Source organism: Sphingobacterium allocomposti (assembly GCF_008124885.1).
GTDB classification, from domain to species: Bacteria; Bacteroidota; Bacteroidia; order Sphingobacteriales; family Sphingobacteriaceae; genus Sphingobacterium; species Sphingobacterium allocomposti.
In genome coordinates, this window is the sequence record NZ_VNHX01000028.1 from 1 (window position 1) to 57428 (window position 57428).

Below are 57428 nucleotides of genomic sequence, written 5' to 3' on the forward strand. Positions count from 1 at the left end.
GCTTCCAGTTTCACCTTGTTCTTTTCCACCGAGCCCTTCCATACAAAAGTGTAACGACCGGCTGCCGATTCGATCTTCGTTCCGTCTATGTACTGTACCTTCAGGCTGACATAACCAAGTTCAGCAAGCAGACGGACAACTTCGGCAAAAAGTGACTGGATATGGCCCTTAAGGCGTTTGCCACGGAAGTAGTTAATTGTCCGGTAATCCGGTGTGCTGTGCCCTGATAGCCACATGAAATAGATGTTCTCCTGTAGGGCCCTTTCAATCTTACGGCACGAATAGATGTTGCTCAGGTAGGCGTAGAACAGCACCTTGATCATCATACGCGGGTGGAACCCTGTCGTGCCGCCACCTTTGTACTGCCCTATGATGGGATCTATGTTCAGTTTTTCAACCACTTCGTTAACCAGACGTACCGGATGACCAGCAGGGATTTTTGCAAAAATATCTTCCGGAAAAAGACTCGGACTATTGGATGGTAATGCTTTGAATAGTATGTTTGCCATATTGTTTGGGTACACCTAAAAATAACCATTTTTTAGGACAAACAATAAAAATCCCCGACACTTTCACGTATCGGGGATTCCTTTTTAAAAAAAGGCTTTTTAGACAACCTCGACTCTCCTATTAAGACTATGGTAACGTCGGTTTTGGCGGGATCGGCGGGCGAGGTGTACTCGTATCACCTCCTTCGTCAAAAGTTTGCACGATTGGCTGTTCAGGCGTTGGTTGTGAATTAGACGGCTGACCGATTCCAAACAAAAAATACAATATTAAACTCCACATGATTCAAAAAATTTTAAAGTCAAAAACCTGGTAGGTCCGCGTGCTCCATGCACGGGATTGCTACAATGTTTTCAGAAGGCCTTCTGAATTTTTTGGGAAGTAAGAGTGTCAATCGCGGAAGGTAAAAGCTGCTTCCCAAACCGGCTGATAACTACCGCGAGATCTTCTCTTTGTGAAATCAGATTAGTATCTTAGTTCTGTGTTTTAATCGATCTTTCGTCTGACTTCGAGAACAAAGTTATAGCCGCTAAGCACCTTTTTATCACGGATTTCCGTCATTTCCGGACTTAACCCGCAATAACCTTGGTGTGCCGTAACCTACCTTGATTTCCGATGAATTTCCGTTCATTTTATCCCCTTTGGACCGATACGGTTTCCCGTATTTTCCGGAGTACGACTGATCTAACTTTGTGATGATGTTTGAAATCGACCTATACAATGAAGAAGTGCTGAGAGCTTTCCACGAGAAGAAAGACCAAGGAAAGCTTATACATCTTAAGCGGGCCTCAAGGGCTGATCTGATGAAGGAATGCTTACTACGTTTGGAAAATGGGGAACTGGAGAATGATATACCTGCTTTGGCCAAAATATTTAATTCTGAAGGCAACGTGGAAAGCCTTAAAACAGCAATAAAAAAAGCTACGGCAGACAAATTCCGGCCCATACAAGATTTTATTCGGGAAAAGACCAGCAAACCGACGGATAACATTATAGCATTACTAGCTATATTCATCGATTTTCAGCCAAGACCATTTGAACAATGGCGTGAGATCCGCCGGGCAAAAAGCGACGAGGGAAAAGCGAATAGCGAAGAGGAAGAGACTCCCGCACAGGAGGCAGACGATATCACAGAGGAGGTAGACAAAAACAATGATCCTCCACAAAGTAAAATCCACGTATCAAACACCGACGACGTCATAGCTCCTGTATCTGCTACAGGCGTTTCCCTTAATAAACTAAAAAATAGTTCTTGGCAGAAAAAAAAGAAACGGGATCTGCTGCTGGGCGGAATTGGCGGAATCACGGCTGTTCTGTTAATTACATGGTATATCGCTGCTATCCCTGAAGAATGCATGTGCTGGAATGGCGAAAAATACATCCCTGTCGATTGCCAGGACAAGACGCAACCCTATCAGGTTATCGGGTTAGATCAGGATAAACTCGAGCATTTCCGCAAAATCACAAAGCCCGATACGCTGGGGATAAAGGACATTGGAAATATCTGGTACTCTAAGATCGACAATGAGGTTGAGTTTTTTACAGGTCCGGGGCATCACCCGGTCCAGCAGCATCGATCGTTGAAGGCCGTGACAAGACATATTTGGAATACATATGTCAATATCAAACCGGACAGCAGCCAAAACCTTCCATTCGGAATAATATCGGAACCACGGGAAAAAAGCCGTTAATGTAAAAAGCCGCATCTGGGGACGCGGCTTTTCAGGAATTGGAGTGTATTATCCCGATCTGCGGGAAACTCGGGGAATAGGGATTGTTCCCGACATATATGTTGAACAGACCGTTGCGGATATTAAAAACGGTATTGACAGGATATTGCAAACGGCTATAGATCTATTTGAATAGAGCGTTAAGAATATCTCCAGCCAAGATCCGCTACGCGGTGCGTAACGGATTGGGATTTTTTTACGCAGTGCGTAGGGAATTGATTAAAATTCCGGAAACGTCCGGTGCTGTCGCAATGCTGATCAAAAACAACCGGCTGTCGAAGCTGAAACGGTAAATGGACAGTGGTTTCGCCGGACGATATGGTTTTTATTTCCATAGGTGTTTTAATCCCTCCGTCAAGTGATCAGTTCTTTACAAAGGGGATGTTAAAGGGCCAGCCCCCCGCTTTATCGTCCGATAGCAGGCGGCTTCGACGAGCTCAGCCTGACACTGTCGAAGGATAGACATGTCGCTCTTCAACAGAGCCTGTACTGAGCGTTTTGCACACGCACCCGCTCTGCCGAAGTTTCTAATACGAAAACAGCTTTTTGTTATTTACTATAAGAAAAGAGGAGCGGAAATAAGATAGGAACTTGTGGTTTTTAGATTCTTGTAAACAAATCTAAATCTTTTAAGAGGCCTATTTCAACATTTGACCAAAACTAAAAGTTGAAAAAAATAACACTTTTCGAACGACTTGCTTCGGCATTATGATTTTGCATATCGCTCATTCTACATCACAGCTACGTAACTAATGAAACTTTTAACTAACTTTATATTGACTATTAGTGATATGAAAAAATTATGAAGAAAATACACCATTCTCCTAGCCTTCTGTTTGCTTCGCGTAGGGGAATAATAAAAAAACGATAATGGCGGACTGGTATAGGCGAAAAAGTTGGACTAAAGCAGATGAAGACGAATATTTCGTCAAGCTTCGCCGTGCAAGAAAGAACGGAAGGCCTCAATATTTAAGAGTACAAGCAGTCGAACTTATTGAAACTAAAGATAAAAGTTTATTATCGGTAGCGGAGACACTTTTACACAAAATTCTGACAGACTATCCGGACGAAAGGACTGAAAAAAGTCACGCCTATAACTTATTAGGAGAGATATACAAGTTAAAAGGAAACTATGAAACTGCATTGATATATTTTCAGAAGTCGCTTGACTTTGAAAGAGAATTCCCCAATGTCATTAGTAACGCTTACTTAAACTTTTCTGAAACAGTTGTTCTTGCAGAGAGAACCGACTTGTATGGATCAGTTGAGAGATTATTGACAGAAAAAATAGGCCACGACACGTTAAAGTTTCCCGTTCAAAACTATATCATATATTCTGTTATGGCAATAATTTCTGAGTTTAAAGGTGACTTGGTGCAAGCAAAGGCATTTGCAGATTTAGCGGAAAAAAATGCTACGACAAAGACAAATGCGCTCTGGGATCCACAAAAGAGAAAAATTGGAATTGTAAAAGAAAGGAAAAAATGGTTAGATAGACTTGTTGGACGGAACAAAAACCGCCGTTAAGGAAAATTAAAAAAATGGCAAAATACGATAACGCTAAAAACCTACTATATCGAAAGGTAAATACGAGAGCAAGAGGTGTTCACCATAACTTTGGTGGAGATTTTAGACACTCAAAGCACAAGAAAAAAGAAACCCCGGAACAGATCAGGGGTAGTATGTCCGGCAAAAAAGATCGAGGTCTTGACTATACGCCGTTATTTAGATTTCTGTTGTCAAAAGTTGGTTCAAACTGGGACGAGGTGTTTAGCGAAGCTAAGTCCAGGTTAGATAAAACGGAACCGATATTCTGGATAGTTGCTTTGAATCCGGATGACAAAAAAGATTATGTGAGAGTTGGAGAATCATCATATTTCTCTGGATTGTATGTAGATGACAACGGAGACTTACAGCTATCGAATCCAAACTTAAAGGCGAATGATTTAACCCCTCACTGTAGTTGCTGTACCCATACACTGAATGGAGTGGTATTCTAACGGGGAATCTACCGGAAACGGAAAGTATTTTTTGTAGATGGTATGGCTATAACATTTTATCAGAATTTCCTAATGGAACTTTCTTCCGGAATTACGGGATTAAGCTTTCTAAAATATACAACCATGAAAAATTCCCTTATACTACTCGTCCTTGCGGCTATCCTGTGGAGCTGTGGCCAAGGGGGTAACAACAACGACAAACGATCTTCCGGTCACCGGAACGGAAGCAAGGCGGACACCGTCCGGCAGGGCGTGACTTTCTCCGTGCAGCCGGATGTATTTAAGCGCTCTACCCTTCCCGATTCGGTTCAGGTAAAAATATCGAACAATACAAAAGATACACTGATAACCGGCGTATCCTATCATATCGAAATGCTTGAAAACGGTAAATGGACAGTCGTTTCGCCGGACGATATGGTTTTTATTTCCATAGGTGTTTTAATCCCTCCGTCGAGTGATCAGTTCTTTACAAAAGGGATGTTGAAGGATCAGATCCCATATAGAACAGGTGAATACCGCATCGTTAAACCTTATATAAAGGGCAATTTTCAAAAAACCAGAGAGGAGCATTTTTTGTATGCACCATTTACTATCGAATAAGGAAAATGTATTTAACGATGGCTTCGCCCCTCTGACCGCGAGCAATAGCTTTCGGAGCGAGACGATCCTTGTTAATTGTAATACGACGTGCGTCCGTGCCAACGCAGCATAGTAATAAAGCAACCATCTGTTCTTCATCTTTAGAAAAACCTTTATACATCCGTTGTGTGCATTATAGCACCCGTTTATCGTCCGATAGCATGAGGCTTCGACGAGCTCAGCCTGACACCGTCGAAGGATAGACATGTCGCTCTTCAACAGAGCCTGTACCGAGCGTTTTGCACACGCAGTACACTATCACGCTGCGTGTATCGCTGCGTCTCTAAAGCTGTCATTTGCTGTTATTTCCGAATGTCTGTTTCTTATCGTCGTAGGCATTTCGGCAATTGCTACATTCAGCTTCATTCTTGATAAAACATTCAGCGTCATTGTATGTTGCTATTATAAAAGTTCTTCCGGAGAAAGGGCAGCACCTTGTCCGGATAGAAGCCGTATTGAAAAAAGAACGATTATAAAAAGATATATTATGCTTGATATTGTTATAGAAGCCCGACAAGCCGAACTTTCCGCAGGATTTTCTGTTAAGCGGATTTTGCCCTACAGACTGAAAAGGATGATCGGCCCGTTTATCTTCATGGATCATGGAGGTCCTGTGAATATGCCGGTAGCCCCTACCGGCAATCTCGATGTTTTACCCCATCCGCATATCGGTCTATCTACAGTCAGTTATCTGTTTAGCGGCAATATGACCCACAGGGACAGCCTCGGCGTAGAGCAGGTTATAAAACCGGGAGAAGTTAACTGGATGACCGCGGGCAAAGGGATTACACATAGCGAACGTTTCGAAGATCCGGCTATGCTGGCTGGTGGCGAACTGGAAATGATACAAACATGGGTGGCACTTCCCGAAAAAGACGAAGAAAGCGATCCTTCCTTTGTAAATTACCAACCGGAGCAGCTGCCGGTTTTCACAGATTCAGGTGTTTGGATGCGCCTGATTGCAGGTGATGCTTATGGACTGAAAAGTAAGGTAAAAACGCATTCTCCCTTATTTTATGTACATGTAGTGCTGGAGCCAGGTATCCATTTTGGTTTGCCAAAAGGCCATAGTGAACGAGGTGCATACATTGTTCGAGGCAGCGTTGAAGTAAGTGGGGTTACTTACAAACCAGGACAGTTACTGGTGTTCACGAAAGGAGTTGACCCGTTGATTGTAGCGAAAGAGCCCGTTACGCTGATGATGCTTGGCGGAGAACATCTGGGCGACCGGTACATCTGGTGGAACTTTGTTTCCAGCAGAAAGGAAAGGATTGAGCAGGCAAAGGAGGATTGGAAGCAGGGACGTATTGATTTGCCCCCTATGGATAATGAAGAATATGTACCTTTACCTGAAGACAAAAGTAAACCGGGAGGCGGACCGCCACCCAATGCTCTTTCCTGAACAAGGTATCGATGGATTTTAAAAAGAAAATAATCCCGACTTTTTTTTCCGGCTTCGAGCATAAAACGGAAACAACCTTTGGTAATATTAAAGCCGACGTATGCGCATTTATGATCCCAAACTTTCATAGGAAAAATTTCTGCGATTGCATTTTACATTCGCCATGGTCGGAGTGACGAAACAATAAGGTAAACTCTCAAGAAAGCCATATTGTTACGCTACCATTGCGCGTGATACGTTTATAAAACCTCGACTAAAGTCGGGGTTTTGTCGTTTAAGCTGAGAGAATCTACCTCGTTTATCGCGGCGGGGTCATGCAATTGATGCACGGTTTTCTATCGGGATATGATCCCTGTAGGGCCAATCGTTGCTTATGAGTCTACGACTTTACATCTTTACGACTTTTGCCGCTTCACTATAGACGTTAGAAGAGTTCCGACCTTAACGAATCGACGGCTTTACGGCTAATAGCTTAGCCATCCACAACATTCCTTTTTATCAACCAATACAACGTTGCTCCCACGTATTTCGGTTAATTGGAGGGCTCTTAAATATTCTCTTTCAGTGCTTCACTATACACTCTCAACGCCCTGTCTCTCGCAAAGCCATGTTCCACAATCGGTTCGGGGTAAATCTCGGTTCCAAGCTCGGGTAGCCATTTTTTAACGTAGGCTAACTCTTTGTCAAACCGCTCCATCTGCCGCTCGGGATTAAACACCCTGAAATATGGTGTAGAATCACAACCCGAGCCTGACGCCCACTGCCAGTTTCCATTATTGGAGGCCAAATCATAGTCGTTTAGTTTTTGCGCAAAATACACTTCGCCCCAACGCCAGTCTATCAGCAAATGTTTACATAAGAAACTTGCTGCAATCATTCGTACGCGATTGTGCATAAAACCGGTTTCGTTCAACTGTCGCATCCCTGCGTCAACTATAGGGTAGCCCGTTTTTCCTTCACACCAGCGCCTAAATTCCTGCTCGTTATTTCGCCACCTTATATTGTCGTACTTTGTTTTGAATGACTGGTCTACTACTTTCGGAAAATGATACAGGATCTGCATAAAAAACTCGCGCCATACCAGTTCCTTCAGCCAGGTCTGACTGTGCTTTAAAGCGAAATCCACACATTTCCGAACGCTAATCGTCCCAAACCGCAACGATATACCTAGCTGTGTCGTGCATTGCATTGCCGGGTAATCTCTATATTTGCCATAGTTGTCGATGATGTCATTATCCAATTCAGGAGGACCGAATTGGATTTCCGTTTTTTCAAAACCTATTTCGTGTAGGGAATGGATCTGTTTAAAATGCTGATGAAAAAAACGAGCATAGTTTGGCTGGTACGGCGAGTATTTTTCCAACGTCAATAATTCTGTCCATTTCCTGAAATAAGGTGTATAAACCGTATAAGGTGCCCCGTCATTTTTTACGACCTCGTTTTTGTCAAAAATCACTTGATCTTTAAATGCCTTGAAAGGAATATCTCGCTCTTTAAAAAAACGATAGATTTCCGTATCACGCTGAATGGCATAGGGCTCGTAATCCCGATTGCAGAAGACCTGCTGGATAGCATACTGATCGGCAAGCATGTCAAACACAGCCAGCGGTGTTCCGCAAAATGTATTCAATCTCGCATTTGAACGTCTGAGTTGATCATTTACGTAAGAAAGTGCCTGGTGGAAATAATCTACCCTTCGATCCTTTTTTTCTTCCAGTTCTCCCAGAATATTTTCGTCGAATATGAACACCGGTAAAACAGGGTATGCAGAAGAAAGCGCGTGATACAATCCGACATTGTCTTCCAACCGCAGATCTCTACGAAACCAAAATATGGAAACCTTACTTTTCATTCTTTACGTTTTTTTTATGTCGGTATATCGCACGGTATGACCGCCTTTGCCATTTAGGCTGTACGGAGGGGAAGCGCGGCCAAATTCCTCGCTAACGCTGTCTGTTAGTTTTTACCGCTATCAGCCTTTTTTCTTATCGTTCTTCTTTTCTTTCTCTTTCTGAAAAAATTCCCTTGCGCGTTTAAGGCCCGTCGCGATGGCAACGCCTTCTTCGGCGCCATCCTTCAATACTTCATTGGCAATCTCGACAGCTTTCTCCCTGATGGCTTTGGGCTGGTTTTTATAGGATGGCGGATAGTCTCCTTTTGACCATGGCATAATCGTAAAAATTAAGTTGAACAATTCTTATTTTGCTTTCTTCGTGGCTTTGTAGCTGTCTTGATCTCATCAAGTGGCTGCCGCTCGTCCTCCGGTACTTCGCGGACCACCTCCTTCGGGTCTTTATCGTAGCGAAACCCTAAAAAGGTTGCCGGCTTCCGTATGCGGCCGGACTTGGTCCACGTGGCAAATTCAAAGTTGGCCACGAGTGTTGGCTGCACCCAGTGGGTGACAGCTCCTTTAGTATCCAGCACCTTGTTGACGAACGGCGACTGCGCGGTTTCAAGCGCCTTCAGCTTTTGAAGGATCGCGGGCATTTCCTTCTCCTTATAGCCACCGCCCGAACGCCCGATCCATTCCAGCTTTCCCTCTTTGTATGCTCCGAACAGCAGGCTTTTGAACGCGCGCGACTTGTCTGACTCGGCCCAGCCTCCGATCACGAATTCCTGCCGCTTCCGCGTCGGCACCTTGATCCAATCTTCCGTGCGGCTACCCTCCACGTAAAGGCTGTCCCTGCGCTTACCGACGACACCTTCGAGATTGAGCTTCAGGACCTCCCCGTATAGGGCGTGCCCGTTGTCGAAGCTGTCGCTAAAGTGCAGCACCTCATTTTCCTTTAAAAGCATCTGAAGCAGCTCCTTGCGCGCATGAAGGGGCATCCCCCTCAGGTCGTTGCCGTCCAGCCAGAGGAGATCGAAGACATAGTAATAGATCGGCGTATTATGGCCGTTGTACTTTTGCAGGGCATCAAAATCGGGCTGGCCGCGGTCGTTGAGCACTACCACTTCGCCATCGAGCACAACATCATGCTTCAATGCCTGCAGCGCTTCTGCCACCGGAGGATATTTCGAGGTATAGTTAAGGCCTCCCCGGGAATCCATCCGTACTTTCGGGCCGTCTTTGTAAGCGATGATCCGGTACCCGTCCCATTTGATCTCATAAAGATAGCCTTCCCAGCCGGGCACCTCTTTCATTAACGTGCACAGCATGGGCGAAATCCGCCGGGGCATCGTATCTTTTCCATCCTTCCTTTTCATGACGCTGTTAATAGTACGGTATTTGAACGCTGCTTGGCAAGTTTGGTTTCGTGCCACACACGGTATTCCTCTTAAAATTTGAAACGAGGCAACCGCGGCAAAGTGTGCCGGCGAAGTTTCAGATCCCATCCAAAGAACATGACTTTGGTCTTGAGCGGTTACGGTGTCCCCGCACAAAAACTAGAATAGCGCTGACGACGTTCTATAACAGGCACGGACTCATCCGGCACGGTTATCCATTAATATTGGACATGGCACTATTTGACGATACGGAAATGTTTACCAGGGGCGGTTCTGAAAGAAGGACGTTTGATCTCCCGGATATGAATCTGATGCTGTACGAAGGCTTCGTCCCGAAAGAAGAGGCTGATCATTATTACACGACGTTGCTGCATGCCACGCCATGGCAGCAGTACCAGATGCCAATGTACGACAAGATTGTTACTGCGCCCCGCATGATCGCCTGGTACGGCGAGCAAGGCCTGGCCGGAGAAGATGCGCTCCCCTGGACGCCGGAACTGACCAGCTTGCGGGAAAAGGTAGAGGAAGAAACGGGTATTGCGTTCAATGCCGTCCTCCTGAATCTATACCGGAATGGCAGCGACAGCGTGGCCTGGCATTCCGACAACGAACACCGTACGGGTAAAAACCCGAGTATCGCTTCCGTTACTTTCGGACAGACACGGCCATTTCGGTTTCGTCATAAAATTAAAAAAGAGGTTCCACAGCTGGAAATCCTGCTACATCATGGAGCGTTGCTCCTAATCTCGGGAACCACGAACACATTCTGGGAGCATCAGATCCCGAAGTCCGCAAAGCAGCTGCTGCCGAGGATCAACCTGACCTTCCGAACACTTAAACCAATCCAGAACCAGAAAGATCTTGGCGTGGAAAGACAGACCTGGCAATAAATGTCAAAACTAATGATCACAACATGAGAAGACTTCCTTTACTTATTATAGCTTAACTATCATCACGAGATATCTCAGGATGTTCCGTTTCTATTAGAACGGCTGTTTACCTATAGCAAGCCTTGCTTGAAACCTCTCCCAAAATATTATATTTACCTGCTTCAAAGGAGTGGCGATGAATAAAAACAGTGATTCAGTAAAGATGTTGAAGGAAAACATAGTTGTTCGGACGATGAGCAACGGCGACATAGACGAGCTGGTCGCTATATGGCTTGATGTCTCCATAAAAGCACACGATTTCATCCCCAAGAAATATTGGGTGGAAAACAAAACCTTGATGAAAGCGGACTATCTTCCGAATGCGGAGATCTATGTTGCCGAAGTAGCGGGCCGTATTGATGGCTTTGTGGCGTTGATTAAAAATCATATAGCGGCCTTCTTTGTGCGAAGCGAACAGCAAGGCAAAGGAATCGGGACAATCTTGTTGGATTACGCCAGAGAACTTCGTTCGGAATTGACCCTGAACGTTTATCAGAAGAACAAGAAGAGCGTGTCGTTCTACCAAGCTAAAGGCTTTGAAATTGCCGCAGAAACATGGGATGAACGGACACAGGAAATGGAATTTATAATGCGCTGGGTAAAGCCGAGCTAATTTCTACCTATGACTGTATCTTTTAACACTGCTATCCGTTTTTAACACTGCTATCCGTTTTGGGCCATAAAGATTACTTCTCAACATCACGCTGTTGCAGGTTAAAAACTGTACCTGCGGGGTCTTGAATCCAGTGCATATTTTCCGGCAACTCCTCCAATTCATCGCATATGTCGATACCGTTAGACAACAAATAACTTGTGGCGTCCGACACGTTTGGCACCGTCAGCTGCAACCAGGTTTCCGAATGAGTGTAATTATCGACACAGTCAAGCCAAATAACATTATTACCGAATTTGACCTCATGCGTCCTGGACACGGTAGGATTGTTGATAGGTTTTTCCGAAACGTCAAGCTTCAATATATCCCTGTAAAAAGCAACAGTCTTGTCGTATTTGCATTTAGGTATTTTAATAGCGATATTGATTCCTGCCTCAAATTTTTGGTCCATATAGTTCTGTTTTAGATAAATTATGAGTATAGCCGAACGTTTCTTATACGGCAAATATAACAGTGCAGTGTCTTTAGGTAGCTTATCATAGGACAAGAAATGTACTCGTAATGTAGAGGCTAGGGAACAAATTGTCTAAACCTTAAAACGAACGCTGCAACTCGTTATCGGTAACCGCATCCCGGGATCCGACACGACAGCTTTTTGAGCGGTACACAGCAACAAAACATTATTACGGGCAAACGGATACCAACGGTATCTAGAAAAAGTCGACTTTTACGAACGGTTCCAGGGGTGTTGCCTGATTTCTTTTATGCACTAGCATACGTTGTTTCCTCCATCATCAGGTGGTGTGTGGCATTTTAATTGTGGAAGCTAATGGATTCTTTACAACGGTACAGTCGATTGCGGATAAACGAGCTATAAGTGAATACCGGAGCCTATGGTAGATAAAACGTCGTATATTTCGTTGATTGTCCGTATAAATTGTTAAGAAATTAAAAAAACATCAATAAGAAAAAAGCTATGGATTCACTGACAACAAACATAGAAATATCGGTTCCGCGTGAAAAGGCATTTGATTTCTTTATTAATAGACTAACCCATTGGTGGCCAAAAGAATATACGTGGTCGAACGAAAAGTTGGTCGAATTAAGCATAGATCCTGTTCCAAACGGACTGTGCAGCGAAATTGGTCCTAATGGGTTCCGTTGTGATTGGGGCACGGTATTAACTGTCGATACAGGTCGGAGTCTGTCGATGAAATGGCAGCTCACGCCTGAGCGGAATCCCGAACCTGATGCCGACAAGGCCAGTGTTGTACATATCCGATTTGAGGAAATTTCCGAAAACCGGACTTGCATCCATCTCATACACGAACAGTTTTCCAGTCATGGGGAGAACGCTGAACAATATAGGGATGCAATGGCTTCGGCGCAAGGGTGGCCTTATTTGTTGTCGTCGTTCGCAGCTTATGCCCAGAAACTATGAAACCTGATTTTATTAAGAGTAGTGATACAACCCTGACGCTTGAAAGAAGGGCGTAGAATTATCTTTTGAATGGGAAGAAATAATTCACTAATTTTATACCGAGGGCATAAATGACGACTCTTCTATTAACCGCTCCAAACGTTTGTATCACCACTCAAAACCTCAATACCTATCAACGCTCCCTGTGGGTACTGATCATTGTGCTAGGTAACCTCATAGGATGGATACTTTACTGGGCTATTGGCAGGAAAGGTGAGAAACAAACAAGCTAAACGAGTAATATTATCAAGCCTGACCCCTCGAAGCTATACCCAATAGCACAACCCAGTGTCGAGTCTAAAAGCGCTAGAAAAGCCCACTTATCGTCTACATGTAAAAGTCTAACAGTTTTTATCGCATGTCTGCCTAACACCATTTATTTCAAATCTGATAGTAACTACATATGCACATATCAGTGCTAGTCAGAGACGGGCTTGAAGGAAAGCTGCTGGATCCGCGGCCGGGGTTCTGGAGACAAAGCAAAGAAAACCTCTACCCGTCCCCGCTCGCCTTCAATCAGGAAGGTGCCCCGCAGATTGTTGATTGCGACGATATCGTGCACCTTCACGACGGCGCCAATTTCGTCAAAAACCGCTTTTGATTTAGCTCTCAACACCGAGGGTACGTTGTCCTGAAAGAAATTATCGGAAAAATCCGCTTTGTTTTCTTCGGCTTCCTGCCAGTCTGGCAAGTAACGCAATAGCGTCTGTCTCCGCTGCTCCAACACTTCCGAAACCTCTTTTTTCCAAGGAGATAAGCCCGCACGGCGCACAATCTCTGTCGCCACCTTCGTGTTGATATCAGCAGCCGGGAAATAAGTGGTATTACTGAAACACACCAATCCAAAGCCGTATTCCGGGAGGATAATCCAATTACTTCCAAAACCGGGCAGCCCGCCTGTATGTCCTACTGTTGTCACCTGATTCTCGTCTCTGGTCCATTTCAACGCATACCCGTACGCAAAAGCCGTTAAATTTCCGTTATGCGCTGTCAACGTATTGAACACCCACGGACGCTGCATCTCGCGCAGGGAAGACCGCCGGAGGGGCTGCACATCCTTGCCACTGCGGGCAGGCCAGGCCTGCTGATGAAATGCCATGTACTTCGCAAAGTCGCCCAGCGTGGATAGCATTCCTCCCATCGCGCCGTACACACCATGCCGTACCATGATTTCGGGGACGTGTGCGCCATTCAGCCAGCGATATCCCTTAGCCAGCTGCGGCGCGGGTACCTCGGTATATTCCCAATAGGTGTCGCGCATGTTCAGTGGCTGCAAAATATGCTCGTTGATATATTGATCAAAAGACTGACCGCTGACATGCCGGATGATTTCGCCGAGCATGGCAAAAGGAGTATTACTATACTCGTAGCCTACGCCCGGCGTATTGGAAAATGCAAAGCCTTCCTCCATCAGCTTATAAAACGTATCTGTCGACATATCTAACAGCCGATCGCCCCAAGGATCGTCCTCGGGCAGGCCCGACGTATGTGTTAACAGATCGCGGATCGTGATGGTTGGCGCATCGTCGGTGGGAAGCGGCTGTTTTCTGAAGGCCGGCAGGTATTGCCACACCGGATCATCCAGCCTCAGCTTTCCGGCATCGCGCAGCTGCAGGATTGCTACGGCAACAAAGCTTTTTGTCATGGATGCCATACGAAATACCGACTTTTCGGTGACAGGTATTTTTTTATCAACATCTGCATATCCGAGTGTACCGATATGCAATATATTGCCATCGCACACCAGGGCGTAGGCCAGACCGGGTGAGTGCCGCTGCCCGGCAAATGTCCGGTAGGCGCTGTCAATCATCGGGATGGTGCTTTTGATGGCAGCCAGCCGGTCAGCCGGCTGGGCAAAGCTTAGCACCACCCCCATCAAAAGCATCACACAGCATACGGTTCGCTTTTCTTTCATGATAGCATACATTAAGGCTTATCCCACCATAGAGGCGTATCCAGCGGCTCCTGTCCGGGGATGTTTCCTCCATTGTTTACGAGTTCTACATTTGGAATAGCTATGCGTCGGATAAAGTTGGACAATACCGCTCCTATTGGCATCGTAAACCCTTCATAGGCGTAGTCATGCCTACGCGCATCATTCCAGGCTTCGTAGTTGAGGTAGGTTACCACATACTTTTCTTTGAAAATCAGGTCGAGGGTCAGACTATTAGCTCCGACGCCCACGGTGGGCTCTTTGATATATGCTTCTGCCTCGGCCGCCGGCACGCCAAGCATATTCATGCTTGCCTGGATGCCATCAAGGTAAGCCGCATAGGCGCGTGCCGCAAAGCCGCCGCGCAGGGCTGCTTCAGCTTCGACAAATTTGAGCTCCGCATAGGTCATGATGAAGATCGGCGATGTATTGCCGGTCAGCGGACTGTTGGTCGAAATGTAGCACTCGTCGTGGATTGTATTAGCGGCGTTCCCCTGATTACCGCCACCATTGGGCGTACCTACATAGTTGCCGTGCACCGTCGCATCGGTAATGCGGCTTATACGGGGATCGACGATTCCATATGTGTGTCCATTCAGATGGTTGATAAAATTAGTAGACAACCAGCCACCCAAGGTGCCGCCGAGATTGTTGGTAGCGATGGTAGCCCAGGGATTATTCCCCGTAAACACGCCCATCTTCATGTCGTCCGCGGACGATTCATAGGCGTTGTCCAATGCGTTGAGCACCGCCTGCGGATCGTACGTCGGCTTCTTCGTAAACTTATTTAGGTAACGCGCCTTTAGACCATGGGCAGTACGCAGCCAAGCGTCTACATCACCATGGTGAATGACATCCAGATTTTCATCCAGCGCAATGGTAGCATCGGTGGCCCCCAATGCCACAATAGCCTCGTCTATCAGCTGCCCGATCGTCTCCTGCACCTGTTCCTCTGAATCATATACCGGCGTGAAGGTATCGACCTTGTTGAAAGCTTCGGTGTACGGAACCGTGCCCCATGTATCGGCCACCAAACCAAGCTGGTAGGCTATCAACAGCTTGCCCACCCCGACATGCAGTGTCGCGCCGGACTCCTCGGCCGCGCTCACCATATCATAGGCGTCCGACATGCCGTAATAGGCCTGCGACCAAGAGGTGGACAGGTCTGTAATCTGGTAGGTGTCTGTTTCGGATCCCGATGTCGGACTCGCTGTATACTGCACATAGCTGCTTACCGCACTGCCATAGCGCTGTGCATTGAGGCCTACCCGGTGCGTCACCGATCCTAACAGGGAGTTCACGCTCGGCGCCGTAACTAGGTTGGGGTTGTTTCCTACATCAAAATAATCGCTGCAGCTTTGTACGGATAGAGCCAACGCCAGGATAGCTATGCTTAACGTTTTTGATGGTTTCATATTTTTGATTTTCATGATCCTTTCCTCGTGTTAAAATCCAAGATTCAATGTAAACAAATAGCTCCGTAATGCCGGGTAGGTCATGCCGGCAAAGCCCTCCGCGTTCGAACCGCTATTGGTGGTCGAGCTCTCTGGATCATACCCATTATAATTGGTAAACACCAACAGGTTGTTTCCCGTTAAGCTCACGGAAGCATTCTTGATAACCTTGCTGCTGAACCATTTGGAAGGGAAATTGTAATTCACCGAGACGGACCGCAACTTGACCCAGCTGGCATCCTGCACAAAAAACTCGGAGTTTCCGCGATGGTAGTTCCGATAGTAGCCGTTGCCATAGTTACGCCCTGTTTTAGGATCCACGCCCTGTCCAAGCCAAACTTCCTGCGTATTGGGTGTACCATCGGCGAGTACGCCTTCGAATACCATGTAATCGTTTCTATTCAATGTATAATCGGCCATACCGAAAGCCGAGAGGAAGTTATCCATCTGGTTATAATATTTTTGCCCGAACTGTCCGTCAACGAGCACCGCTACTGCCAGATTCTTGTATTTAAAACTATTGTACCATCCGCCGATGAACTTCGGAAACACATTGCCCAGCTGTTTTTTATCGGATACCGCTGTCAATACCGGGAACCCGTCTGCCCCGATCAGGATCGGACGGCTTTCATCGATGGTTTTTCCCTGATGCAGTCCGGCCGCCATTTCTTCCGGCGTGTAGTAGCGTTGATGCGCGCGGCCATATAAAATACCATAGGCTTCTCCCGGAACAACGCGCATTTCCACATTTGAGCTCAGGTAGCCGAATTCGGAAGCTACGACCAGTTCTCCGCCTTCGCCGCCCGCCTGATCTGACAGCGACAGAACCTTGTTCCGGTTGGCCGAAAGATTAAATTCGGTATCCCATGTAAAACTGCCGGTTTTGACGGGCGTGGCACCGAGGGTCATTTCTACCCCGCTGTTACGGATATTCCCTACGTTGATGGACGCCCGGGCAAACCCGGTGGCGGTGGATATCGGGGCCTGCATAATCTGGTCGATCGAGGTAGAGTGATAATAGTTTCCGTCAAAACGCAACCGGCTGTTAAAGAAATTCATTACCAAGCCCACCTCGTACGTATTGGTAAACTCTGGTCTCAGCTCGGGATTCCCCAGCAGTCCGCCCCGGGTAAAGCCCGTATACCCTGTGGGCAAACTGGTGTAGCCTGTGTAGCCGTTGCTCGTTGCATAGGGAAGCGCATCTTTACCGATCTGTGCATACGACAACCGCAGACGCGCGTGGTTGATGACCTCGGGTAATCGTATGTGGTCGGAGGCCACATAACTCAAGCTTACCGATGGATAGAAAAAAGAGTTGTTCGGACTATCCAGCGATGAGGTAATATCGTTCCGGAGTGTTGCATTCAGGTATAAATATTCCCGGAAAGCGAGCGTCGCATCGGCAAATGTTCCCATCAGCCGATATTCCTGCCTATAGGTGTCTGCGGCAATGCCTTTCACGTTTGCCATATGAAACCAGTCGGGCACTGTCAGGTCCCAGCCTTCGGTCGCGGAGCGGTAGATCCGGCGGTCAAACAGTTCATTCCCCAAACGTAACGCTCCGTGAAAATCTGCCGACAGCTGATGGGAGAAGTTGGCCATGAACGTACTGTTGAAGGTACGGTACTTCTCATCATAGACATTATAAAAGCCGCGTCCATCAGCACCATTGGCGCCATTAACCGGCACCAGGATTTCGCCCTCGAGCCCCCTATAGCCGACGGCCGTGGCCTGACGGTTATCCCGATAAGTATCCAGTCCGAATGTGTATACGAGATCTAACCATCCCGTAGGCTTATAATTCAGGGTGGTATTTCCGATAAAGCGCAGGACGTCGTCATTAAAGCGGTTTGTCTCGGCGACGTAGATCGGGTTCTCAGACAGGCCGGGGAAGGCCATAAACAGCGTGCCGTCTTCTTTTTTATAGTTGCGCACATCCCAGCGCGGCACCCAATAAGCGAGCTGCTCGTTGTATAGCCCGGCGTTTCCGCGACTACCGCCGCTATTGTTAATACTCATGTTGGTCGAAACATTAAACTTCTCGCTGGCCTTTACCTTCGTGTTCAGCCGGGCCTGTATGTTGCTGAAATCCGAAAACGGCATGACGCCATTTTGCTTAAACTGGGAGAACGAAGAGTAGTACGTCATCATGTCCGATCCGCCAGATAGGCTCAGCGTATTTTTGAACTGGTTGCCCGTGTCGAAAGCATCTTCCAGATAATTATACAGCTTCGCCGGATGGGTCGGATCTATTTTACGGGCTTCCTCTACTGTTGGTCCAAAGGCCGGCCAGAATTCGTTGGTATTGTAGATGTTATTCCAGCCTTGCGTATAGGTATCCTGTAGTTTGGGGAATTTATTCACTTCGTCCAAGCCTGCCGAACCTTGGTAGTTGATTCTCAACGCGCCGCTTTTTCCGCTTTTCGTGGTAATGACCACCACGCCGTTCGACCCCCGAAGACCATAGAGCGCTGTCGCTGCACCGCCGCGCAGGATGTTCATCGACTCAATGTCGTCCGGGTTGATGTCCACGCCGCGGTTACTCATACCTCTGCCCTCAGCACCTCCCTGTGTCGACGTGCTGTTGTCCATGATCACACCGTCGATAACGAACAAGGGGGCATTATCGCGATCCGGATCCAAGGAGTTCACTCCGCGGATCTGAATTTTCGCTCCGGAGCCGGGCGCTCCTCCTGTGTTACGTACCTGTACACCGGCGACTTTACCCTGCAACGCGTTCACCATATTAGACTGCTTATTGACCGTGAGTTCCTCGGCAGAAACCGACTGTGCGGTATAGCCCAGGGAACGCTCCTCGCGTTTGATCCCGAAAGCAGTTACAGCTACTTCTTCAAGCGCAGACGACTCGGGCGACAGGACCACGTTGAGAGAAGCCGAATTGCCAACACGTATCTCTCTGGTGTCCATTCCGACATACCGGAATACCAATACGGCATCTGCCCCCGGCACATCAATTGTATAAAGACCATTATCATCGGTCTGAACACTGCTCGATGTTCCCGCTACCGTGACCGTTACTCCGGGAATAGGCTCTCCACCCTCTTTCGACACCACACCGCCTACCTTTCGCTGCTGAGCAGACACTTCCTGTATGAGCAAAAACAGGAACATGACAAATGTGCCAGCCTGACTCCATCTAATTTTTTTTACCATACTCTTTTATTTAGCTTAATTAATACCGGTTAGATTGCATTTTCTTTTACATAAATAACAAATAAATACAAAAATTAAAAGTGTTTTTGCGTTTTTTAAACAACAAAATCTAAAAACACGATAAAATACACAAAAAATAACTCTAAAAACTTAACAAAAACCACAACACCCTGCAAAAAGAAGGAAATTATTCATTTTTACCACGCATATAATCGTAAAAAACACGAGACATTGCCGCAAGAGCATCACGCGCGTCGGAATCTTCCAATTCTCCCGAAAGCAACACCAACACATATGCACGGCCATCGGGCAGATAAACGATACCGGAATCATGGCGTATGCCGGCTATGGATCCCGTTTTGTGCGCAACGCGGACATCCTTCGGCAGACGTGCGGGGATCATCGACCGGAAATGCTGATCTTTAAGGATAGCGATCATTGCTTCGCTGGAAGCCGGGCTCACGGCCTTACCTTCCGCTAGCTGTTTGAAAAGCAGCATCAGGTCATACGCGGTCGTCGTGTTGTTCAACCCTTTCTCAAAGGCTTTGGTATCTTCCACCCCCCGAAGCACCTGAATATCCTTCAATCCGAGGGACTTCATGGTTTTCATGATATTCTTGGCGCCCACCCTGTCGATAAGAATATTTGTTGCCAGATTGCTGCTCTCGGTTATCATGCGGTATACCAGATCGTACCAGGTGAGTTTGGTTCCGATGCGGGCATACAGATCGCCTTCGCTATCGGTATCGACCGGCAAGGCGTATGTGCTGTTGTCGACGATACTACGGAACTCGTTATACACCGTAATCGAGTCTGTTAGACGGAACTTCCCGGCGGCGGCCTGCCGGAAGACCTCGATCATCACGGGAGTCTTCATCGTGCTGGCCGCATGAAACGTTTCGGTTGCACGGTGCAGCAGCTGCTCGCCGGTCTGCATATCTACCATCGCATAGGCAAAGCGGCCTTTCGGATATTGCGCAAAAAGCTTGGCAATGCGTTTTTGCAGCATCGCGGTGTCCAAGATAGCGTCCTTATCGGGCCTTAACACGATATCCGCCCACTCATTCCGCTCATCTGCCCGCTCTGTAACAAAGCGGCCTTCGTAAATAGATTTATCTGCATTGAACAAAAATGTTAGAAAAGGCCCCTCACCACGTTCGGTGTTATCGTACACAAGACGAAACTGATCGCCATGAAAATAACGCAGCCGGCCGCTGTAGTGAGGGACTTTCGGGAAGTCGATCCGCAACGCCGTATCGTCCACCAGCGTAATTATGGCACGACCGGCCAGTTTATCCTTGTATACACCGACATAGTCAGTTAATGGCACGGTTCTTTTCCACGACGGATCTGCGACGACAGCGCTGTCTTCTCTCCCCGCCTTCTGCTGCCGGCTTAGCGAGCTGTCGTACTCCTTTTTATAGCCGGCTATCCAATCAAACGGCTCATTACCGACGAAATGATCGACGATATGGTTGATAATAGACCAATAGGCTCCTGAAGAAAGCTGATTGGTAAGCACTACAACTCCAAGATTATGTTCGGGAATCATCGCTATCTGCGACACAAAGCCGGTCAGCAGTCCACCGTGCCCGACAACTTTCACCCCTCTGTAGTCGTAGGAACGGAAGCCAAGTCCATATCCCCAAAAGTTCTTTTGATTCGCTTTGAGCCACGCAGGCTCCTTGCTGACGGGCATCGGGCGTACGATCTTCCAAAGCTCTTCGGTTGCCGCCCCGGTGAAGATTCGCCGGTTGTCGGGCGTTCGCCCCGAGTCCAGCTGTGTAATCAGCCAACGGGACATATCTGCCGCCGAAGAAGCGATTCCTCCGGCCGGATTTCCGTTATCACCTATATTGGTCTCGAAAAACCTTTCGCGCACCTCAAGCTTCCCGTCGCGGTAAACATGCGCATAGGCCACGTTTTTCTGATCCTTCAGTGCGCTGTATCGGGAAATCGATCTATTCATTCCAACCCGGTCGAAAATCCGCGTTTTTATAAAATCTTCCCAAGCTATTCCGGACACTGCCTCTACCACTTCGCCCGCCGCTACATATAAAATATTATCATATGCGTAGATCGAGCGGAAGTCGTGCTTCAGCGGAACATCTTTGAGTTTCTGCAACAGTTCCTTCCGTGTAAACGTTGATGGAGGAAACAGCAGGAAGTCGTTCGCATAAGCGGGTAGTCCGCTGTGGTGAACCAAAAGGTCGCGGACAGTTAAATGCCGGGTTACATATTCGTCAGCAAACTCAAGATAAGGCAGGTATTTAATTACCGGATCGTCCCAGTCCAGCTTCCCCTCTTCCACCAACATGGCCAGCGCCGTACCGGTAAACGCCTTGCTGTTGGAAGCAATATTGAAGAGCGTGTGTTCGTCTACCGGATCTGGATCGCCCAGCTTCTTCACGCCATAGCCTTTCGCAAGGACCACTTTGCCGTCCTTCACGATCCCGAGACCGATACCCGGAACATTAAATTCTTTCAAAACCCGATGAACATATCCATCCAGTCCCGGTGGAACGGTGGGCTGCTGCGCAAAAACCACAGAGACAGACATCAGGAAGACGAGAGCAAAACGACTTAAAGAACTCATGATTTAATCATTTTTTTATAAAGTGATAATACAAAGGAATGCCCGAAGCAATAAGTCCTACTCCCATAAGGGAGCGCAGCGGGTTTCCAGCAATGGTGATGACAACCAGGGCGAAACAAAAAATTAGGAAAACAGCAGGCAACACTGGATAACCCAGTGTCCGGTACGGACGTTCCATACCTGGGGCTTTCCGGCGCATCACGATGACAGCCCATGCTGTCGCGCCATAAAATATAAAGGCCGCAAAAACCAGTAGATCGGTTAATTGATCAAAGGATCCCATCCAGATCATGAGGCAGGACCAGGCACATTGTAGCAGGATGGCATTTGCAGGAGTATGGAAGCGCGGATGCACTTTGGAGGCAAAACCGAAAAACAATCGGTCTTTGCTCAGTGCATAGAATATTCTTGAGGACAGTAAGATGGTGCTATTTGTACAATTAAAGGTGCTGCAAAGGATAAGTACTGATAATATAGTGCCTCCGACAGGTCCGCTCATGACGGATGCGGCTTCGACTGCCGCTATCTTCTCGGGAGTTTCCATCATCGCGGCATAGGATTCAACCGGCATAATACGCAGATAAGCGAGGTGCATCAACAAATACAGAACGATAACAATACCTGTCCCTACAATCAATGCAATCGGAATATTTCTCTGTGGATGTTTAACTTCCTCGCCGATGTAAGCGACGTTGTTCCAGCCTTCATACCCCCAAAACGCGGCCAATGACGCTCCGAACAAAGCTGTCAACCATCCGGATCCCCCGCCCGCAGCTGGCGGTGTTGACCCTGTGACAACTGTTGCAGTCGTTGTCTCCGCATCGTATACAAGATAGGCATAACCAATAAAAATGAACATCGCCGCGATAATACCGATGATGAACACACGGCTAAGCGAGGCTCCCAGCGATAGGCCACGGAGATTGATCAGGCTGAGAACCACAACCAGGAGCGACGCAAAGATCTTTACCACAAGTGTTGGCACCCCCCAACCCGTGATCAAAGCATCTGGAAGCAGCGCATAGAACGACTGTGCAAAAACGAATGCCAGTGCCGCAATGGTTGCAGAACGCATGACTACCAGGCTGGCCCAACCGTACAGAAAGGCGAAGAAATGCCCATAGATTTTTCTGAAATAGACATATTCCCCACCCGACCCGGGCATCATGGCAGCAAGTTCAGCTGTACACAAGGCGCCGATCATACTTAACAGCCCCGCCACTATCCAGCAGGCCAGGATCAACACATCGTCGTGCAGACTGTCGGCCATAGGTACTATTTTTTTGAAAACCCCTGAACCCACAACGGCGCTCACAACAAGCATGACGGCTGAAAAGCCTCCTACACTACGTCTTAAATTCTCCTTTGCTTCCATGCCCAGATTGTTTACATTATGTGACGTAATCCCAAACCCGGAGCCTCGGGTAAACGCATCATTCCCTCTTTCAGTATAAATCCACCTTCCACAAAGTCTTCGGCAAGGTCCAAACTACCGTCCAAATCAATGTATTGCGTATGCGGACAAGCGAATGCTGCATGCAATGCCCCAGTTATGCTAGCAATACTTTCGTCGTTGCAGCCCCAAAACAACCGGACATCAAACTGGCGGGCCACCGTCGCGATTTCCAGGGCAGCGGCGATCCCCCCACACTTCATCAGTTTGATGTTAAAGATTCCATAAGGCAGCCCTTCACAGAGTTCAATCGCTGACCGCGTGTTCTTCAATGATTCGTCTGCAGCAAGTTTCCCGCGGATCGACTCCGGAAGCGCACGGATAGCATCTTCATTTCCCGGGGGAAGCGGTTGTTCAATCAATTCCACATGTAGTGTTTTCGTCTGTTCGGCGAAATCCAGAATCTCAGGAATGCCGTATCCGGTATTGGCATCCACGCGGATAATGAAATGTGTACCGAATGTCTCCCGCAATTTATATATGCGTTCCACATCTTCGGCGACATCAAGTCCGGTTTTCACCTTCAGCACCTTAAATCCGAGTTCTTTGTACCCCTTAGCTTCCGACAGGGTTTCGGCGACACCTTTAATACCTATCGTTACCGACGTGGGGAGCTCCGTGTGATGCCTTCCATAGAAATCGACCACGGCGACGCCTGCCCACTTACCAAAAGCGTCATGCAAGGCCAGATCGATGGCAGCTTGTGTTCCCGGATGTAAAGGATAGCGCCGGCGGGCTTCCTGGATCAGCCCAAAAAAACTTTGAATATTCTTCCCTACCAACAGTGCCGCTCCGTCCTGTGTTAGGTCCGCCAGCGTGTGGTCGGCATTTTCTCCTACCACGTCTTCATCGGTGCTCGATGAACCAAGCCCGACCATCCCGTTCTCCAAAACAATTTCAAGAAAGACGATCTCTACACTCGATACAACGGTCCGCGCAATAGTGTAAGGCTTTTTTAGCGGCAAAGACTTCTTATATGCATTTATTCCTTTTATTTTCATCTCAAATCTTCCTTCCCGACCAACCGCTTCAGCACAGGAAGTATAGGTCTGCAACCATCCGACAAAGGCAAGCTAACCGGAATTCCGAATTGCTGCTGATATTCACGTTGAAATACGTTCGCCTCGTCATATGAACACCCCTCCGTATTAATGGCAATAGCAACAACTTTTGCGCCGTAGGCTGCAATCAGCTCAATTTCGGAAGTGACAGACGGTATCTCGCCCCATTCGGGCGTGTGTTCATAATGCTTGCGTTTCGGTGCATGAACCAATACAACCTGCTTAGCAGCTCCCGATCGGATCAGCTCCGCACCAGCAGGTCCGCTTGGATTACGAAGGGCAGATTGCCCTTCCAGGAGTATCAGATCTGGATTTTGCTCACGCACACACTGCAAAATGGCATGCTCCAACTCGCCCGAGACAAAATCATTGAGCGTAGAGTCAAATATAAATCCGTATCTCCCGCCTTGGAGCCAGCCGGTCTGGCCGGTATAAATCATTTCTGCCCGGATACCGGCCTCTGCTGCTAAGCTTGTCAGCATTTTACAAGCAGTCCGTTTCCCCAACGCACAATCTGTTCCTATCACCGCCAACACAGGCGTATCGATATTTAGCACCTCTCCTGACCAAAAATGCAATTCGCTGAAACCTTTAGGCTTGCGGATGTCTACTAACTTCGCCTTATTCTCTTGGGCCAATAAGACCATTTCGGGGCGGTCGCTCAAACAATCATGTAAGCCATTCACTATAGAAATCCCATTTGCCAACGCTATACGGACATCTGCCAACATCCGGTCGGGAAACTTCCCACCCATTGTCGCAACGCCCACTATACACCATGCTGGCCTGAAAGCCATGGCCTCTTCTATGGTTGCCACCACCGGTATATTACGCGGGGCGCCATCGATTACCTGACCTGCATCACGACCCGCATGCCGATCGTCAACGACACCTACAATACGATAGCGTTCACTCGTTCTAATCAAACCGTGGGCCGTCTTTGCATCGCCTGTGTCCAACAAACCTGTCGTCAAAATAATTGCTGTTTCCAATGTCTTCTATTTATGTTATACTGCTATTTTCTTTCCTGTCTACCGGATCAGGTATTTCTCTAAAAAATCGGCTGTAGCCTGCCCTACGCGGACCTGATTTTCATATTTCATCCAATGGTGCGTTTCATCCGGGATCATCAGCGACTCGAATGGAATTCCTTTTTTCTTGACGCGGTTCAGCAAATCGATAGTCTGTTCAAAATCTACATTGGCATCGTCGTCGCCATGAATAAAAAGCACCGGCGATTTCCATGTATCGACATACGATACGGGAGATGAGAGGCGGGCCTGTTCCATTGCCTTGTGTGCATCGGGAGCCGGCTCTGCATCCGACATAGAGACTCTGCCCATAAAATTATGGACGCCATGGATATCGACTCCCGCGGCAAACAAATCTGAATCTTTACCCAACGCCAGCGCCGTCAGAAATCCGCCGTACGACCCTCCGAACACACCTATCCGATCGGCATCTACCTGTGGAAGTGCCGACAGCCATTCGCCTGCGGCCTTAATATCCTGGTATTCAGATGCACCGTACTGCCCCGCAAACAGCGGCTTATGGAAATCATATCCGTAACCTATGCCCAGCCGGTAGTTGACCGACAGCACTACAAATCCCTTACTTACCAGATATTGGTTAAGAGCATAGGCATTTGCATAGTAATCGCCGTAATGCCAGCCCAATAGCATCTGCCGCTGCGGCCCGCCATGGATAAATACGACCGCCGGCCTCTTCGTCTTGGCATTCCCCTTGGGCTCAAATAGCTGCCCATAAACGGTGTTGCCGTCAGCCGCTTTAAATTCGACACGGGAGGGTGTTACCAGGTCAGCCTTACGAAGTGGTTCAGGAATCAGTTCTTCGCCAAGCAGCAAAGGATTTCCCGCGGCCCGCGGCCATGGGAGTACCGCTGCCAGTGTCGGGCGCGTCGCCGTCGCGCTGAGAAATACAAGGTGTTTCCCATCGCCCGTTACCACTGGAAATGTTTCGATTCCCACGCCGGGGGTTAGCACCTTCATATCTGCTTTATCGACCGAAACGCGGATAAGATGACGGCGGTCGATGTCGTCGTCGTCGGGCCCTGTGTTGGCACTTCCCAGCAGCGAGGCTCCGTCCGGCGAAACCGAGACATGCTCCACCATGAATTTTCCCGGAGTGAGGAGCAGCGGTTCGCCTCCGCTATCTGCAATACTGTAAAGGTGAGGCCAGCCGTCCTGATAGGACAGAAACACGATGCGATTTTTGGCTGTCCACCGCAGGTTCGTGCCGCCGTGTGTCGTTGGCACATTATCCTCGGGGGTGTCGGCCGACTGCCAAAGCAACCGGCCCTCGCCTGTAGAGACATCGGCCGTCCATATAGCCCAGGGATGACGTCCTGCCGCCAACAGCGAGTCCGGAGCGCCGCCATATGCATCCTGACGGACAAAGGCTATACGGCTACCGTCCGGCGACCAGCGTGGCGAGCTATCCCTGGCATACCCGGGGGCCATCCACGCGATGGGCCTATCCTGTCCGCGGTATACCCCCACGAGGGCATGTGCTCCACGCGACGACACAAAGGCCATGTACCGGCCATCGGGCGACCACTGCATGGAGCTGCTGCGTCCGCGCGCGTAAAACAGCTGCTCTGCCTTTCCGGATCCGTCGATTGGCGCTATCCACACCTGCCCCTGTCGTACAAATGCCACGCGATCGCCCGAAGGCGCTATAACAGGGTCGTCCCCATCCGATAACAGCCGTGGTTCGCCCCCTTCGAATGGCACGCTCCACAGCTGCACTTTGGTGCCTCCCGGCAGGGACGCCGGATTCCGCGGCGTGCTTGAATTTGGCCCTCCGTGGTCTCCGCCCTTGACGTATACGACCCAGCGGCCGTCCGCAGAGAGCCTGACGCTGGTGATTTCATCGCCCAGATCGTCCTCGTAATCTGTCAATTTCCGCAGGGAAAATAAGGGCCCTTCAGCCACGTACAGATTACGGGCTCCCTGTTTGTTGATAGCAACAACGATACGGTTACCTGTGGAGGCTGCGCCCAGTTCGGAAGGAAAAGGATAAGCTGTCAGATCGGTTAAGTTTTCCTGCGCGCATAACGAGCTATTAAGCCCAAAACAGACCAGCGCCGAAAACATACACTGTAGTATTCTGTACATAGTATACATCGATTATATATTTGAATGTCTAAACGTCATCATCCATTCATGAAACTCCCTCGGGCGTAGGCTTAGACTTCTGGTTAGCTATCTTGTGGTAGACTATGATCTGCTATAGAACAGCATACAAACGACATAAAACACATCGTCTGGCACTATAAGTCTACTTATCATCTGTGAATCTACAAAAAAAATTATATAAAGCGCACAAAAATGCACAATGCATGATTTTTTTTTTCAGATTCGCCTGTATATGGAATTTTCCCGTGCATTTTAGGTGGGGCAGCCTCTCATCGGCGGTTGACCGCCGTAGTTATGTAGCTGGGGGGGTGGGCTTTTCTGCGGGAAGCATCATCATGGTCCAAAAATCTTAAACATTTCCACTGGCTGCTTTTTCTAAAATATTTACATACACTTATCCTCTGGACCCGAAGTAATAATTTTCTCCAACTTTCAAATCGATCAATTCCGCTTCCAATATTCCTTTTAGCTTTTCCTCCTTTAAAATTTCAATTGGTTCTCCAAGCGGTTCATCGCTTAAATCAAATGTCCCATAGTGCATAGGAATAATTTTTTTTGCGCGCATTTCGTTTGAAGCTTTTATAGCATCCATAGGAGACACGTGGTTAGGAGACATAAACCATACCGGCTGGTAGGCCCCTATACCGATAATACAGATATCTATTTCACCAAAGAGTGATCCGATTTCTTTTAGATGACTATCGTATCCTGTATCCCCACTAAAATATATAGTAGTTTCTCCAGACTGAATTACGAAGCTTCCCCAAAGATGTTTATTGGCGTCTGCCAGATATCTACTGCTCCAATGTCTAGCCGGTAAAAAATATATTTTAACTTTAGACATATCCGTTTTATACTGCTGGTACCAGCCGGCAAGCTGCATTTTGGGCGAGCATAGCATTTTATCAAACCAGTCATCCATTTTCAAACCTGAAAGAATTTCTGCCTGCGGGTTATTCTTCGCCAACAGCCGTAAGCTCCTTTTATCGAGGTGGTCTCGATGATCGTGGCTTATTAATATGTAATCTATGTTCTTCAAAAGATTTTCATCAAACGGTAGCGTGCTTTTGCGCTTTGTAAAACTTACGTTTTTAAATACAGGATCTGTAACGATAGATATACCGTTGATACGGATAAAGAATGTAGCGTGCCCTAGCCATACAATCACGTCTTCTTTATTTCCTAAAAAGCGGAGGTCTTCTATAACGGGCAACTGAAATGTGTCCGCTTTTTTTTGTGCTCTTTGTGGATTTTTCGCTGTCGACATTCTCCAAATCGAGGAAAAGGTCGGCGTGTAGGGGTGTTCTAAATTGCTAAACCGCCCCTTCTGATCAACGCCGTTGCCTTTCCATTGCTCCGGCGGAAGTATGGAAGGAAGCTCCGGGTTACCAATAGGCGTTTCTTTTTTGCTGCGATCGGATTTTTGTGCTATTGTATAAAAGCAAATTGACAAGGTTACGGTCAAAAATGCGATTGCTATTTTTCTAGTCATTTAGGTGCAGTTGAAAGCTATACGGATTTATAGGAAAGTGTACTATTTCTTACCCAGAAGTCTGGTCGGCGGTATTCCAAACATTTTCTTAAACGAATCAGAAAAATGGGATAAGCTTTCAAACCCTAATTCTAAATAAATAGAAGATGGCTTTTTGTGATGTTCTTCTATTTGATAATACGCTTCTTCCAGCCGTTTCATTTGCAGCCATTGCCGGGGAGGAACGCCGAAGGTTCGCTGGAAATCACGCTTAAAACCGGCAAGGCTTCTACCCGTCAATTTTGCAAAACTCTCGATAGGCACGTTGAATTTGTAATTCGATAACATAAATTTTTCCAGATCGATCTTATGGGGTTCGGAAAAATCGAAAAGGACCTTTTTAAGTTCCGGTTTTATAAACAGTAAAAGCTGAATGGCCTCTTTGACTTTTATCGTGCTTAACGGCGTACCGACATTTTTATGGTTCTGCGTATATGGAATTAAGGAACTGAAGAAACCCTTCAGAAACGCATTGTCGGGGATAGGTATATTCAATTGTCCGTTATATTTTCCGTTATTGTCGATCTGATTTTCCAACGCATAATTTCTTAGAATATCTTCCTTCAGCGTTAACAGAACGGCTTCTTGGTTTTCATTGTCTACCGGGGTTTTCGTTACTTTCACAAATTGGTGCTTACACACCAACAATATATCACCCGGGGTCATTACTATTTTTTCCGTATTCGTTTCGAGGGTTAGTCGTCCCGATAGCTGCATGGCGAGAATGCTTTCGGAGAGAAAACGATCTGACTCTTTTTTCTTTTCCGCACCTATAGTAAAAACAAATGCTTCAGGTGGTATTTTATTTAAATTGCTCTCCATAATATCCCTTAATTTACTCCTCCGGCAGGTTGACCATTGCTGCACTCTCTTTCCATAACAAATCCCTTACGTCACTGTTTTGAGCAAGCTTAGAAGGGTCGGGATAGGTGAGTTTTCCGCGTACCAACGATGCGTACACTTTATCTGCCGGCGGCGTAACTTTCCCCAATGCGAGTGCCGCCAGCGTTTCGCCCGCATGCTCTGGTCTACCTACGAATAAAAATGGCACAAGTATACTCACTACAGACAATACGGGCCGTATGAAAGCTTTGATCATGACTTTCATAAAGGCCGATTGCTTACCCATTAACGAAGTACCACCTGTCAGCCCGGGGTTAAAGGCAATAACCCGGATATCTCGTCCATCTTTTGCGCTTATAGCCGAGAGCGAACATGCCGTAAGAAGATTGCATAGCTTTGTCGCCGCATAAAATCGCATTCCTTTGGGACTGTTTTCATTAGGATAGGCCAACTCCTGTGGGTTTAAGGTCTTCGGTCCAAACGGAACAATGGCGGGATCGTGCGTATCGCTTGTCGTGATGACAACCCGGCCCCCTGTTGCCATAACCGGCCATAGCAACCTTGCTAACAAATAGTGTGCGAGGTGATTCGTCGCGAATGTTAGCTGAAAGCCTTCTTCGCTACGCTGCGTATTATCCGTTGCCCGAATAGCCGCATTCAGAATCAGTACGTCGATTTTGGAATCTCCTAGCCGTTGCTTTATATGGTCTGCAAAAGAGCGAACACTTTTTAAAGACGAAAGCTCAAGCGGAAGAACTGCCGTCCCTTGCGGTACTATACGTCCGCTTCCACGGGCGCCCACATACACTTTAGTGTCAGACAGTTTGGCAAAGTATTTTAAGGCTTCTGCGCCTATGCCGGAAGTAGCGCCAGTCATAACAATATTCATAGTTAACCTCTTTAATTTATTCTGATACAAATGTATTCAACAAATACCGGACTAACTTTCCTGTATGGCTCAAACTACTTTCTTGTGCGGCTCAGTTAAGATTGGATAGCGGGCACGTCGATTCTATGCGGAAAGATCGCGTCGTCGTTCCTCCGCGCGATGACGCCGTCCCTACCGTTTTTTGGACGACACCGCTGCGACATGTGTGACTGGGCTTCATGTAACCGGTGCACCAGGCTTCGACTGCCAAAGCAGCGCTCAGAGGTTATCCAGAAAGTTTAGGTAGGCAGGCACACTTTTTTCAATCCACTCCGGTGTCGTGTTCAGCTCGATCCCATAGTAAGCGAAGAATGGCCTATAATCGGCTTTTACATATTCAAACGACAGTTCGAAAGGCCGGAGCAATTCGTCCATGGTATATTTATACTTTTCCGCGGCGCTATACTCGTGCTCATCGACTCCGGCCGTAACAGCTAAGGCTATCTTCTTTCCGCCCACCTTATAGCCGCTCTTGCTGCCATATGCCCACCCGTAGGTGAGGACCTCATCCAGCCATTTCTTGAACAACGGTGGGCAATTAAACCAGTAGAAAGGAAACTGGAACACGATTTTATCGTATTGTTCAATCAGTTTTTGTTCCGCTTCGACATCTATTTTTTCATCCGGATAAACCTGATGCAATTGATGGACGTGGTATTTATCGGGGTGTTTGTTGAGTTCGGCAACCCATCGTTTGTTAATTACGGAATTGTCCATATCGGGGTGGATGACGATGATTAGTGTTCTCATATAGCGTTAAAACTTAGATTACAGTACAAAAGTAATGCGGAAAATACGAATTGCGCGTATCGGCAACCCATTGTACGGAACTATAAAAAATGTAAGTAACACCGTTGCTATAGGAGATTGCAATGACCTTTATGGACAATGATCTATCGCAACGGACATGGGCGCGTATGCCACACGTATGTTAAGAAATGTTAAGTCAGCACAATTTAAAACTAAACACGACATAAACGCGTTATCTTATTAGTTCATAAAGGTTTATGTTTGGTTAGTTAGTTAGTTATGTAAAGCTCCTGAGGCTCCCCGTCTCAGGAGCTTACGTATTTAGGGTTCTGCAGATGACACAGAACAAATGGGATTGGTGTCTGTTCTCCTAAAAAAGAGGCGTACGGGCAAATTTTTTTTATGCAGGACAACGAAAAGGATGAACAAGAGATCGAGGCTCCGAGCTTTGAGGAGTCGGCAGGCTGCTACCACACTAGTAAGCAGCGTAGCTACAATATGTCCCGCATCAAAGGAAAGAACTCGAAGCCGGAGATGGTACTGCGTCGGGCATTATGGGCAAACGGTATCCGTTTCCGGCTGCACGATACGTCGCTCCCCGGCCGTCCCGATATCGTGATCAAGAAATATAAGCTGGCTATCTTCGTCGACGGCGAGTTCTGGCACGGCTTCGAATGGAAAGATAACAGAGATCGCATCAAATCGAATCGGCTTTTCTGGATTAATAAAATAGAACACAACATGAGGCGCGATGAAGAGGCAAACCGTGCCCTGCGCGACATGGGCTATACGGTATTCCGTTTCTGGTCGCAGGATGTACTCAAGAAGCTGCCCGCCGTAATTAACCAGATTGAACTCTTTCTGGAGACGAGGCGGCTGTGGAAATAGGAGGATCGGTTCGTCGTGCCTCCCCGGCGATGATGGCTTTTGTGCTTTACGTCTACCCGATCTCCAGACAGTGGGCAGCACGGATGTGCATAACGTATATTTTACACCTGATTTGAAGATATGGAAAACCTTTATCCGGATGCGCCGTTTCAACCTAGATGACCTCTCGCGGCATGAGCGTACAGCTCATAATGGTTTTTTATGATACCTAAGAAATTATACGGCGGCGGGCATGTACGGATAATCGCGCCGGCCAATAGCGTACTTCCAAAGCTAACTTCCGACATTATTGAGCGTGGAATTACACGGCTGAATAGTTTAGGTCTTGAAGTCAGTTTCGGGAAGCATATAAGAGAAGTAAACGATTTTAAAACAGCCTCAGTCAGAAGCAGATTAACTGATCTACATGAAGCGTTTCTCGATAGTTCTGTAGATGCTGTTTTGGCCCTCTCGGGGGGTACGACGTCCAATCTGCTACTATCCCATATCGATTATCGGATCATTAAAGAAAATCCAAAATTTATATGCGGTCTCTCCGACGTTACTGCCTTACTGAATGCTATATACGTCAAAACGGGGGTAGTCACCTACTACGGTCCGCATTTCACGGCGATAGTAGCGAGCACCGATGCCACCTATACACTGACGTATTTTCGAAAGTGTCTCATGGAAGACCATTCGATAACGCTGACACCGTCTGATATATTTTACAATACGCCCTGGACCGACACTGAAAACATAAATTCAGGCTATTGGATCATTAACGAGGGCGAAGCAGAAGGTACTGTCGTCGGGGGTAATCTACTGACGTTCAACTTCCTTCAGGACACGGACTACATTCTTAATGCGGACGATCCGCACCCCGCTGATCTACATTCTGGAGGACAATGCTGCCGAGGACGTCAATAATGTTCAAAACCAGTTACAGGCGCTACTGTTACAGCCTATTTTCAGGCGGGTCACCGGTATTGTCATCGGCAGATTCCGAAAAGAATCCAAGATGACGCGGGAAGTGCTCACTAAGATCATCAGAACAAAGGATGAACTTACTTCCATACCTGTTATCGCCAATGTAGATTTCGGCCATACTATTCCCACCGTAACACTGCCTATTGGCGGGACATTACGGATAAGCGGCACCGGCCACACGGGCGAGATACATATTCTAAGGGGCTAAAAAAATAGGCCGCCGTTTTCTTTTGCGGGTAACCTTTCGGGCAGCTGCTCACAAAATAAGGCCTTCAGCATATGCTGAAGGCCTCCTGCTAAATCGAATATCCAGTTGCATGATTTCCAGATATGTAAAGATATTAATCCAGGTAGATCTACGTGCGTAAAATTTGTCACAATCGTATGACGGCACACTTTTCCTGCCGGCACTTTAACAAAAGATAAAGCCGGTATTAAGCTTCTGTTAAATGCTTCATTTCGTTTCCGAAAGGAAACTGCTTCTCCTATATTCGCCGCAACATATGCGACGGGACGTTGGCTTCACTGCTGATAAAAGTTTGACGATGCTTTGCGCCCTGTCAACAATACATGGATCAATGACGAATACAATTAAAATAGCCACGTGTATCGCTGCTGCCGTCTTTGGATTGGCAGGCTGCTTCCCAAAGGCCAGTGGGGTGATTATGTCTTTACCGGTGGAAAGCAAGGAACAGATTTTAGCACGGTATGATGAGGCGCAACTACAGGAGGGAAAGGCAATTTTCGCTTCTCGGTGCACGCAGTGCCATGCGCTTAAGGATCCGGCATCGCGGGACGCGGCAGCATGGAATAAAATCCTGAAAAGGATGATTCCGATGGCTAAACTTGATGACGCGCAAGGCCAGCTGGTACGGGCTTATCTAATCGCGAATAGCGAGGAGAAATAAGCACAGGCTGGCTGTATTGGCCAAATGCCCATGCCCGACCGGCGGCGGAGGACCTCTTTTCTCGCTGCACGTGCACAGGCCGCTTGTTAAGGTTAAAATTTATGATACCAGCCGATGGTCAGCCAAAGCAGGTTTTCGGTACTATTTCCGATGATGTTTTCTGCCCTGTAATCCAGTCCGAGCTCAATCTGGTCGTCTTCTGAATGATTATATCCGATGGCGGTGAGAAGCCGGATTTCGAGATTGGTTTTGCGGGCTTGTAACACGCCGAGGTATTCATTATTAAACTTAAGGTAATATTCCCGCGGATCGACCTGCAGACCGCTCAGCGGTTTCTCGAAGCTGATACGGTACCGCAGCCTGTATTGGACTTCCTCGTCCTTCTCGAACGTCTGATCCGTGCGGAAGCGATGGGCAAACTGTAGGCCGCCGATCTTCTGACCCAGGCTATACTGCTGTATCAAACGGTGAAGGAACCTGCCATCGATATCGGATCGGCGGACAAGATAGCCTACACCGAAATTTTTCAGGTATCCCCTGCTTGCCGCGGCCACCAGTTCGATATCTGTCCGCTCGTACTCGCTGCGGCCGCCTAGATCGTTCGCAGGGTTCTGGTAGAAGATAAATCGGTTTTCGAGTTTGGCGTTGACCTTCAGCAGATCGCCGACCTTAAAGCTGCCGTTAAACTGCGGCATGATACCGAAGCGGTTCTGCGCATTGGCACAATTGACGACAAGAAGAAACAGCATAAAAAAAGGTATGGATCGCATGCGCTGGAACTAAGACTAATAAATCAAATGGTTGATGCTCCGCGGGATAATCTCCTTCGTCTCGATGTGCTTACCTTCGCTATCAAATAGCGATTCGTAGGGTTTCGAGTCTCTTCTGATCCTGCCGAAATGCTCGATCTCGTACCTTACGGTGTATCGGCCCTCAACGGACTTCCCGGTTATTAGCTGATACAGCGTTTCCGGTGCTCCTGTCCACTGCACCTGGATTTTGCGGATTCTGTATCTATCGTATGCCGACGCAAGATGCGAAGAAATCTGCTCCATAACTTTATCTGAAACCTCTTTTTCTCTCTGTGTCAGTTCGATATCTATTAGTCTACCGGTGGTATCAAATTTCACGCTATAGGTACCTTCGGCCAGCTTGGTCTTCGCCTCGACCGTTATCCCCTGCAAGCTCTCTTCCCGATACCACCTTACCCTGGCATCGGTGCCAAAAAGTTTTTCCATGTAGGAAACGGCAGTGTCGGGAGCCTGGCTGCTGTTGATGCCTGTCTCCCGTTCATACTTTTGCTGGGCCGCGGAAAACAGATAGATTAAAACGAATACTAAACAGAGACCATATTTTTTCATACGTTGTATTTTCTTGCTTATGGGCATATTTACGGAAATCGCTTCCTCACTTTATATGTAGATGCCTACGGACAAACATATATATAACGGGTGTAAAAATGAAATTGTTCTTATTAAGTTACCATTAAACGCAACATACACAGGACAGGTTACAGACAGCGTGTATGGGCGATGAAGATCGCTTCGTCGTGCCTTCCCGCGATGAGGGTATTTTGTCCTGTTTCGCGTCGTTGCGGGCGTGACAGCGCGCCATTTATCTATTTTAAGATTGGGAACATCGGCGAAGGCTTATCGCCCGATGATCTTTTTTCGGTGCGCAATCCCCCATTCTGTAAGATTATCGATTATGGTTTTCAGCGTTCGACCATGTTCTGTAAGTTGATACTGTACCGTGACAGGCTGTGTGTCTAAAACTGTTCTTTTTATTAACTTGTTCAGTTCAAGTTCCTTTAGTTCTTTGCTTAACATCCTATTCGAAATACCGTCCACGTCATTGAGGATATCCGAAAATCGTCTTTTGTTGTAGAAGCAAATCGACGAGATGATAGGTATCTTCCACTTCCCGCTCAACACGTCCATCGAATCCTGAACGGCTCTCATTTCCTTCTTGTGCTCCTGCCTGAATTGTTTTGTTTCGCACTCCATAATGTTACTTTGTTACACCGATGTTATTATTATTTTCCGGAACAAAGTTACTAAAAATAACTTACCAAAACTACCTTTGTGCCATCACACAAAACAAAATTTAAAATGGATTTTACCAACAAAAACGTAGTTATTACAGGTGGCAGCACAGGAATAGGGTTCGCCACTGCACAAGCTTTTATCGACGCAGGAGCGACTGTATGGATCACAAGCAGAAGTGCAGCTAATCTGCAAAAAGCGGCTGAAAAAATCAACAGCCACAAACTCAAAACAGTTGTTTCAGACACATCCGATGTGGCCGGTATTTCGCTATTGGAAAAGGCCATTGCAGCGAGCGGAAACAAAGTGGACGTTCTTTTTCTAAATGCTGGAATTGCCCTCTTTGCACCGATTGAGCAGGTAACAGAAGCAGACTTCGACGCCCAATTCAATACGAATGTAAAAGGCTATTTCTTCACGTTACAGAAATTTATTCCGCATTTGGCGGCTGGAGCGGCAGTACTGCTCACCTCATCTACTGTTGCAACGGCGTCTCCGATGTACGGGAGTGTATATTCCGCAACCAAAGGTGCGGTCAATAAAATCGCTCAGATTGCTGCAAACGAGTTGGCTGACAGAAAGATCAGGGTAAACATTGTGAGCCCCGGACCGACACAGACCGAAGGGTTCGACAAGGCTGTCCCCGATGATGCAGTGAAAAAACAATTTGCTGCAACGACGGCTCTACAAAGAATGGGTACGCCCGATGAAATCGCAAAGACGGTTCTCTTTCTGGCTTCTGACAGTGCCAGTTTTATTACCGGAACAGAATTATTGGTGGATGGCGGTTATATCGGCTACGCGCTGAAATAGGGTTGTAACGACTGTTGTCCGGACAATGACCACAGGCAGTGTTATGCCTGTGTTTTTTTTTACAGTGCTGCCGGGGCTTTGACAGTAGACGAGGTAAAATGTGGGTGTTCGCGTTGATGTTCCTACCTCCTGGCGATGACGGATGTGAGAAGTGAGAAGTGAGAAATCAGAAGTGAGAAACTTGGGGTTAGAATAGTTAGATGGGATTTGAATAGTTAGAAGGGAAGATCGCTTCGTCCCTACCTGCCCGCGGTGACGGGTATTGCGTTTAATGTGCCCGCCTAACTTTAAAGCATGCTCATTGTTTTTCAACCGTGCATTTATTATATTTATAAACGAATAGCTACAAATTAGTATAAACGGCTGATATCGTCGATGTCTGCTTTACGGGAACGGGAACCGACACGACAACACGTAATACAATCTCAGCATGCACGAATAAACTACAGGAAATGAAAACACTACTCACGGTACTATTTTTGTTCACCCTTAGCACCTTCGCCTTTGGGCAGGACTACACGGAAAGAACAACCCAGACTATCTATCAGTCCGGAATCGGCCTCGGCTCGGTTATCGCTGTTGTCGCTTCATGGGATCGCAACAAATCTATACTCTGGGCTATTCTCCATGGAATACTCAGCTGGTTTTATGTCATCTACTTCGCCATGACAAGAAAGTAACATACATATAGCGGCGGACATCCAGCATGCTGTGATACATGGAAAGACTATCCGCGTTGACTTAAATACATGATGACACAACATCTAAAGACCGTACTATGGTTCAATATAGCCATAGCAGTCTTTTTTATACTGAGCTATTCGAATGTCGAATTCTTCGAAAGCAATCTTTTACGCGGCGTGTTGACCTTCGTCCACGAGCTCTTTATTCTCTTGATCGCCACTATCGTTATTTTCAGCTTTCTATACGCCCTAATACTGCTCGTTAAAAGAGAAAATACCCGTCTTAAAATTTTATTGGTTGCGCTAGCATCACTAAATATCTTCTTCACATTTATATTGCCCGGTTTGAAAAGCTATTAAAACGGGGGTAAAACGCCGACGCGGCAGCGGTTAGATTCCAGCCTCCGTGACGTGCGGTGCGGGGTACGCCGACACCGCAATATCCCTCACCCCGGATCGCGGCAAGGTTCTCTCTTACTTCTAAGCGAAGCTTACTTTTTTTCTCCCGTAAAATCTCCTGTCAGGAAGGATGTGCTTAGCCGGGAAACACCGTACGAAGCCGCACATTGGGCTGTTTCCGGAAGAACCAAAGCGTGAATACGATGACGAGAAGGATCAGTTCGGCCAGGTCTCCCCAATAATACATCATAACAGCGGCTTCCTGCCCGGCAGCCACCATACCCTCGTCGACGCCGGTCATTACGCCACTATACGTTTTACATGTAGCGGCGCCGATGCCGGCCGCGGTATTGGTGATATCGGGCAACGCGTATACGTACATAATTTTGCAGAGGCAACCATGCAAAGCTATACTCAGGAAAATGACGGCGAGGCGGACGTAAAGATCGGGCCGGTTTGGGAGTGCCTCCAGGCCGATCACAGACCAGGCAAAGAGGCAACCCGCGAGGACGAAGTGAACATGAACGACGCCATGTAGAAGGGGCGAACCTAAACTAAGTTGATAAAGCGGCGTGAGATAAAGGATATACATACCGCCTACATTCAGCAACAGAGCCGTAAAAGGGTGTGATAGGATATGAATGGCGCGGGATTTCAGGAAAATTGTCATGTTTCTGGCAACCGAAGGCGGCACCGAAAGTAACAGCAGCTTCAAGGGTACTCCTAAAACCAGGAATATGGGTGCATACATGGCTATAAGGAGATGTTGTACCATATGTCCACGGATGTCGTCGTGCCCCCAGTGCATCATCGGCGGTGCCATCCCCACGGCAAGTATAAAAGTGCCTATCACAAAACTGCCTAGATGCCAATAAGAGATATTACGTCTACGGCGACGTAGCCCTAGAAACAGGAGAAGATAGGTTATCCCCAGCAGGGCTACGATGCTAACGGGGATATAGTCTTGCCAAGTCTCTTCAGGGATCGCAATGTTCATCATGTCAGTCATGGTTTGAAACGCGGCGACGATACATTATAAGTCCGATGCCAAGCAGCAACAGTCCCACCGCATTCCACGCGACGTCATACGGGAGCACATTGTCGACATAGCGCACCTGATGAAGGCGCAGTAGCTTGTGATTGACGATGCCGTCGAATAGCTGGAAGCCTCCTGCACCCACGAGCGTTCCGGCCCATGCGAGTTTCGTTAACAACATATTCCTACGACGGAGATCGAGCAGCAGAAAGAAGCCGGCCACCAGAAGAACCAGTTCAAATGCATGCAAAAACCCATCGGCCATTATACCGATAGTTTCCGAGGCGCCATCATAAAAATGATGCCAGGCCAATATTTGATGAAACACGATCTCGTCGACTCCCGCCATTAAGCCTATGCCTACCATGGCCCCAGCCCCCGTCGGCCACCGTACCGCTTTCGCTGTGTTTATTGTGGACTCCATCTTTTCGTTGCTTGTAGATTCTCCACTAGAACGGAGACAACAGCTATTTGTTTAACGAAAGGTAAGACCTGTCACTGTTGCAGTCCAATGCGGACTCCAACTGGGGACTTCTTATACCGGAATCCGTCCGGAGCCTCCGGCGAGTACGCTGGGTAGCAGGCACTAGGTTGTCTCGGCGAACCTCCTGCAATAACGGACTTTTTTGCACGTAATGGCCTACCGCATTTCAAATAACCGTGTCGCCGGCTATCTTTGCTAACGTAAAATTGGTAAAACCAGCCTGTACACTCAACTGTTAAACTGATACTGATGAATATAGAAGATTTCCGCGATTACTGTCTGTCCTTTAAGGGAGCTGCGGATAAAATGCCCTTTCAGAATGCCAAATCCGATTATGATAAAAATATCATGACAATCGGTGTGATGGACAAATGGTTTTGCTTCGTGAATATCGAGGTTTTCGACTTCTGCGATCTTAAATGTGACCCTGTTGAATCCAAGAGGCTGCAGGAAGAGTATGAAGGGATAACCCCTGGCTATCACATGAACAAAAAACATTGGATCAGCGTATACTTCAACAAAGATGTTCCGAAAGATAAAATTGAGTCATTGGTAAAAAACTCGTACAATCTTGTTGCAGAAGGCCTTAGCAAAAAACAACGTGAGGCTTTGGAAAAGCTATAATTTTATAGCAAATTGCATTATGTAATGGCGAAGGTCACCCCGACACAAGCTGGCTACTTAAGGACAGGACATTAAAAATGAACGTAGAAGAACTGAGAGACTATTGTTTATCATTACCGAAAAGCCGTGAAGGAATGCCCTTCTCCAGCTTTTTCCGCAATTCCCGCGCCATCCTGGTGTTCTATAATGAGAATAAAATGTTTTGTCTCTTTGATATAGAGAGGTTTGATTCGTGCACAATCAAATGTTCGCCTGATGAAATACCCGAGCTAAAAGAAAGGTATAGCGCTGTCGGTCCTCCTTTTAATTTAAGCCATAAACACTGGATCAAAATCAGTTTTAATGATGATATGTCCGATCAGACGCTGCTGAGCCTTATTTATAAGTCATATCTTCTTGTTTCGCAAAGTAAAAAGATCAGGGATAAGCGATGACGGCGCGAAAGGATTCGCGGTCTATCTATAAAGATCAGTGTGGCGATTCCTTACAGCAAATTGATCTCTTTTTTTCAACATTCCAGATTTGCCATCTTCAGTAAAAATTCTGCTAACTCTATGATCAGCTTCGTATCAGAAAATGTATGCTGTGTAGTTCAGATAGCAAGATAGCAGTCTACATGCTCAATCCGAAAGGAGGTTTTATGATAGAGATTTGCCTCTGGAACATCGCCCTGTGATCACCGAGACTATATAAGCATATGCTGCGCGATTAAAGGGCAATTCATAGAAGTTTGCTATCTTTATGGTCGCTGCGAGCTATATCCACCTGACAATGGAAAAAGACCTCTATAACGACTTCAGAATACCTGTTCCGACGGGCTTTGAGAAAGTCTTCTCCCATTTTTATTTTGCAGGGAATACTTCAGATCAGACGGTAACAAAAACGTTGCTACCCTCTTACCAAACCATTTTCGTATTCAGCTTTGGAAGCAACGTTTTGCTCGAGTCTACACAAAATACACAACTGACAGTTGATAAATGCCTTGTTTTAGGAACCATTAAGCGCGCTTTCACCTATTCTTTGCCGCCTGGATCGAGTATATTGGTCGCCGCACTCAAAGACGACGCCTTTTATCGGTTTTTCGGATCATCCCCCGCTACTGAAAATCTGCCCATCGATCCCTGCGGGCTGGTCGATGGCAACTGTTTTACGGCATTATGGTATGAACTTAATAAAATTGACAACCCAGATGAGCAGGTGCGCTATATTCTTGAATTTTGCAGACCTTATTTGCGCGAGCAAAGCGGGGTCGCGCAACAGTTATTAGATTACGGCGAGGGATCGCTAAGCCCGATTAAAACTGTTGCTACCTATAATAGCCAATCCGAACGGAGCATTCAGATCAAACAAAAGAAATACTTCGGTTATTCCGTCAAAGAACTCAGCAGATACAGGCGCTTCTTAAAGGCGATAAAACTTATAGAAGACATGGCTTCTAAAGGGGCGAAAGAAGATTGGTTCCGGATTATCCATGAATGTGGCTATTATGACCAAAGCCAGCTGATAGGCGACTTCAAACATTATATTAACCTTAGCCCGACAAGGTATCTTAAATTTCAGAAGGAGATCTGCAATCCTAACCATTGACTTCGTTTTCTTACAATTTTCCGTGTGCGTGATCCACTACTTTTATGCTAGCAATTAAAAAAGTAGAACGATGAAACATTTAATTATCTATGCCCATCCGAACGCACATAGCCTGAATGCGCACTTCAGGCAGGCCGTCGTTGAACATCTCTCCGCAAACGGACATGAGGTCGAGGTTCGGGATCTGTATCAGTTAAACTTCAACCCGGTTCTGTCGCTGGCCGATATGGAAGGGCAGCGGCAGGGGAGCGTATCCGAAGATGTAAAAAACGAACAGCGCTACATCGACTGGGCAGACTGTATCACATTCGTATTCCCGATCTGGTGGACAGGTCTGCCCGCCATCCTGAAAGGGTACATCGACCGTGTTTTCAGTTACGGGTTTGCTTACCGCTATGACCAGGGCATTCAAAAGGGATTGCTCACAGGAAAACAGGCCGTTATCATTAACACCCATGGAAAATCGCAAACGGAATACCGTGATATCGGAATGGACACGGCTTTATCGCTTACGTCGGACAGGGGCATTTTTCTGTACTGCGGTTTTGAAGTTAAGCGCCATTTCTTTTTTGATAAAGCGGACCGGGCAGACGCAGACACAGTCGCACAGTGGACCGAGCACATTCTCGAAGCATTTCGGTGAGGAGCATAAGGGAAGCTGCCGGTCGGGCGCGGTAGCCGGATTTTTTCTATATTTATCGCATGATGTTGCATGTAACCTGCGCCGTCATTGAACACAATGACAAAATACTGATCTGTCAGCGCTCGGCGCAGATGAAATTGCCGCTAAAGTGGGAATTCCCCGGCGGCAAAATAGAGGCCGGCGAGCGGAAAGAAGATTGCCTGAAAAGGGAAATCAGGGAAGAGCTGGGGCTGGAAATTGAAGTACAGTCGCCCCTCACTCCCGTGCAGCACCGCTATGCTGATTTTTCGCTCTGCCTCTACCCCTTCCACTGCACATGGACGGGAGGCGACCTGGCCATGATGGAGCACGCACAGGCCCTATGGGTGGAAAAATCCGATTTAAAGCATTATGACTGGGCGGAGGCCGATGTGCCTGTCGTTAACGAGATTATTTGCCTAGGACTGTAGGGCAAGGCTATCATGAAGAATCTCTTTTTCAAGCAGCTATAGTACAGAAGAATGGTTAGCATAGATTTAGCAAAAGATTTTATTAAAATTCCTGCGGGCGATATTGAACTCAGGGATGATCGCATTAAACGGAGGTGGACGGTTAAGGTCGACTCGTTTCTGATCGCGAAGTTTCCGGTGACACAGGCGCTTTATGAGCGGACGACCAACGAAAATACTAGCGGATTCAGGGGCAGGAATCTGCCTGTCGAAAGTGTTTCCTGGATAGAAGCTGTAAAATTCTGTAATCTACTATCGGACCTGCACCGTCTTGAAAACTGTTATACCATTGAAAGTAAGGATGATGCCTTTTTTGACAAATCAAAAAACGGTTTCAGGCTCCCCACGGAGGCGGAATGGGAATTTGCATGTAAGTCGGGAACGAACAACATCCGATATGGAAATTTGCACGATATCGCCTGGTTCAAAGAAAACGCCGACAAACGCCCTCATGATGTTGGACTGAAAAGACCAAACGACTGGGGCGTGTACGATATGCTTGGGAACGTATGGGAATGGTGTTCTGATATTTACGATGAGGCGGTCTACGGCCGCTATCGGATTTTCAGGGGCGGCGGATGGAATGATGAGGAAAGAAGCGTCATGGCTACGACCCGAAGGCGAAGCCACCCCGCATCGTTCAAAATTGACGACCTTGGGTTTCGGATCGCCATCAACTTACCTGTCTAGCGGGGAGGAAACTGCCTTCGGTCTCCCCTCCTAACGATAGACAAGGAAGGGCGCTAATCAACTGACCAGCGCCCTTTCCTTCAGACTATCCGCTTATTTGGTTCCTCCGGCGACCGAAATAACGGTCTGCAAAATCACCGACAGTACCACAAAAAACAGCCCGGCATAAAACGAACCATTGACCTGCTGGCTTTCGTTGAAAAAGATAAACGCTACAATAATGGCGTAGATTGGCTCCAGATTCATGCTTAGGTTTGCCGTGAACGCCGATATATTTTTCAATGCCTGCGTAAGCAAAACATAGACTAGCACGGTACAGAAAGCTGACAATAACATCAGATAGATGCTGTCCCGAAAATCAGGAATAAGCTGTCGGGCGGGAAAAATATAGAGATATATAGGGAGAAGGACTCCTAATCCGATGGTTCCTCCGACCATCTGGTAGTAGTTGATCAACCTACTGTCGTAACGCCCGGCCAACTGCTTATTGTAAATAGAATACAGACTGTAAAATAGCGGCGAAATGATTCCCAGCGCTATTCCCAGACGGTAAGATGTGTCGAAACTAAAAATAAGAGCAATGCCCAAGATGGTCAGGGCGCTTAATAACAACTGCGATAGCCGGAACCTGGTCTTTGTCATCAAGGGTTCCAAAACGGCGGTGAAGAAACTGGCTATACAGTAGCAAACGACGCCAACCGAGATATTGGAATATTTAATGCCCGCGAAAAAGAAAACCCAGGATAGGGCGACGAGCACGCCTACGCTGCCAATGGCCACTTTTTCGGAAAAACGGAGGCGTTTTTCGACTTTAGAGAATCGGAGGACGAAAAACAGGATGATCGCCGAGAAGGCTACCCTGTACCAGGTCAGCAGGCCCTCGTTAAGTGTTATCAGTTTACCCAACACGGGAGAAAGGCCAAGAAACAGCACAGCAATGTGTAGCTGAAGATATGATTTTTGCATAAAATTATCTACGAATGATTTAATATTTAACTGAAATATAGGGATATAGCAACACGTTCCGATAGACTTATCGGATATGATGTTCCACTGTCGCTAAACGTTATTAGAATCTGGGGGGTGAAGATAGTTTTATGCGCATATCTTTTTTCTTTTGTCTTACAAAAGTAGTAAACGGCTGTCTTATACAGAAAAAAAATAATGCGCCGGCTTTATTGTAGATATGGGCAAAGATGCTGCTTTCATCGGTTAGGATCGCTTCGTCGTCATTCCTCCTCGCGCAGGACGTATTCTATAGCGCTGCTATCACATTGTCTTAAACGCCGCCGATTTGTTAACAGGTGTTAAATTTACACTATGGACATAACAAAAATGAACATCCGGCGTTATAAAAGTAATTCATAATTCAGGTTAATAATTGGTTAGTAGTAAAAATCCTGGAGCTCCCCGCTTCAGGATTTTTTTCTTTTGTTATTCTTAATTATGGAAAATCCCAGAGAAAGTCATACTTAAGTTAACTCAAAGACATATGCGTAAACAGTTCACAGTGATACTTGCGATCCTCATGGCATCAGCACCGATACCCGCCTCCTGTCTCTTCAAATAATGAAATATTAGGAGATTGGGTGTAGCGCAACGGACGCAAGCCTCGTTTACACCGTATTATTAACTATACCGCTCTAACAAAACCTGTCATGAAGTACATACAAATACTCGCCCTTTTTCTGTGTTTACTGATAGCCTGCGGCAAAACCGGGTCTGAACCTGAGATCATTATTGAACCGCCCTATCCCATCGAAGTACGGTTGGATAGTATCCAAGAAGGAGAAATGTATAACGCAAAGATCGGCGACCCGCCTGAAAAGGTTTACGCAGACCTGCAGTTTTTTGCCAGAGGATTTACGCAGAAACCGTATCTGGGCATCGTAGGTGGTCTGAACGGGCGCATTGAGGATCTGGAAGGCCGCATACCATTATACAACTCGCTGATTTTCGATCGGAAACCGAGTGCTAGCGCGGGCGGCCAGATTTATTTTGCCGACGGCACCGTCAACGCGATCTATAATCGCCTCGGCAAAAAGTTAACCGCCTGGCCCGAGGGCTCGCCATCAGCACTACGCATCGGCGACCGGATAACAGACATCTATGGGAAGCTCATAACGATTCGTGCGGATAGGCGCTTCAGCAACTTATTCGACTATATAGGTATGTACGAAAAGAACATAGAAACCGCGTACGATCCTTTCCAGGAGAGATCCGACCGGTGGGATTTTAATTTCTCCATCGATAGCAAGCAACACATCCGGTTGAATCTGGTGTTCGAAGATGGAAAGCTTGTAAAGATCCGGTCCACCTATGAGCGCTATTGATCTGTTGCATCAGTACATATCGTGCGGGTGCTCCCCGCCGCCATTTCCTTCTTCCGCCACGGTCATGGCATTCGGATCCGGCCCCGGCCATCGCGAACGGCTTGTGATGTTTTCACCGATTTTTTCACCGCAGTTACCGAGAAACATCCGAGGTTAATCTAATCGCTATTCGGTAAATGTCATGTCTGCTCTACCTTTGGTGTATCAAATAAGAAAAAAATATACATCACATTAAAAAACGACAGATATGAAAACGACATTTAAAACTATCGCCGCAGCATTGATCATGGTTACCTCTTTCAGCTCTTTTGCGGCCGTGAAAATCGACCCGCTGAAGAACGTCGAGTCCGGCAAGGTGATCCACACCTACCTGGAAGCAACAACCCTGGGAACCACTGTCCTTAACGAACTTCTTTTTGCGGATGATTTTGAGTACCGCAATGCGAACAACAACAGCCGTGTAGGCAAGAAGGAATATGTCAAATTTCTTAAAGCCAACAAAGGCATTCAGTACAACTGCGAAAGCAGCTACGAAATCCTCTCGCAGGACGGAAAGGTGTGCGTAGCCAAGGCGGTGATGACGTTCGATAACTTCACGCGCGTAGATTATATCACCTTGACACAGGAGAAAGAAGGCTGGAAGGTGAGCGCCGTGGAAACAACGTATCCGGCCGTTAACTAGCATAGTGTACCTGTCTGGCAGGACTAGCCTCCCCGACAGGGCGCCCGCCGGCGTGGGGACTTGCATTGCCCCGCGCCGGAAGTGTAAGCTCAAGGCAACGCTTGGGCCGTCCTGCGGGCACTATATCTACAGCCAGGCATCCGTTACTTGAAAGCATATGCCAGACCAATGGTGCCGCCGCCATGAAAAGTGTTACGCGCGGCCTTTGCTCCCCAAAAATTCCACACTGCTCCATCCGCGGGTATTCCGGTATGTATAGCCTCTGTATAGGTTATGGTGGGTGCAGCGAAGATCTGTAGGTTCCGGCTTAGATGAAATGCCGGCACCACCTTGAAAGAGACCCGATTGGCCTCGTTGTATTTCCAGCTTTTCTCGAACTGTACCCGCTGGCCAATCTCGGCAGATAAGGTGAAACGCGGCCTCTGCACAAGGTGCGCCCCCAGGGCCGTCTCGATACCGTATCCGAGCTCAGTACTGTTCAGATAGGCGCCCATGCCCACGACCGCGTACAACACCCGTCCGCCGCTTTTAAAGTGAGTGTAGGCAAATCCGCTTTCGTCGATCCCCAGCGCCAACTGACGTGAACCATTCTTAATCCAGTTAAAGACCCCGATCGGATAATCACTGCTATCGGCAATGTTCACCACGGCGATTTGTACACCCCGCACCTTCTTGGCAATGTTGACGCCTCCCGCAATCTGCCCCGCTACCTCCTGTCGGGAAACGTTGAGCGCTCCGGCGAGCTGCATTCCTGACCGTGCATGGTTGGCGAAGTTGGCCCCGCCGGCCACCTGTATTCCTGCCGTTGTGTCGGCCTTGTTCCACAGCCCGGCCATCTGCACGCCCGACAGATTATTGAGGCTTACGTTTCCCACTCCCGCTCCCTGAAAGCCACGGACATGGCCTCCGACGATATTCACGCCGCCGGCAAGCTGTACGCCCCGCACATCGAACTGATTGATATTAAACACGCCGGCAAGCTCAGCGCCTTCTACCCCTGCAGTATATCCCCCGATGATGTTCAACGAAAACTTGTTGACAACCTGCGAATTAAGTAAGCCATGGGTACTTAATCCCGGCGTCATGGAAACCTGCACCGGACTGTAGACAAAGAATCCGCCCAGGTTAAGGTTCTGAATACGCTGCCGCGAGCTAGTAAAAAATCTGCCGAGCGCGGAGCCCGAGATGGTTTTGCTCGAGTCGGATGTCTCGTAATAGCCCACCCTCCGCCTCTTAGCCAGGTCGGATACCTCCACGGGAAGCAACAGAACGAGCATTGTATCGCGGTAGTTTTCCTTACTGAGCGCGATAGTCAGGGTATTTCCGGGGTTCCGGACATCCATTTCAAAATAGCCGTTCCGGCCGGTCAAGGCAGAAGCCTGAAACGTCGTCCGGTCGTATACGGTTACGAAGTGGATCGGCTTATTGGTGCGGACGTCTTTTACATAGCCCGAGACCCGTGCCCGGTTGTTTTTGGCGGCCGCAAGATCGACCTTCCGTACATCCAGCCGTCGGGGGGCATAGGTAATGATGATATGGGAATGCGTTTCTTTAAAGCTATATTTTTCGCCAAGCAACTGTTCCAGGTAATCGATCAGCAACCCGTTGTAGGGGCCGGAATGGATCTCCCGGTCCAGATCCAGCAGGTTGCTGTTGTATGAAAACTGTATGGCATGCGCTTCTTTCAGGGTGTCAAAAACCTCCCGTAAGGTAACGCCTTCAAATCCGGGCACCTGTATAGGCCTTGCGAGTCTAGGCTGCGCGCACACCGGAGCATATATGGAACACATGATCACGAAACCGAACGCCAGAATCTTCGACTTGCGGATAATATATAGGATGATCTTTAAATGTCTAACAAAATTATGATACATGGATATGGTGCTTAGTTGATGTAGTAAATGCTGTCTCTATGCTGCATTTTCAGGTCGAACGTTTTCAGGATGACCTCCAGCATATCTTTCAGACTTTGCTGTTCGAACGTTGCCGTATAGGGTAATGTTTTCGTTTGCGGATCTTGGATCAGGAACTTCTTCCCGTACGCTTTTCCGAGGACATCGAAAACGCGTTGCAGCGGCGTATTCTCGAACATGAATTCCTCATGGACATAATAGCGGTACAACTGATCGGGAACCGGCTTGACGCGGATTTCTTTCTTGGCTGTGTCGGAAACGACCACCATCTGATCGGGCTTCAGGACAAGCTCCTGCCTGCCATGCGCCACCTTAACGGAGCCGCTGGCCACGATGACTTCGGTGTCGGTACCCTCCCGACGGACATGGAAGCTCGTTCCCAATACCGTGATTTTACTTTTTCCGCTTTCGATCACAAAGGGATGTTCGGGATCTCTGCTGACATCAAAGAATACTTCGCCCCGAACCAGATGAACCTTTCGATCCCTTCCCAGCCAGTCTTTCCGGTAGGTCATCTCCGCATGCGTATTGAGGTGGGCCGTGCTACCATCCGGCAGTTCGGCGTGCTGCACCTGCATCGCTGTTTTCAGCGTGTTTTCCACGCTGAGCACGGCGCGTAGCGTCCAGAAACCCAACGTACAGAACACCAGCAGTGCAGCAGCAACACCCAGTGCGTTCATCGTCCTGCGCTTTCTACGGGAATGAAGCAGGTGCAGGCGGTTTTCGCGCGCATCACGTTTGCGGAGAAAGTCGGCCCAGACCATATCCAGATCAATTTGAGGCGCCTCTTCTCCACGATCTCCAAAGGCCTTCCATAATTTCTCCATTCTTTCAAATTCTCTTTTATTGCCGCTGTTTTCGGCGATCCAGTTTTCCACGCGGAGGCGTTCTTCCTGATCGGCCTCTCCGGCAATATATTTGATAATCAATTCTTCGTTCATAACCTAGTCATTATAATTAAAGTCACTATATTCAGATAATCGGCCAGATGTACCCGCAGGTGTTTCAGTGCTTTCGTCATATGCCCTTCCACCGTCTTCAATGACAGGCTGAGCGCGTCGGCGATTTCCTGGTATTTTAGTTCCTGAAACCGGCTCATTTCGAAAACCATCCTGCTTTTCTCGGGCAGTTTGGATAGTGCTGCGTATAACTGCTGCTTCAGCTCATGATCATTCTGGTGCAGGAACGATTCGTCTCTGTTAGTGTACTGCTGGTGCGCCTGATATCTTGCCTTGTGCTGCTCCCTTTTCAGTAAATTGATGCTTTCGTTGTATACTGCCCGATAGAGATATGCACGGATCGACGTGTGGATGTCGTATTGCCCATCTTTTTCCCAGAGCTTCAGAAACACCTGTTGGACGGTTTCCTGCGCTGCATCGGAATCGCCTAGTATCTTAAAGGCATATCTATGCAACTCCTGAAAATGAGTCCGGAAGACTTCTTCAAACTTCTTTTCTTTTTCTAGTAGCATCGGCTGCTTGTTCATTTTCGTCAACATATATTCTGACCGTCTTTATCATGTAGACAACCAACCCCGCCTCTACCCTGATAAAAAATCTATTTTTTGTTTACATGTCCTGCCGCGACGAAAATAGGCAATATAATTTTATGTCTTTTTTTTATTCGGGGCCAAGGGTACGCACGGGATCGACTGTCATAGTTTAAAAAACAAAACAAAAATTTTAATTTAAAACAGCATTAGACAATGAGAAATTTAAAAAAGCACGTGCGTAACGCATCCTTGTTTCTTGTTTTAGGTCTTGGGGTTCAACTGTCGGCTACCGCACAGGAAGCAGAATTCGGCGTTAAGGCGGGAGCGCTCTACAACATGCCCAGCTACGGGAGTTCGGTGAGTAGCTCAGATTCGAAGTTCGGCGCTCAGGCGGGTGTTTTCGTACGTACAACGGCGAAAGTCTATCTGGAGGGCGAACTGGCTTTTTCGACCTTTAAATCGTCGTACACCTATGAACAGAAAAAATTCAACCCCACCTTCTACCAGCTGAATTTACCTCTTCAGGTCGGGTATAGACTGGTCGATACGGAGCAGATGACGCTAAGAGCATCCGTCGGCCCGCAGGTGAACTTTAATCTAAAGAAAAATCAGGCTACCACCAATGCCGATTTTAAGCCATTTACATTCGACGGTCTTGTTAACATCGGAACTGATTTCGATCGCTTTTCGGTTGATCTGCGGTATAATCATACGATCAACAAGACAAGCGCAGAGCTCGATAGCCGCAACCGCATGGTAGGACTGTCGGTTGGCTATAGATTTTAAGCTGCCGCGTTTGATTGATGGGGCCTCTAAAGGGCCTCATTATGTTTTACTGACCTCGTCTTACGTTTTTTGGCGCCTTCATTACGGGGCGCCATCTTACATTTTGCCCTGATGTATCAACGGAACGGACACTGCCGTTACAACACGACATAAATCAGACAAAACGGTATTGTACGCACGGAGCAATCGAACTACCTTTGTTAAACGCCTGGGATGGGAAGTTTGGAATAAGGGAAGCGTAACAGCAATATACATATGAAGAAAATTGGCTTTTTATCGTTTGGTCACTGGGCTGACCATCCAGCATATAGTACCCGCACCGCACGCGATACCTTACTTCAGTCTATTGAGCTGGCTGTGGCTGCGGAAGCAATCGGACTGGACGGGGCATATTTCCGTGTTCACCATTTCGCTAGACAGCTGGCCTCGCCTTTTCCGCTGCTGGCGGCTATAGGGGCCCGTACGGAAACAATTGAGATCGGCACCGGCGTAATCGATATGCGCTACGAAAATCCGCTGTATATGATTGAAGATGCGGGGGCTGCCGACCTGATCTCAGGCGGCCGCCTACAGCTGGGTATCAGCAGGGGGTCGCCCGAGCAGGTGATCGATGGCTGGCGTTATTTTGGCTACGAACCGGCAGAAGGCCAGACGGACGCAGACATGGGTCGGGAAAAGGGTCTTCAGTTTCTCGAAAAACTCTCCGGCGTAGGGTTTGCGCAACCTAATCCCAACCCGATGTTTCCGAATCCTCCGGGGTTACTGCGGCTGGAGCCCCATGCCGAAGGCCTCCGCAACCGAATCTGGTGGGGAGCGGGATCAAATGCTACGGCCGTGTGGGCCGCTGAGCATGGCATGAATCTTCAAAGTTCTACACTGAAGGACGACGAGAGCGGAAAACCCTTCCACATACAGCAGGCCGAACAGATCCGCCTGTATAAAGAGGCCTGGAAAAAGGCCGGTCATGCAAGAGAACCCCGCGTCTCGGTAAGCCGCTCGATATTTGCAATCGTTAGCGATCAGGACAGGTACTATTTTGGTCATGAAGCAGACCGCGTTGATAAGATCGGCATGATAGAGCCCAACAAGCGAGCGATCTTTGGCCGTAGTTATGCCGCCGAGCCTGAAAAACTGGTCAGGGAACTTGCCTTGGACGAAGCTATACAGGAGGCGGACACGCTGCTGCTGACAATACCGAACACGCTGGGTGTCGATTACAACGTACACGTGCTTTCTGCCATACTGGAGCACGTTGCTCCCGAGTTAGGTTGGCGCTAGCTGACCCGACAACGTGCCTTGTCGGTTATACTGGAGAGGTCCAAAATACCTGTCGTTGTCGTTGCGGACCGGAAAAAGGCGCTTACCGCCGAAGGCCGGCGCGAATTAGACCGGTGACGGCGGCGCCAGAAACGCAGGGTTATCCGTTCGTGTCCAGCCTCAACGGTAGCATGCCCCCTCGGTTCGGCTAGCACGTCGCCATGCTCCCGGAACTTCGCATTTTTGCGGTCCTCCTACCCTTGTGGGACAGCCTTGCTTTTGTTTCCATATCTATACGGTGAACCTCCAGAACAGGATTGATCAGGACACCTGTGTCTGCCGAATATTATATCTTAGCTCCAGCTATCAAAAGACATAAACTACGGCTTATCGTCGGTCTTTAGCCTTAGAAACCATAAGACATATTTTTAATGAAGATTAAACACTTCCATATATTTAAGGCGAAGGCTGCCCTGAATAAGCCTATCGCCGACGCTACGCATCAGCTAACGGAAATATCATTTATCGTGCTACGGATCGAAACCGCATCCGGCGTGGTTGGAGAGTCTTACCTCCTAAGTTTTCAATACAGCCCGAGGGCGATCGTAGGTGCTTTAAGGGATGTGGGCGACATGCTGATCGGCCGGGATGTGCACGATATGGCCGGCTCGTTTGAACATATAAACCAGCTCAGCGAATACTTCGGTACCGAAGGCATCAACCGATGGGCACAGTCTGCTTTTAATATCGCCATGTGGGACGCGTGGGCTAAAATTTTGCAGCAGCCGGTATGGAAGATCCTTGGAGGGACGGCGCAACGCATCCCCATCTATGGCAGTGGGGGCTGGAGTTCGTACACCATAGATGAGCTTATAGCGGAAGTTAGCGACTACAAAAAGCGCGGCTTCAGAGCTGTAAAAATCAAGGTCGGCAAACCAGATTGGAAAGAAGATCTGGAGCGGCTACGATATGTCCGCGAAGCAGTGGGCGATGACATAGCCATCATGATGGATGCAAATCAGGGAATGAAAGTACCCGAAGCGCTGGCACTGGCGAAAGCGGCCCGCCGACTGGACATCAACTGGTTTGAAGAGCCTATCGACCACCACGACTTCCAGGGATACCAACTCCTCCGTAACCAGGCGGGGATATCCATCGCCATGGGCGAAAGGGAATATAGCTCCCTGCCGCTCCGTGAACTTATCCGCCTGAACGCTATCGATATATGGCAGCCAGACATCCTGCGGATCGGTGGCGTGGAGGCGTGGCGTGATAGCGCTGCGCTGGCCAAAAGCAACCATATCCCCATATTACCGCACTACTATAAGGATTATGACGTGCCCCTATTATGTACGGTGAGCAACGGCAAAGGCGCCGAATCCTTCGACTGGATAGACCCGCTCATAGATCATCCGCTGAAAATCGAGCATGGTACGGCGGTTCCCCACGACAGGCCGGGGTGGGGCTTCTCCTTTAAAGACAGCTTTCTCAACGAACTATAACGAAACGACGCGTATGAGTTACCTCGAAAAGATTTATTCCCTGAACGGCCTCCGGGTGGTTGTTACCGGCGCCTCCAGTGGCCTTGGCCTTCATCAGGCCGTTGCATTAGCAAACTGTGGCGCGACGGTCTTTGCCTTAAGCAGAACGGGGACACCCAAGGTCGACATCAACATGCCTGTGCCCAAGAATGTGCACTTTGGAAGCCTTGACGTTTCCTCTCCGACGGAGATCCGGCAAAAAATCGGTGATATCGGTGCGGCGGGCGGCATCGACGTGCTCGTAAACAACGCAGGTATCACTGAGCGGCTGCGGGCCGAAGATATAAGCGAAGAACAATGGCGGAAGATTCATGATGTCAATGTGGACGGGGTATTCTGGTGTTCACAGGCCGCCTATCCTTTTTTGAAGGACTCCGCCCATGTGGGACGGATTATCAACATCGCCTCAATGGCTTCGTATCTCGGTTTTTCCGAGGTTGTCCCCTATTCTTCTTCAAAATCGGCCGTGCTGGGCATTACCAGAGGGTTGGCCGTAGAATGGAGCAAGGATAATATCCTTGTCAATTCAATATCACCGGGCTGGTTTCCTTCGCTGATGAGCCAGCAGGTCATGGACGCTGACCGGAAGGCAAAAATCCTGAACAGGATGCCGCTGCATCGATTCGGACGCCCGGAGGAGCTGTCTGCGATGACCTGCTTTCTGGCCTCGCCGGCGGCCACCTACATCACGGGACAGGATTTTAGCGTGGACGGCGGGGCCCTTGCCTTCGGTTTTTAACACCGGAACATCGACGTCCATTTTATCGAGGCGATCTAAATATAGGGCATGCCTTCTTTAAGTCATATCTGTCGCTCTCGCTGAAGGAGCGTCTGGAAATATGACGTAAAGTCCAAAACCGGGCGCATGACGGCATGATCCATGAATGAGATGGTAAAAATTGTTAATATGTGTTAAATGTACACCATACGACGCACCCTGGAACAACAATTGATAGTTTACTTGTAATTCATAATTTAGGTTAATAATTGGTTAGTAGTAAAATCCCGAAGCTCCCCGCTTCGGGATTTTTCATAAATATTTAAAATATCTATAGCGCATATTGCTTTTCAAAAGCCCGTTCCTTATATTTATAGTCTGAAACCTCGGCAACAAAACCCGTAACACCGAGTCGGTGCGGCGGAACCGGATGATTCGCGACGGTAGCAGGACAATGTTTAACAAAAACAACGCTAAATTATGTTTTCAATCGGATTACTACTGATGTACCTTATCTGGGCCGGGTTTATTGCTATCGTCCTTTATGGTCTTTACCGTGTTTTGTCAGCCTTGTTGGACCGGTACCTGGACGCCCGACGTGACCACACCGCGGCACTGCGCGAGCAAAACGAGACGCTGAAACAGATCGCTTCAGCACTGACTAAACGGGACGGAACGCCAAACAACGACTATCAATAACTGAAAATTATGAATACATCCGACAATTTCCCTGCCGTAGAAGAAACGGCCGGGGCGATGGTCTACCCGACCCTTTTAGAGCGAGTTAAAGCTCTTACTGTAGACAATGCTATTGTAATAGCCCTTGTTTTCGTCGTATCAATGGCGCTGCTGCCGATTGAAAATGCCCCCAACAGTGTGCGTGTTGTCTGTTTTGCACTTATTTTATTGTACGACCCCCTGCTTACCGCTTTTTGGGGTGGAACCATCGGCCATAAGATATTTCGATTAGGCGTAAAACGCGAAGAAAATGAGGAGAGAAACATTAGTCTTCCACTGGCCATTGTACGTTATATCGCGAAGATTGTCCTAGGCTGGATCTCATTGGTGGCGGTGTCCCTCAGTCCCCGAGGCAGAGCGATACATGATCAATTAACCGGCAGCATCTTAATTTACGTAGGTGATTTAAAAAAGTAGAAATCCTAAGTATATTTTATCAAACCACAATCAGATAATGAACTATCAGTTTACACTACCGGATTTTCCCGACTCAACGTTCGAGATGCAGACTTCCGTGTGGACGGGACGCTCCAAATTATTCCAGGACGGGATTTTAGTTTCGCGCGCCAACGAAAACGGAAGACCTTTTTTAATTACGGCCGCTTCGGGAGATACGGTAAAAGCGTATCCAAAACCGAGGTATATGGATGTGGTACCAGTTTTGGAAATTGACGGTATACAATACGATGTTGTGGAAAAACTGACCTGGTTTCAATATGTTATATGCTGCGTGCCGCTGCTGCTTATCTTTTTCGGCGGCGCGCTGGGCGGGGGCCTCGGAGCTGTCGCATCGTCTATTAACCTGCAGATCATAAGGACGGGGGGCTCAGCAACAGGGAACTATCTGAAGGTCCTGGGTATCACGCTCGCCGCTTTTGCCTTCTATTTTTTGGTGGCGTATATCATTTGGGGTGTTTGACGGGTGGAGATCAATACAGCCCGTTAAACGGTCCTCACCTTTCGGCGTCCAACTCCGTAGAACCTCCCTAGATAAGGAATGGTTTTTGGTAAATAATTTCAAATTCAATGGCATGAAGAATGTGATAGTATACGGAGCAGCAATGGTGCTTTTTATGGTTGGCGCCATTACGGAGGTGCACGCCCAACGCGGCCATAAGGAGGATAAATACTGGGAACGTCGGAAAGAAGCCGATAAAAAGCGTGCGGAGTATATCCGCGAAAACGAGAAGAAAAGGGATGAGTACATCCGGGAGCGCCGTAAAAAAGAGGACGAATACTATAGGGAATCTACAAAACGACGCCGCGAATACCATAAGGAAGTACGCAAACATGGGCGCCCCGTATGGGCAAGCGCTCACCGATACGACGAGCGTAACCACATTTATTTCCCCGATTACCGGACATTTTATGATCCCTACCGCGGCGGATATGTATTCCTTAACGGTGGTCGGTGGGCGTTCTCTGCACAGATTCCTTCTTTTATGATAAACGTAGACCTTGGACGGGCTAATGTCAGAATCTTAAAAGATATCCCGCTTGAGCGCCATCCTGAAGACTTCTACGACGATTACGACGAAGAATACTAGGACGATTAGGAATCAGCTGCGTCAACGCAGCTGACTTATAACATTCGCTTCATCATGATATCGGTCTGCTCGTCATCGCCCAGCCTGAAGATGTGTTTATCGAATTCGACAAAGCCATTTTTTTTATAAAAGCGGATCGCCCGTAGGTTTCTTTCCCAAACGCCTAGCCAGACATAATCGGCATTTTTTTGCTTGGCGACTTCGATTGCTTTCTCGTAGAGGAGCTGTCCGGCCTTTTGCCCATGGTATTCTTTAAGTACATAAATCCTCTCAATCTCAAGGGCCCTGTCATCCTGCAATTCGGTTTGCGACTTTCCGAAGTTAAGTTTCAGGTATCCTATTACGGCGTTATGGCGTGCTGCAAAATAGAATTCAGAACCGGGATCGTTCAGCTCAAGAAAGAGCTTTTCTGTGGCAAACCCTTCCTCTAGATACCTGGACATGTTCTCCTCGGTATTATCTTCTGAAAAGGTTTCATAAAACGTTTGCTTCCCAATTTCCTGCAGCCGCGTTAGGTCACCTATTGTCACCCTGTTTATGGTTATTTCTTCCATCGTTGTTATCTCCTCCAATAAACTGCAATTTAGCAATCCTTATTTTCAGAAAGCGCAGCTCCAGTTTTTTATTTTGAAAAGAACGTTAGCTTGGTTCTTCACTGCGGAGTACAAGGCTGTGCAAAAAATGCCTAATGGCCTGTAGAAATTCTTCCGGACAACCGAAATGAATATTATGATCGGCGCAATCGAACGCCCGGT

At 47.7% G+C, this 57428-nt stretch carries 61 protein-coding genes (1 of these 61 running past the window's edge); 32 read left to right on the plus strand and 29 right to left on the minus strand.

Annotation, left to right across the window (positions count from 1 at the left end; genetic code table 11):
• The coding region (locus tag BC792_RS16245; protein WP_148909231.1) for a transposase at positions 1-509 on the minus strand (509 nt) is incomplete at its 3' end.
• A gap of 690 nt (positions 510-1199) precedes the next feature.
• Here BC792_RS16245 and BC792_RS16250 point away from each other — a divergent pair.
• From BC792_RS16250 to BC792_RS16270, 5 genes are all read left to right on the plus strand, one after another.
• Positions 1200-2198, plus strand: coding sequence for a hypothetical protein (locus BC792_RS16250; protein ID WP_211357562.1), 999 nt, complete (start codon positions 1200-1202; stop codon positions 2196-2198).
• Positions 2199-3107: 909 nt separating this feature from the next.
• Entirely contained in the window at positions 3108-3764 is a 657-nt protein-coding gene (locus BC792_RS16255) for a tetratricopeptide repeat protein (RefSeq protein ID WP_148910074.1), read from the plus strand.
• Positions 3765-3778: 14 nt separating this feature from the next.
• Positions 3779-4237, plus strand: coding sequence for a hypothetical protein (locus BC792_RS16260; RefSeq protein WP_148910075.1), 459 nt, complete (start codon positions 3779-3781; stop codon positions 4235-4237).
• Positions 4238-4360: 123 nt separating this feature from the next.
• The gene (locus BC792_RS16265; RefSeq protein ID WP_148910076.1) at positions 4361-4837 is read left to right on the plus strand and encodes an immunoglobulin-like domain-containing protein; all 477 of its coding nucleotides are present in this window, start codon (positions 4361-4363) and stop codon (positions 4835-4837) included.
• 526 nt (positions 4838-5363) lie between these two features.
• Entirely contained in the window at positions 5364-6278 is a 915-nt protein-coding gene (locus BC792_RS16270; RefSeq protein ID WP_148910077.1) for a pirin family protein, read from the plus strand.
• 547 nt (positions 6279-6825) lie between these two features.
• Here the strand turns inward: BC792_RS16270 and BC792_RS16280 are convergent.
• The 3 genes from BC792_RS16280 to ligD form a co-directional block, all read right to left on the minus strand.
• Positions 6826-8130, minus strand: a complete 1305-nt coding sequence (locus BC792_RS16280; RefSeq protein ID WP_148910078.1) for a cryptochrome/photolyase family protein — start codon at positions 8128-8130, stop codon at positions 6826-6828.
• 120 nt (positions 8131-8250) lie between these two features.
• Positions 8251-8448: a DUF2188 domain-containing protein gene (locus tag BC792_RS16285; protein ID WP_148910079.1), complete on the minus strand. Its 198-nt coding sequence runs from the start codon at positions 8446-8448 to the stop codon at positions 8251-8253.
• 11 nt (positions 8449-8459) lie between these two features.
• Positions 8460-9485 carry a non-homologous end-joining DNA ligase gene (gene ligD, locus BC792_RS16290; RefSeq protein WP_170250061.1) on the minus strand — a complete coding sequence of 342 codons (1026 nt, stop codon included), beginning with the start codon at positions 9483-9485 and terminating at the stop codon, positions 8460-8462.
• A gap of 251 nt (positions 9486-9736) precedes the next feature.
• On the opposite strand from ligD, the gene BC792_RS16295 reads away from it, so the two are divergent.
• Positions 9737-10396: an alpha-ketoglutarate-dependent dioxygenase AlkB family protein gene (locus BC792_RS16295; protein WP_148910081.1), complete on the plus strand. Its 660-nt coding sequence runs from the start codon at positions 9737-9739 to the stop codon at positions 10394-10396.
• Positions 10397-10571: 175 nt separating this feature from the next.
• On the plus strand, positions 10572-11048 hold the full coding sequence (locus BC792_RS16300; protein ID WP_211357563.1) for an N-acetyltransferase: 477 nt from the start codon (positions 10572-10574) through the stop codon (positions 11046-11048).
• Positions 11049-11121: 73 nt separating this feature from the next.
• Here BC792_RS16300 and BC792_RS16305 read toward each other — a convergent pair whose 3' ends face one another.
• Positions 11122-11499, minus strand: a complete 378-nt coding sequence (locus BC792_RS16305; RefSeq protein ID WP_148910082.1) for a VOC family protein — start codon at positions 11497-11499, stop codon at positions 11122-11124.
• 525 nt (positions 11500-12024) lie between these two features.
• Between BC792_RS16305 and BC792_RS16310 the strand changes: the two genes are divergently transcribed.
• A complete protein-coding gene (locus BC792_RS16310; RefSeq protein WP_148910083.1) occupies positions 12025-12489 on the plus strand; it encodes an SRPBCC domain-containing protein in 465 nt (154 codons plus the stop codon).
• Between the two features lie 110 nt (positions 12490-12599).
• Complete coding sequence (locus tag BC792_RS18815) at positions 12600-12761, plus strand: PLDc N-terminal domain-containing protein (protein ID WP_148910084.1); 162 nt, start codon at positions 12600-12602, stop codon at positions 12759-12761.
• A gap of 185 nt (positions 12762-12946) precedes the next feature.
• Here BC792_RS18815 and BC792_RS16320 read toward each other — a convergent pair whose 3' ends face one another.
• The 12 genes from BC792_RS16320 to BC792_RS16375 all read right to left on the minus strand — a co-directional run bounded on the left by BC792_RS16320 (position 12947) and on the right by BC792_RS16375 (position 31409).
• Positions 12947-14443, minus strand: a complete 1497-nt coding sequence (locus tag BC792_RS16320; RefSeq protein ID WP_170250062.1) for a serine hydrolase domain-containing protein — start codon at positions 14441-14443, stop codon at positions 12947-12949.
• An 11-nt stretch (positions 14444-14454) separates the two neighbouring features.
• Positions 14455-15876 (minus strand): SusD/RagB family nutrient-binding outer membrane lipoprotein, encoded by a 1422-nt coding sequence (locus tag BC792_RS16325; RefSeq protein ID WP_148910086.1) that lies wholly within the window; start codon positions 15874-15876, stop codon positions 14455-14457.
• 30 nt (positions 15877-15906) lie between these two features.
• The gene (locus BC792_RS16330; RefSeq protein ID WP_246155154.1) at positions 15907-19089 is read right to left on the minus strand and encodes a SusC/RagA family TonB-linked outer membrane protein; all 3183 of its coding nucleotides are present in this window, start codon (positions 19087-19089) and stop codon (positions 15907-15909) included.
• 187 nt (positions 19090-19276) lie between these two features.
• Entirely contained in the window at positions 19277-21685 is a 2409-nt protein-coding gene (locus BC792_RS16335; RefSeq protein WP_148910087.1) for a serine hydrolase, read from the minus strand.
• Positions 21686-21692: 7 nt separating this feature from the next.
• A complete protein-coding gene (locus BC792_RS16340; protein ID WP_148910088.1) occupies positions 21693-23060 on the minus strand; it encodes an APC family permease in 1368 nt (455 codons plus the stop codon).
• A gap of 11 nt (positions 23061-23071) precedes the next feature.
• The gene (locus BC792_RS16345) at positions 23072-24139 is read right to left on the minus strand and encodes a mandelate racemase/muconate lactonizing enzyme family protein (RefSeq protein ID WP_148910089.1); all 1068 of its coding nucleotides are present in this window, start codon (positions 24137-24139) and stop codon (positions 23072-23074) included.
• Positions 24136-25191 (minus strand): N-acetyltransferase DgcN family protein, encoded by a 1056-nt coding sequence (locus tag BC792_RS16350; RefSeq protein ID WP_148910090.1) that lies wholly within the window; start codon positions 25189-25191, stop codon positions 24136-24138. The genes BC792_RS16345 and BC792_RS16350 overlap by 4 nt, the downstream gene beginning before the upstream one ends.
• Positions 25192-25230: 39 nt before the next feature.
• Positions 25231-27336 carry a S9 family peptidase gene (locus BC792_RS16355; protein WP_246155157.1) on the minus strand — a complete coding sequence of 702 codons (2106 nt, stop codon included), beginning with the start codon at positions 27334-27336 and terminating at the stop codon, positions 25231-25233.
• A 415-nt stretch (positions 27337-27751) separates the two neighbouring features.
• A complete protein-coding gene (locus BC792_RS16360) occupies positions 27752-28849 on the minus strand; it encodes an MBL fold metallo-hydrolase (RefSeq protein ID WP_148910092.1) in 1098 nt (365 codons plus the stop codon).
• Positions 28850-28891: 42 nt separating this feature from the next.
• Entirely contained in the window at positions 28892-29710 is an 819-nt protein-coding gene (locus BC792_RS16365; protein ID WP_148910093.1) for a helix-turn-helix domain-containing protein, read from the minus strand.
• 13 nt (positions 29711-29723) lie between these two features.
• Positions 29724-30620 carry an SDR family NAD(P)-dependent oxidoreductase gene (locus BC792_RS16370; RefSeq protein WP_148910094.1) on the minus strand — a complete coding sequence of 299 codons (897 nt, stop codon included), beginning with the start codon at positions 30618-30620 and terminating at the stop codon, positions 29724-29726.
• Positions 30621-30878: 258 nt separating this feature from the next.
• Positions 30879-31409 (minus strand): NAD(P)H-dependent oxidoreductase, encoded by a 531-nt coding sequence (locus BC792_RS16375; protein WP_148910095.1) that lies wholly within the window; start codon positions 31407-31409, stop codon positions 30879-30881.
• A 402-nt stretch (positions 31410-31811) separates the two neighbouring features.
• Here BC792_RS16375 and BC792_RS16380 point away from each other — a divergent pair, with 402 nt between their 5' ends.
• The 4 genes from BC792_RS16380 (at position 31812) to BC792_RS16395 (ending at position 34174) form a co-directional block, all read left to right on the plus strand.
• A complete protein-coding gene (locus BC792_RS16380) occupies positions 31812-32297 on the plus strand; it encodes a very short patch repair endonuclease (protein ID WP_148910096.1) in 486 nt (161 codons plus the stop codon).
• Between the two features lie 201 nt (positions 32298-32498).
• Positions 32499-33206: an LD-carboxypeptidase gene (locus BC792_RS16385; RefSeq protein WP_148910097.1), complete on the plus strand. Its 708-nt coding sequence runs from the start codon at positions 32499-32501 to the stop codon at positions 33204-33206.
• A complete protein-coding gene (locus BC792_RS16390) occupies positions 33142-33474 on the plus strand; it encodes a S66 peptidase family protein (protein WP_148910098.1) in 333 nt (110 codons plus the stop codon). Before BC792_RS16385 ends, BC792_RS16390 begins: the two co-directional genes overlap by 65 nt.
• A gap of 370 nt (positions 33475-33844) precedes the next feature.
• Entirely contained in the window at positions 33845-34174 is a 330-nt protein-coding gene (locus tag BC792_RS16395; protein WP_148910099.1) for a hypothetical protein, read from the plus strand.
• Positions 34175-34266: 92 nt separating this feature from the next.
• Here BC792_RS16395 and BC792_RS16400 read toward each other — a convergent pair whose 3' ends face one another.
• From BC792_RS16400 to BC792_RS16410, 3 genes are all read right to left on the minus strand, one after another.
• The gene (locus BC792_RS16400) at positions 34267-34923 is read right to left on the minus strand and encodes a DUF2490 domain-containing protein (protein ID WP_170250063.1); all 657 of its coding nucleotides are present in this window, start codon (positions 34921-34923) and stop codon (positions 34267-34269) included.
• Between the two features lie 36 nt (positions 34924-34959).
• Positions 34960-35535, minus strand: a complete 576-nt coding sequence (locus tag BC792_RS16405) for a hypothetical protein (protein WP_148910101.1) — start codon at positions 35533-35535, stop codon at positions 34960-34962.
• A 288-nt stretch (positions 35536-35823) separates the two neighbouring features.
• Positions 35824-36180, minus strand: a complete 357-nt coding sequence (locus tag BC792_RS16410) for a winged helix-turn-helix transcriptional regulator (RefSeq protein WP_148910102.1) — start codon at positions 36178-36180, stop codon at positions 35824-35826.
• A 105-nt stretch (positions 36181-36285) separates the two neighbouring features.
• Between BC792_RS16410 and BC792_RS16415 the strand changes: the two genes are divergently transcribed.
• From BC792_RS16415 to BC792_RS16425, 3 genes are all read left to right on the plus strand, one after another.
• Positions 36286-37032 carry an SDR family oxidoreductase gene (locus tag BC792_RS16415; RefSeq protein ID WP_148910103.1) on the plus strand — a complete coding sequence of 249 codons (747 nt, stop codon included), beginning with the start codon at positions 36286-36288 and terminating at the stop codon, positions 37030-37032.
• A 452-nt stretch (positions 37033-37484) separates the two neighbouring features.
• Positions 37485-37712 carry a hypothetical protein gene (locus tag BC792_RS16420; protein WP_148910104.1) on the plus strand — a complete coding sequence of 76 codons (228 nt, stop codon included), beginning with the start codon at positions 37485-37487 and terminating at the stop codon, positions 37710-37712.
• Between the two features lie 69 nt (positions 37713-37781).
• Positions 37782-38075, plus strand: coding sequence for a hypothetical protein (locus BC792_RS16425; protein ID WP_148910105.1), 294 nt, complete (start codon positions 37782-37784; stop codon positions 38073-38075).
• Positions 38076-38250: 175 nt separating this feature from the next.
• On the opposite strand, the gene BC792_RS16430 is transcribed toward BC792_RS16425, so the two are convergent.
• Together BC792_RS16430 and BC792_RS16435 are read right to left on the minus strand one after the other, a co-directional pair.
• Complete coding sequence (locus BC792_RS16430; RefSeq protein WP_170250064.1) at positions 38251-39114, minus strand: cytochrome c oxidase assembly protein; 864 nt, start codon at positions 39112-39114, stop codon at positions 38251-38253.
• A 1-nt stretch (position 39115) separates the two neighbouring features.
• Entirely contained in the window at positions 39116-39574 is a 459-nt protein-coding gene (locus BC792_RS16435) for a DUF2243 domain-containing protein (protein ID WP_211357564.1), read from the minus strand.
• 309 nt (positions 39575-39883) lie between these two features.
• Here BC792_RS16435 and BC792_RS16440 point away from each other — a divergent pair, with 309 nt between their 5' ends.
• From BC792_RS16440 to BC792_RS16465, 6 genes are all read left to right on the plus strand, one after another.
• Positions 39884-40258: an MmcQ/YjbR family DNA-binding protein gene (locus tag BC792_RS16440; protein ID WP_148910107.1), complete on the plus strand. Its 375-nt coding sequence runs from the start codon at positions 39884-39886 to the stop codon at positions 40256-40258.
• A gap of 77 nt (positions 40259-40335) precedes the next feature.
• Positions 40336-40692, plus strand: a complete 357-nt coding sequence (locus BC792_RS18820; RefSeq protein WP_148910108.1) for an MmcQ/YjbR family DNA-binding protein — start codon at positions 40336-40338, stop codon at positions 40690-40692.
• A gap of 337 nt (positions 40693-41029) precedes the next feature.
• Complete coding sequence (locus BC792_RS16450) at positions 41030-41845, plus strand: helix-turn-helix domain-containing protein (RefSeq protein ID WP_148910109.1); 816 nt, start codon at positions 41030-41032, stop codon at positions 41843-41845.
• A 70-nt stretch (positions 41846-41915) separates the two neighbouring features.
• A complete protein-coding gene (locus BC792_RS16455) occupies positions 41916-42488 on the plus strand; it encodes an NAD(P)H-dependent oxidoreductase (RefSeq protein WP_148910110.1) in 573 nt (190 codons plus the stop codon).
• A gap of 59 nt (positions 42489-42547) precedes the next feature.
• A complete protein-coding gene (locus BC792_RS16460; RefSeq protein ID WP_246155159.1) occupies positions 42548-42937 on the plus strand; it encodes a (deoxy)nucleoside triphosphate pyrophosphohydrolase in 390 nt (129 codons plus the stop codon).
• 51 nt (positions 42938-42988) lie between these two features.
• Positions 42989-43666, plus strand: a complete 678-nt coding sequence (locus BC792_RS16465; RefSeq protein ID WP_148910111.1) for a formylglycine-generating enzyme family protein — start codon at positions 42989-42991, stop codon at positions 43664-43666.
• 93 nt (positions 43667-43759) lie between these two features.
• Here BC792_RS16465 and BC792_RS16470 read toward each other — a convergent pair whose 3' ends face one another.
• Positions 43760-44632, minus strand: a complete 873-nt coding sequence (locus BC792_RS16470; RefSeq protein WP_148910112.1) for a DMT family transporter — start codon at positions 44630-44632, stop codon at positions 43760-43762.
• 692 nt (positions 44633-45324) lie between these two features.
• Between BC792_RS16470 and BC792_RS16475 the strand changes: the two genes are divergently transcribed.
• A complete protein-coding gene (locus tag BC792_RS16475) occupies positions 45325-45999 on the plus strand; it encodes a hypothetical protein (RefSeq protein ID WP_148910113.1) in 675 nt (224 codons plus the stop codon).
• Positions 46000-46008: 9 nt separating this feature from the next.
• Here the strand turns inward: BC792_RS16475 and BC792_RS18430 are convergent, their stop codons facing one another.
• Positions 46009-46146 (minus strand): hypothetical protein, encoded by a 138-nt coding sequence (locus BC792_RS18430; RefSeq protein WP_170250065.1) that lies wholly within the window; start codon positions 46144-46146, stop codon positions 46009-46011.
• A gap of 100 nt (positions 46147-46246) precedes the next feature.
• On the opposite strand from BC792_RS18430, the gene BC792_RS16480 reads away from it, so the two are divergent.
• Complete coding sequence (locus tag BC792_RS16480) at positions 46247-46681, plus strand: nuclear transport factor 2 family protein (protein ID WP_148910114.1); 435 nt, start codon at positions 46247-46249, stop codon at positions 46679-46681.
• A 143-nt stretch (positions 46682-46824) separates the two neighbouring features.
• Here BC792_RS16480 and BC792_RS16485 read toward each other — a convergent pair whose 3' ends face one another.
• Genes BC792_RS16485 through BC792_RS16495 form a run of 3 tightly spaced genes read right to left on the minus strand, consistent with a single transcriptional unit; the run spans position 46825 to position 50065 of the window.
• The gene (locus BC792_RS16485) at positions 46825-48555 is read right to left on the minus strand and encodes a carboxypeptidase-like regulatory domain-containing protein (RefSeq protein ID WP_148910115.1); all 1731 of its coding nucleotides are present in this window, start codon (positions 48553-48555) and stop codon (positions 46825-46827) included.
• 11 nt (positions 48556-48566) lie between these two features.
• On the minus strand, positions 48567-49535 hold the full coding sequence (locus BC792_RS16490) for a FecR domain-containing protein (protein ID WP_148910116.1): 969 nt from the start codon (positions 49533-49535) through the stop codon (positions 48567-48569).
• Entirely contained in the window at positions 49532-50065 is a 534-nt protein-coding gene (locus tag BC792_RS16495) for an RNA polymerase sigma-70 factor (RefSeq protein ID WP_246155162.1), read from the minus strand. The genes BC792_RS16490 and BC792_RS16495 overlap by 4 nt, the downstream gene beginning before the upstream one ends.
• A 234-nt stretch (positions 50066-50299) precedes the next feature.
• On the opposite strand from BC792_RS16495, the gene BC792_RS16500 reads away from it, so the two are divergent.
• The 8 genes from BC792_RS16500 to BC792_RS16535 all read left to right on the plus strand — a co-directional run bounded on the left by BC792_RS16500 (position 50300) and on the right by BC792_RS16535 (position 56673).
• Positions 50300-50872 (plus strand): porin family protein, encoded by a 573-nt coding sequence (locus BC792_RS16500; RefSeq protein ID WP_148910118.1) that lies wholly within the window; start codon positions 50300-50302, stop codon positions 50870-50872.
• Positions 50873-51127: 255 nt separating this feature from the next.
• Positions 51128-52150, plus strand: coding sequence for an LLM class flavin-dependent oxidoreductase (locus tag BC792_RS16505; protein ID WP_148910119.1), 1023 nt, complete (start codon positions 51128-51130; stop codon positions 52148-52150).
• A 410-nt stretch (positions 52151-52560) separates the two neighbouring features.
• Positions 52561-53631, plus strand: a complete 1071-nt coding sequence (locus tag BC792_RS16510; protein WP_148910120.1) for a mandelate racemase/muconate lactonizing enzyme family protein — start codon at positions 52561-52563, stop codon at positions 53629-53631.
• A gap of 13 nt (positions 53632-53644) precedes the next feature.
• Complete coding sequence (locus tag BC792_RS16515; protein WP_148910121.1) at positions 53645-54409, plus strand: SDR family NAD(P)-dependent oxidoreductase; 765 nt, start codon at positions 53645-53647, stop codon at positions 54407-54409.
• A 459-nt stretch (positions 54410-54868) separates the two neighbouring features.
• Positions 54869-55087, plus strand: a complete 219-nt coding sequence (locus BC792_RS16520) for a hypothetical protein (protein WP_148910122.1) — start codon at positions 54869-54871, stop codon at positions 55085-55087.
• Between the two features lie 9 nt (positions 55088-55096).
• Positions 55097-55543, plus strand: a complete 447-nt coding sequence (locus tag BC792_RS16525) for an RDD family protein (protein ID WP_148910123.1) — start codon at positions 55097-55099, stop codon at positions 55541-55543.
• 37 nt (positions 55544-55580) lie between these two features.
• The gene (locus BC792_RS16530) at positions 55581-56045 is read left to right on the plus strand and encodes a hypothetical protein (RefSeq protein WP_148910124.1); all 465 of its coding nucleotides are present in this window, start codon (positions 55581-55583) and stop codon (positions 56043-56045) included.
• Between the two features lie 112 nt (positions 56046-56157).
• Positions 56158-56673 (plus strand): hypothetical protein, encoded by a 516-nt coding sequence (locus tag BC792_RS16535; RefSeq protein WP_148910125.1) that lies wholly within the window; start codon positions 56158-56160, stop codon positions 56671-56673.
• Positions 56674-56708: 35 nt separating this feature from the next.
• On the opposite strand, the gene BC792_RS16540 is transcribed toward BC792_RS16535, so the two are convergent.
• Both BC792_RS16540 and BC792_RS16545 read right to left on the minus strand, forming a co-directional pair.
• Positions 56709-57245 (minus strand): GNAT family N-acetyltransferase, encoded by a 537-nt coding sequence (locus BC792_RS16540; RefSeq protein ID WP_246155163.1) that lies wholly within the window; start codon positions 57243-57245, stop codon positions 56709-56711.
• Positions 57246-57312: 67 nt separating this feature from the next.
• On the minus strand, positions 57313-57428 hold the end of the coding sequence (locus tag BC792_RS16545) for an alpha/beta fold hydrolase (protein ID WP_170250066.1). 775 nt of this gene lie beyond the right edge of the window; the window shows 116 of its 891 coding nt (coding positions 776-891); its start codon lies off the right edge, out of view; its stop codon occupies positions 57313-57315.

What these genes read in the sequence shown, in the direction of transcription:
- BC792_RS16500 (WP_148910118.1), top strand. Translation starts at nt 50,300, where the DNA reads ATGAGAAATTTAAAAAAGCACGTGCGTAACGCATCCTTGTTTCTTGTT.
- BC792_RS16440 (WP_148910107.1), top strand. Translation starts at nt 39,884, where the DNA reads ATGAATATAGAAGATTTCCGCGATTACTGTCTGTCCTTTAAGGGAGCT.
- BC792_RS16310 (WP_148910083.1), top strand. Translation starts at nt 12,025, where the DNA reads ATGGATTCACTGACAACAAACATAGAAATATCGGTTCCGCGTGAAAAG.
- BC792_RS16485 (WP_148910115.1), bottom strand. Translation starts at nt 48,555, where the DNA reads ATGTATCATAATTTTGTTAGACATTTAAAGATCATCCTATATATTATC.
- BC792_RS16535 (WP_148910125.1), top strand. Translation starts at nt 56,158, where the DNA reads ATGAAGAATGTGATAGTATACGGAGCAGCAATGGTGCTTTTTATGGTT.
- BC792_RS16420 (WP_148910104.1), top strand. Translation starts at nt 37,485, where the DNA reads ATGAAAACACTACTCACGGTACTATTTTTGTTCACCCTTAGCACCTTC.
- BC792_RS16525 (WP_148910123.1), top strand. Translation starts at nt 55,097, where the DNA reads ATGAATACATCCGACAATTTCCCTGCCGTAGAAGAAACGGCCGGGGCG.
- BC792_RS16380 (WP_148910096.1), top strand. Translation starts at nt 31,812, where the DNA reads ATGCAGGACAACGAAAAGGATGAACAAGAGATCGAGGCTCCGAGCTTT.
- BC792_RS16270 (WP_148910077.1), top strand. Translation starts at nt 5,364, where the DNA reads ATGCTTGATATTGTTATAGAAGCCCGACAAGCCGAACTTTCCGCAGGA.
- BC792_RS16495 (WP_246155162.1), bottom strand. Translation starts at nt 50,065, where the DNA reads ATGCTACTAGAAAAAGAAAAGAAGTTTGAAGAAGTCTTCCGGACTCAT.
- BC792_RS16335 (WP_148910087.1), bottom strand. Translation starts at nt 21,685, where the DNA reads ATGAGTTCTTTAAGTCGTTTTGCTCTCGTCTTCCTGATGTCTGTCTCT.
- BC792_RS16355 (WP_246155157.1), bottom strand. Translation starts at nt 27,336, where the DNA reads ATGTACAGAATACTACAGTGTATGTTTTCGGCGCTGGTCTGTTTTGGG.
- BC792_RS18815 (WP_148910084.1), top strand. Translation starts at nt 12,600, where the DNA reads ATGACGACTCTTCTATTAACCGCTCCAAACGTTTGTATCACCACTCAA.
- BC792_RS16480 (WP_148910114.1), top strand. Translation starts at nt 46,247, where the DNA reads ATGAAAACGACATTTAAAACTATCGCCGCAGCATTGATCATGGTTACC.
- BC792_RS16515 (WP_148910121.1), top strand. Translation starts at nt 53,645, where the DNA reads ATGAGTTACCTCGAAAAGATTTATTCCCTGAACGGCCTCCGGGTGGTT.
- BC792_RS16365 (WP_148910093.1), bottom strand. Translation starts at nt 29,710, where the DNA reads ATGGAGAGCAATTTAAATAAAATACCACCTGAAGCATTTGTTTTTACT.
- BC792_RS16435 (WP_211357564.1), bottom strand. Translation starts at nt 39,574, where the DNA reads ATGGAGTCCACAATAAACACAGCGAAAGCGGTACGGTGGCCGACGGGG.
- BC792_RS16490 (WP_148910116.1), bottom strand. Translation starts at nt 49,535, where the DNA reads ATGAACGAAGAATTGATTATCAAATATATTGCCGGAGAGGCCGATCAG.
- BC792_RS16530 (WP_148910124.1), top strand. Translation starts at nt 55,581, where the DNA reads ATGAACTATCAGTTTACACTACCGGATTTTCCCGACTCAACGTTCGAG.
- BC792_RS16305 (WP_148910082.1), bottom strand. Translation starts at nt 11,499, where the DNA reads ATGGACCAAAAATTTGAGGCAGGAATCAATATCGCTATTAAAATACCT.
- BC792_RS16405 (WP_148910101.1), bottom strand. Translation starts at nt 35,535, where the DNA reads ATGAAAAAATATGGTCTCTGTTTAGTATTCGTTTTAATCTATCTGTTT.
- BC792_RS16385 (WP_148910097.1), top strand. Translation starts at nt 32,499, where the DNA reads ATGATACCTAAGAAATTATACGGCGGCGGGCATGTACGGATAATCGCG.
- BC792_RS16345 (WP_148910089.1), bottom strand. Translation starts at nt 24,139, where the DNA reads ATGAAAATAAAAGGAATAAATGCATATAAGAAGTCTTTGCCGCTAAAA.
- BC792_RS16450 (WP_148910109.1), top strand. Translation starts at nt 41,030, where the DNA reads ATGGAAAAAGACCTCTATAACGACTTCAGAATACCTGTTCCGACGGGC.
- BC792_RS16375 (WP_148910095.1), bottom strand. Translation starts at nt 31,409, where the DNA reads ATGAGAACACTAATCATCGTCATCCACCCCGATATGGACAATTCCGTA.
- BC792_RS16505 (WP_148910119.1), top strand. Translation starts at nt 51,128, where the DNA reads ATGAAGAAAATTGGCTTTTTATCGTTTGGTCACTGGGCTGACCATCCA.
- BC792_RS16455 (WP_148910110.1), top strand. Translation starts at nt 41,916, where the DNA reads ATGAAACATTTAATTATCTATGCCCATCCGAACGCACATAGCCTGAAT.
- BC792_RS16510 (WP_148910120.1), top strand. Translation starts at nt 52,561, where the DNA reads ATGAAGATTAAACACTTCCATATATTTAAGGCGAAGGCTGCCCTGAAT.
- BC792_RS16320 (WP_170250062.1), bottom strand. Translation starts at nt 14,443, where the DNA reads ATGAAAGAAAAGCGAACCGTATGCTGTGTGATGCTTTTGATGGGGGTG.
- BC792_RS16260 (WP_148910075.1), top strand. Translation starts at nt 3,779, where the DNA reads ATGGCAAAATACGATAACGCTAAAAACCTACTATATCGAAAGGTAAAT.
- BC792_RS16390 (WP_148910098.1), top strand. Translation starts at nt 33,142, where the DNA reads ATGCGGACGATCCGCACCCCGCTGATCTACATTCTGGAGGACAATGCT.
- BC792_RS16360 (WP_148910092.1), bottom strand. Translation starts at nt 28,849, where the DNA reads ATGACTAGAAAAATAGCAATCGCATTTTTGACCGTAACCTTGTCAATT.
- BC792_RS16330 (WP_246155154.1), bottom strand. Translation starts at nt 19,089, where the DNA reads ATGGTAAAAAAAATTAGATGGAGTCAGGCTGGCACATTTGTCATGTTC.
- BC792_RS18430 (WP_170250065.1), bottom strand. Translation starts at nt 46,146, where the DNA reads ATGTTTCTCGGTAACTGCGGTGAAAAAATCGGTGAAAACATCACAAGC.
- ligD (WP_170250061.1), bottom strand. Translation starts at nt 9,485, where the DNA reads ATGAAAAGGAAGGATGGAAAAGATACGATGCCCCGGCGGATTTCGCCC.
- BC792_RS16475 (WP_148910113.1), top strand. Translation starts at nt 45,325, where the DNA reads ATGAAGTACATACAAATACTCGCCCTTTTTCTGTGTTTACTGATAGCC.
- BC792_RS16410 (WP_148910102.1), bottom strand. Translation starts at nt 36,180, where the DNA reads ATGGAGTGCGAAACAAAACAATTCAGGCAGGAGCACAAGAAGGAAATG.
- BC792_RS16285 (WP_148910079.1), bottom strand. Translation starts at nt 8,448, where the DNA reads ATGCCATGGTCAAAAGGAGACTATCCGCCATCCTATAAAAACCAGCCC.
- BC792_RS16340 (WP_148910088.1), bottom strand. Translation starts at nt 23,060, where the DNA reads ATGGAAGCAAAGGAGAATTTAAGACGTAGTGTAGGAGGCTTTTCAGCC.
- BC792_RS16460 (WP_246155159.1), top strand. Translation starts at nt 42,548, where the DNA reads ATGATGTTGCATGTAACCTGCGCCGTCATTGAACACAATGACAAAATA.
- BC792_RS16395 (WP_148910099.1), top strand. Translation starts at nt 33,845, where the DNA reads ATGACGAATACAATTAAAATAGCCACGTGTATCGCTGCTGCCGTCTTT.
- BC792_RS16265 (WP_148910076.1), top strand. Translation starts at nt 4,361, where the DNA reads ATGAAAAATTCCCTTATACTACTCGTCCTTGCGGCTATCCTGTGGAGC.
- BC792_RS18820 (WP_148910108.1), top strand. Translation starts at nt 40,336, where the DNA reads ATGAACGTAGAAGAACTGAGAGACTATTGTTTATCATTACCGAAAAGC.
- BC792_RS16300 (WP_211357563.1), top strand. Translation starts at nt 10,572, where the DNA reads ATGAATAAAAACAGTGATTCAGTAAAGATGTTGAAGGAAAACATAGTT.
- BC792_RS16520 (WP_148910122.1), top strand. Translation starts at nt 54,869, where the DNA reads ATGTTTTCAATCGGATTACTACTGATGTACCTTATCTGGGCCGGGTTT.
- BC792_RS16370 (WP_148910094.1), bottom strand. Translation starts at nt 30,620, where the DNA reads ATGAATATTGTTATGACTGGCGCTACTTCCGGCATAGGCGCAGAAGCC.
- BC792_RS16295 (WP_148910081.1), top strand. Translation starts at nt 9,737, where the DNA reads ATGGCACTATTTGACGATACGGAAATGTTTACCAGGGGCGGTTCTGAA.
- BC792_RS16400 (WP_170250063.1), bottom strand. Translation starts at nt 34,923, where the DNA reads ATGCTGTTTCTTCTTGTCGTCAATTGTGCCAATGCGCAGAACCGCTTC.
- BC792_RS16430 (WP_170250064.1), bottom strand. Translation starts at nt 39,114, where the DNA reads ATGATGAACATTGCGATCCCTGAAGAGACTTGGCAAGACTATATCCCC.
- BC792_RS16325 (WP_148910086.1), bottom strand. Translation starts at nt 15,876, where the DNA reads ATGAAACCATCAAAAACGTTAAGCATAGCTATCCTGGCGTTGGCTCTA.
- BC792_RS16415 (WP_148910103.1), top strand. Translation starts at nt 36,286, where the DNA reads ATGGATTTTACCAACAAAAACGTAGTTATTACAGGTGGCAGCACAGGA.
- BC792_RS16425 (WP_148910105.1), top strand. Translation starts at nt 37,782, where the DNA reads ATGATGACACAACATCTAAAGACCGTACTATGGTTCAATATAGCCATA.
- BC792_RS16470 (WP_148910112.1), bottom strand. Translation starts at nt 44,632, where the DNA reads ATGCAAAAATCATATCTTCAGCTACACATTGCTGTGCTGTTTCTTGGC.
- BC792_RS16255 (WP_148910074.1), top strand. Translation starts at nt 3,108, where the DNA reads ATGGCGGACTGGTATAGGCGAAAAAGTTGGACTAAAGCAGATGAAGAC.
- BC792_RS16280 (WP_148910078.1), bottom strand. Translation starts at nt 8,130, where the DNA reads ATGAAAAGTAAGGTTTCCATATTTTGGTTTCGTAGAGATCTGCGGTTG.
- BC792_RS16465 (WP_148910111.1), top strand. Translation starts at nt 42,989, where the DNA reads ATGGTTAGCATAGATTTAGCAAAAGATTTTATTAAAATTCCTGCGGGC.